57 protein-coding genes and 6 pseudogenes (2 of these 63 only partly in view) are annotated in these 55,415 nt (G+C 71.1%); 37 read left to right on the top strand and 26 right to left on the bottom strand.

Annotated elements, in window-relative coordinates; genetic code table 11:
- A protein-coding gene (locus tag ABEB06_RS05935; RefSeq protein ID WP_345695721.1) for a Gfo/Idh/MocA family protein crosses the window boundary here: on the bottom strand, positions 1-554 show its beginning. It extends 709 nt beyond the left edge of the window; the window shows 554 of its 1,263 coding nt (coding positions 1-554); it begins with the start codon at positions 552-554; its stop codon lies beyond the left edge, outside the window.
- 395 nt (positions 555-949) lie between these two features.
- Between ABEB06_RS05935 and ABEB06_RS05930 the strand changes: the two genes are divergently transcribed.
- From ABEB06_RS05930 to ABEB06_RS05920, 3 genes are read left to right on the top strand one after another with little or no spacing between them, the layout of a single operon-like run.
- Positions 950-2,350, top strand: coding sequence for a preATP grasp domain-containing protein (locus ABEB06_RS05930; protein WP_345695720.1), 1,401 nt, complete (start codon positions 950-952; stop codon positions 2,348-2,350).
- Positions 2,347-3,753, top strand: coding sequence for a type III PLP-dependent enzyme (locus ABEB06_RS05925; protein ID WP_345695719.1), 1,407 nt, complete (start codon positions 2,347-2,349; stop codon positions 3,751-3,753). The genes ABEB06_RS05930 and ABEB06_RS05925 overlap by 4 nt, the downstream gene beginning before the upstream one ends.
- Positions 3,725-3,940, top strand: coding sequence for a phosphopantetheine-binding protein (locus ABEB06_RS05920; protein ID WP_345695718.1), 216 nt, complete (start codon positions 3,725-3,727; stop codon positions 3,938-3,940). The genes ABEB06_RS05925 and ABEB06_RS05920 overlap by 29 nt, the downstream gene beginning before the upstream one ends.
- A 560-nt stretch (positions 3,941-4,500) precedes the next feature.
- Here ABEB06_RS05920 and ABEB06_RS05915 read toward each other — a convergent pair.
- The 3 genes from ABEB06_RS05915 to ABEB06_RS05905 form a co-directional block, all read right to left on the bottom strand.
- Positions 4,501-5,031, bottom strand: a complete 531-nt coding sequence (locus tag ABEB06_RS05915; protein ID WP_345695717.1) for a hypothetical protein — start codon at positions 5,029-5,031, stop codon at positions 4,501-4,503.
- A 44-nt stretch (positions 5,032-5,075) separates the two neighbouring features.
- Positions 5,076-5,558, bottom strand: coding sequence for a hypothetical protein (locus tag ABEB06_RS05910; protein ID WP_345695716.1), 483 nt, complete (start codon positions 5,556-5,558; stop codon positions 5,076-5,078).
- A 150-nt stretch (positions 5,559-5,708) separates the two neighbouring features.
- Entirely contained in the window at positions 5,709-6,920 is a 1,212-nt protein-coding gene (locus ABEB06_RS05905) for an ROK family transcriptional regulator (RefSeq protein WP_345695715.1), read from the bottom strand.
- A 210-nt stretch (positions 6,921-7,130) separates the two neighbouring features.
- Between ABEB06_RS05905 and ABEB06_RS05900 the strand changes: the two genes are divergently transcribed.
- From ABEB06_RS05900 to ABEB06_RS05865, 8 genes are all read left to right on the top strand, one after another.
- On the top strand, positions 7,131-8,468 hold the full coding sequence (locus ABEB06_RS05900; RefSeq protein WP_345695714.1) for an ABC transporter substrate-binding protein: 1,338 nt from the start codon (positions 7,131-7,133) through the stop codon (positions 8,466-8,468).
- Positions 8,465-9,460 carry a carbohydrate ABC transporter permease gene (locus ABEB06_RS05895; protein WP_345695713.1) on the top strand — a complete coding sequence of 332 codons (996 nt, stop codon included), beginning with the start codon at positions 8,465-8,467 and terminating at the stop codon, positions 9,458-9,460. Before ABEB06_RS05900 ends, ABEB06_RS05895 begins: the two co-directional genes overlap by 4 nt.
- Entirely contained in the window at positions 9,460-10,281 is an 822-nt protein-coding gene (locus tag ABEB06_RS05890; RefSeq protein ID WP_345695712.1) for a carbohydrate ABC transporter permease, read from the top strand. Before ABEB06_RS05895 ends, ABEB06_RS05890 begins: the two co-directional genes overlap by 1 nt.
- Positions 10,282-10,329: 48 nt before the next feature.
- A complete protein-coding gene (locus ABEB06_RS05885; RefSeq protein ID WP_345695711.1) occupies positions 10,330-11,613 on the top strand; it encodes a Gfo/Idh/MocA family protein in 1,284 nt (427 codons plus the stop codon).
- 318 nt (positions 11,614-11,931) lie between these two features.
- A complete protein-coding gene (locus ABEB06_RS05880) occupies positions 11,932-13,239 on the top strand; it encodes a family 16 glycosylhydrolase (protein WP_345695710.1) in 1,308 nt (435 codons plus the stop codon).
- 88 nt (positions 13,240-13,327) lie between these two features.
- Positions 13,328-13,960: a hypothetical protein gene (locus ABEB06_RS05875; protein ID WP_345695709.1), complete on the top strand. Its 633-nt coding sequence runs from the start codon at positions 13,328-13,330 to the stop codon at positions 13,958-13,960.
- Positions 13,957-14,889, top strand: a complete 933-nt coding sequence (locus ABEB06_RS05870; protein ID WP_345695708.1) for an ROK family protein — start codon at positions 13,957-13,959, stop codon at positions 14,887-14,889. Before ABEB06_RS05875 ends, ABEB06_RS05870 begins: the two co-directional genes overlap by 4 nt.
- Positions 14,890-14,940: 51 nt before the next feature.
- Entirely contained in the window at positions 14,941-16,239 is a 1,299-nt protein-coding gene (locus ABEB06_RS05865; RefSeq protein ID WP_345695707.1) for an ABC transporter substrate-binding protein, read from the top strand.
- A gap of 276 nt (positions 16,240-16,515) precedes the next feature.
- On the opposite strand, the gene ABEB06_RS05860 is transcribed toward ABEB06_RS05865, so the two are convergent.
- Complete coding sequence (locus ABEB06_RS05860; protein WP_345695706.1) at positions 16,516-17,730, bottom strand: ROK family transcriptional regulator; 1,215 nt, start codon at positions 17,728-17,730, stop codon at positions 16,516-16,518.
- A gap of 1,289 nt (positions 17,731-19,019) precedes the next feature.
- Between ABEB06_RS05860 and ABEB06_RS05855 the strand changes: the two genes are divergently transcribed.
- Positions 19,020-19,352, top strand: a complete 333-nt coding sequence (locus ABEB06_RS05855) for a hypothetical protein (protein WP_345695705.1) — start codon at positions 19,020-19,022, stop codon at positions 19,350-19,352.
- A gap of 27 nt (positions 19,353-19,379) precedes the next feature.
- Positions 19,380-19,633 (top strand): annotated as a pseudogene (locus ABEB06_RS39300) (hypothetical protein); the annotation flags it as partial.
- Positions 19,634-19,660: 27 nt separating this feature from the next.
- Here ABEB06_RS39300 and ABEB06_RS05845 read toward each other — a convergent pair.
- Together ABEB06_RS05845 and ABEB06_RS05840 are read right to left on the bottom strand one after the other, a co-directional pair.
- Complete coding sequence (locus ABEB06_RS05845) at positions 19,661-19,987, bottom strand: AI-2E family transporter (RefSeq protein ID WP_345695704.1); 327 nt, start codon at positions 19,985-19,987, stop codon at positions 19,661-19,663.
- Positions 19,988-20,471: 484 nt separating this feature from the next.
- Positions 20,472-23,060, bottom strand: a complete 2,589-nt coding sequence (locus ABEB06_RS05840; protein WP_345695703.1) for an alpha-N-acetylglucosaminidase TIM-barrel domain-containing protein — start codon at positions 23,058-23,060, stop codon at positions 20,472-20,474.
- 572 nt (positions 23,061-23,632) lie between these two features.
- On the opposite strand from ABEB06_RS05840, the gene ABEB06_RS05835 reads away from it, so the two are divergent.
- The 4 genes and pseudogenes from ABEB06_RS05835 to ABEB06_RS39295 all read left to right on the top strand — a co-directional run bounded on the left by ABEB06_RS05835 (position 23,633) and on the right by ABEB06_RS39295 (position 26,584).
- A complete protein-coding gene (locus tag ABEB06_RS05835; RefSeq protein ID WP_425559762.1) occupies positions 23,633-24,634 on the top strand; it encodes a LacI family DNA-binding transcriptional regulator in 1,002 nt (333 codons plus the stop codon).
- A gap of 131 nt (positions 24,635-24,765) precedes the next feature.
- Positions 24,766-25,982 (top strand): annotated as a pseudogene (locus tag ABEB06_RS05830) (IS3 family transposase).
- Positions 25,983-26,019: 37 nt separating this feature from the next.
- The gene (locus tag ABEB06_RS05825; protein ID WP_345701749.1) at positions 26,020-26,259 is read left to right on the top strand and encodes a transposase; all 240 of its coding nucleotides are present in this window, start codon (positions 26,020-26,022) and stop codon (positions 26,257-26,259) included.
- A complete protein-coding gene (locus tag ABEB06_RS39295; RefSeq protein WP_425559577.1) occupies positions 26,243-26,584 on the top strand; it encodes a transposase in 342 nt (113 codons plus the stop codon). Before ABEB06_RS05825 ends, ABEB06_RS39295 begins: the two co-directional genes overlap by 17 nt.
- Positions 26,585-26,749: 165 nt before the next feature.
- Here the strand turns inward: ABEB06_RS39295 and ABEB06_RS05810 are convergent, their stop codons facing one another.
- Together ABEB06_RS05810 and ABEB06_RS05805 are read right to left on the bottom strand one after the other, a co-directional pair.
- Complete coding sequence (locus ABEB06_RS05810; protein ID WP_345695701.1) at positions 26,750-28,363, bottom strand: peptide chain release factor 3; 1,614 nt, start codon at positions 28,361-28,363, stop codon at positions 26,750-26,752.
- Positions 28,360-28,608, bottom strand: coding sequence for a hypothetical protein (locus tag ABEB06_RS05805; RefSeq protein WP_345695700.1), 249 nt, complete (start codon positions 28,606-28,608; stop codon positions 28,360-28,362). The genes ABEB06_RS05810 and ABEB06_RS05805 overlap by 4 nt, the downstream gene beginning before the upstream one ends.
- Positions 28,609-28,637: 29 nt before the next feature.
- Between ABEB06_RS05805 and ABEB06_RS39290 the strand changes: the two are divergent.
- Together ABEB06_RS39290 and ABEB06_RS05800 are read left to right on the top strand one after the other, a co-directional pair.
- Positions 28,638-28,717, top strand: a pseudogene (locus ABEB06_RS39290) (helix-turn-helix domain-containing protein); the annotation flags it as partial.
- A 280-nt stretch (positions 28,718-28,997) separates the two neighbouring features.
- Positions 28,998-30,248 carry a PP2C family protein-serine/threonine phosphatase gene (locus ABEB06_RS05800; protein ID WP_345701747.1) on the top strand — a complete coding sequence of 417 codons (1,251 nt, stop codon included), beginning with the start codon at positions 28,998-29,000 and terminating at the stop codon, positions 30,246-30,248.
- A 555-nt stretch (positions 30,249-30,803) separates the two neighbouring features.
- On the opposite strand, the gene ABEB06_RS05795 is transcribed toward ABEB06_RS05800, so the two are convergent.
- The 4 genes from ABEB06_RS05795 to mscL form a co-directional block, all read right to left on the bottom strand.
- Positions 30,804-30,938 carry a hypothetical protein gene (locus ABEB06_RS05795; protein WP_345695699.1) on the bottom strand — a complete coding sequence of 45 codons (135 nt, stop codon included), beginning with the start codon at positions 30,936-30,938 and terminating at the stop codon, positions 30,804-30,806.
- A gap of 28 nt (positions 30,939-30,966) precedes the next feature.
- Positions 30,967-31,284, bottom strand: coding sequence for a hypothetical protein (locus tag ABEB06_RS05790; protein WP_345695698.1), 318 nt, complete (start codon positions 31,282-31,284; stop codon positions 30,967-30,969).
- 87 nt (positions 31,285-31,371) lie between these two features.
- Complete coding sequence (locus ABEB06_RS05785; RefSeq protein ID WP_345695697.1) at positions 31,372-32,649, bottom strand: FUSC family protein; 1,278 nt, start codon at positions 32,647-32,649, stop codon at positions 31,372-31,374.
- A complete protein-coding gene (mscL, locus tag ABEB06_RS05780) occupies positions 32,646-33,065 on the bottom strand; it encodes a large conductance mechanosensitive channel protein MscL (RefSeq protein WP_345695696.1) in 420 nt (139 codons plus the stop codon). Before mscL ends, ABEB06_RS05785 begins: the two co-directional genes overlap by 4 nt.
- Positions 33,066-33,694: 629 nt before the next feature.
- Here mscL and ABEB06_RS05775 point away from each other — a divergent pair.
- Both ABEB06_RS05775 and ABEB06_RS05770 read left to right on the top strand, forming a co-directional pair.
- Entirely contained in the window at positions 33,695-33,943 is a 249-nt protein-coding gene (locus tag ABEB06_RS05775) for a hypothetical protein (protein ID WP_345695695.1), read from the top strand.
- Positions 33,944-34,041: 98 nt separating this feature from the next.
- The gene (locus ABEB06_RS05770) at positions 34,042-34,344 is read left to right on the top strand and encodes a hypothetical protein (protein ID WP_345695694.1); all 303 of its coding nucleotides are present in this window, start codon (positions 34,042-34,044) and stop codon (positions 34,342-34,344) included.
- A gap of 370 nt (positions 34,345-34,714) precedes the next feature.
- On the opposite strand, the gene ABEB06_RS05765 is transcribed toward ABEB06_RS05770, so the two are convergent.
- Together ABEB06_RS05765 and ABEB06_RS05760 are read right to left on the bottom strand one after the other, a co-directional pair.
- Positions 34,715-35,077: a hypothetical protein gene (locus ABEB06_RS05765; protein ID WP_345695693.1), complete on the bottom strand. Its 363-nt coding sequence runs from the start codon at positions 35,075-35,077 to the stop codon at positions 34,715-34,717.
- Positions 35,078-35,570: 493 nt separating this feature from the next.
- Positions 35,571-35,774: a hypothetical protein gene (locus ABEB06_RS05760; protein ID WP_345695692.1), complete on the bottom strand. Its 204-nt coding sequence runs from the start codon at positions 35,772-35,774 to the stop codon at positions 35,571-35,573.
- A 484-nt stretch (positions 35,775-36,258) separates the two neighbouring features.
- Here ABEB06_RS05760 and ABEB06_RS05755 point away from each other — a divergent pair, with 484 nt between their 5' ends.
- From ABEB06_RS05755 to ABEB06_RS05740, 4 genes are all read left to right on the top strand, one after another.
- On the top strand, positions 36,259-36,594 hold the full coding sequence (locus tag ABEB06_RS05755) for an STAS domain-containing protein (RefSeq protein ID WP_345695691.1): 336 nt from the start codon (positions 36,259-36,261) through the stop codon (positions 36,592-36,594).
- 84 nt (positions 36,595-36,678) lie between these two features.
- Complete coding sequence (locus ABEB06_RS05750; protein ID WP_345695690.1) at positions 36,679-37,134, top strand: ATP-binding protein; 456 nt, start codon at positions 36,679-36,681, stop codon at positions 37,132-37,134.
- 380 nt (positions 37,135-37,514) lie between these two features.
- Positions 37,515-37,925, top strand: coding sequence for a hypothetical protein (locus ABEB06_RS05745; RefSeq protein WP_345701746.1), 411 nt, complete (start codon positions 37,515-37,517; stop codon positions 37,923-37,925).
- A 268-nt stretch (positions 37,926-38,193) separates the two neighbouring features.
- Entirely contained in the window at positions 38,194-38,493 is a 300-nt protein-coding gene (locus ABEB06_RS05740) for a hypothetical protein (protein WP_345695689.1), read from the top strand.
- Between the two features lie 256 nt (positions 38,494-38,749).
- On the opposite strand, the gene ABEB06_RS05735 is transcribed toward ABEB06_RS05740, so the two are convergent.
- Together ABEB06_RS05735 and ABEB06_RS05730 are read right to left on the bottom strand one after the other, a co-directional pair.
- A complete protein-coding gene (locus ABEB06_RS05735) occupies positions 38,750-39,274 on the bottom strand; it encodes a ribosome recycling factor (protein WP_345695688.1) in 525 nt (174 codons plus the stop codon).
- Between the two features lie 388 nt (positions 39,275-39,662).
- A complete protein-coding gene (locus ABEB06_RS05730) occupies positions 39,663-40,007 on the bottom strand; it encodes a hypothetical protein (protein WP_345695687.1) in 345 nt (114 codons plus the stop codon).
- A 384-nt stretch (positions 40,008-40,391) separates the two neighbouring features.
- Between ABEB06_RS05730 and ABEB06_RS05725 the strand changes: the two genes are divergently transcribed.
- The 4 genes from ABEB06_RS05725 (at position 40,392) to ABEB06_RS05710 (ending at position 42,425) form a co-directional block, all read left to right on the top strand.
- Entirely contained in the window at positions 40,392-40,841 is a 450-nt protein-coding gene (locus ABEB06_RS05725) for an SRPBCC family protein (RefSeq protein ID WP_345695686.1), read from the top strand.
- A 217-nt stretch (positions 40,842-41,058) separates the two neighbouring features.
- Positions 41,059-41,451 (top strand): STAS domain-containing protein, encoded by a 393-nt coding sequence (locus ABEB06_RS05720; protein ID WP_345695685.1) that lies wholly within the window; start codon positions 41,059-41,061, stop codon positions 41,449-41,451.
- Positions 41,452-41,534: 83 nt separating this feature from the next.
- A complete protein-coding gene (locus ABEB06_RS05715) occupies positions 41,535-41,954 on the top strand; it encodes an ATP-binding protein (protein WP_345695684.1) in 420 nt (139 codons plus the stop codon).
- 288 nt (positions 41,955-42,242) lie between these two features.
- Positions 42,243-42,425, top strand: a complete 183-nt coding sequence (locus tag ABEB06_RS05710; protein WP_345695683.1) for a hypothetical protein — start codon at positions 42,243-42,245, stop codon at positions 42,423-42,425.
- A gap of 146 nt (positions 42,426-42,571) precedes the next feature.
- On the opposite strand, the gene ABEB06_RS05705 is transcribed toward ABEB06_RS05710, so the two are convergent.
- Positions 42,572-43,021, bottom strand: coding sequence for a DUF5994 family protein (locus ABEB06_RS05705; protein ID WP_345695682.1), 450 nt, complete (start codon positions 43,019-43,021; stop codon positions 42,572-42,574).
- A gap of 305 nt (positions 43,022-43,326) precedes the next feature.
- Between ABEB06_RS05705 and ABEB06_RS05700 the strand changes: the two genes are divergently transcribed.
- From ABEB06_RS05700 to ABEB06_RS05685, 4 genes are all read left to right on the top strand, one after another.
- A complete protein-coding gene (locus tag ABEB06_RS05700; protein WP_345695681.1) occupies positions 43,327-43,752 on the top strand; it encodes a CBS domain-containing protein in 426 nt (141 codons plus the stop codon).
- 565 nt (positions 43,753-44,317) lie between these two features.
- Positions 44,318-44,914 carry a TetR/AcrR family transcriptional regulator gene (locus ABEB06_RS05695; RefSeq protein WP_345695680.1) on the top strand — a complete coding sequence of 199 codons (597 nt, stop codon included), beginning with the start codon at positions 44,318-44,320 and terminating at the stop codon, positions 44,912-44,914.
- A gap of 121 nt (positions 44,915-45,035) precedes the next feature.
- Positions 45,036-45,959, top strand: coding sequence for a TauD/TfdA dioxygenase family protein (locus ABEB06_RS05690; protein ID WP_345695679.1), 924 nt, complete (start codon positions 45,036-45,038; stop codon positions 45,957-45,959).
- A 161-nt stretch (positions 45,960-46,120) separates the two neighbouring features.
- Positions 46,121-47,440, top strand: a complete 1,320-nt coding sequence (locus tag ABEB06_RS05685) for an MFS transporter (protein WP_345695678.1) — start codon at positions 46,121-46,123, stop codon at positions 47,438-47,440.
- Between the two features lie 190 nt (positions 47,441-47,630).
- Here ABEB06_RS05685 and ABEB06_RS05680 read toward each other — a convergent pair whose 3' ends face one another.
- The 3 genes from ABEB06_RS05680 to ABEB06_RS05670 are packed head-to-tail and all read right to left on the bottom strand — an operon-like array spanning position 47,631 to position 50,267.
- Positions 47,631-48,833: a hypothetical protein gene (locus ABEB06_RS05680; protein ID WP_345695677.1), complete on the bottom strand. Its 1,203-nt coding sequence runs from the start codon at positions 48,831-48,833 to the stop codon at positions 47,631-47,633.
- The gene (locus ABEB06_RS05675; RefSeq protein WP_345695676.1) at positions 48,830-49,708 is read right to left on the bottom strand and encodes a hypothetical protein; all 879 of its coding nucleotides are present in this window, start codon (positions 49,706-49,708) and stop codon (positions 48,830-48,832) included. Before ABEB06_RS05675 ends, ABEB06_RS05680 begins: the two co-directional genes overlap by 4 nt.
- A 55-nt stretch (positions 49,709-49,763) precedes the next feature.
- Positions 49,764-50,267, bottom strand: a complete 504-nt coding sequence (locus ABEB06_RS05670; RefSeq protein ID WP_345695675.1) for a SigE family RNA polymerase sigma factor — start codon at positions 50,265-50,267, stop codon at positions 49,764-49,766.
- A gap of 617 nt (positions 50,268-50,884) precedes the next feature.
- Between ABEB06_RS05670 and ABEB06_RS05665 the strand changes: the two are divergent.
- Positions 50,885-51,109, top strand: a pseudogene (locus ABEB06_RS05665) (anti-sigma factor domain-containing protein); the annotation flags it as partial.
- 147 nt (positions 51,110-51,256) lie between these two features.
- Here ABEB06_RS05665 and ABEB06_RS05660 read toward each other — a convergent pair.
- Positions 51,257-51,529 (bottom strand): annotated as a pseudogene (locus tag ABEB06_RS05660) (STAS domain-containing protein); the annotation flags it as partial.
- A 202-nt stretch (positions 51,530-51,731) separates the two neighbouring features.
- Between ABEB06_RS05660 and ABEB06_RS05655 the strand changes: the two are divergent.
- Together ABEB06_RS05655 and ABEB06_RS05650 are read left to right on the top strand one after the other, a co-directional pair.
- The gene (locus tag ABEB06_RS05655; RefSeq protein ID WP_345695674.1) at positions 51,732-52,076 is read left to right on the top strand and encodes a hypothetical protein; all 345 of its coding nucleotides are present in this window, start codon (positions 51,732-51,734) and stop codon (positions 52,074-52,076) included.
- A 49-nt stretch (positions 52,077-52,125) separates the two neighbouring features.
- A complete protein-coding gene (locus ABEB06_RS05650; protein WP_345695673.1) occupies positions 52,126-52,881 on the top strand; it encodes a ZIP family metal transporter in 756 nt (251 codons plus the stop codon).
- Between the two features lie 135 nt (positions 52,882-53,016).
- Here the strand turns inward: ABEB06_RS05650 and ABEB06_RS05645 are convergent, their stop codons facing one another.
- The gene (locus ABEB06_RS05645; RefSeq protein ID WP_345695672.1) at positions 53,017-53,169 is read right to left on the bottom strand and encodes a hypothetical protein; all 153 of its coding nucleotides are present in this window, start codon (positions 53,167-53,169) and stop codon (positions 53,017-53,019) included.
- A 186-nt stretch (positions 53,170-53,355) separates the two neighbouring features.
- On the opposite strand from ABEB06_RS05645, the pseudogene ABEB06_RS05640 reads away from it, so the two are divergent.
- Positions 53,356-53,589 (top strand): annotated as a pseudogene (locus ABEB06_RS05640) (DUF6766 family protein); the annotation flags it as partial.
- 326 nt (positions 53,590-53,915) lie between these two features.
- Here the strand turns inward: ABEB06_RS05640 and ABEB06_RS05635 are convergent.
- The 3 genes in view from ABEB06_RS05635 to ABEB06_RS05625 are tightly spaced (at most 3 nt apart) and all read right to left on the bottom strand, a layout consistent with a single transcriptional unit that may run on beyond the window.
- Positions 53,916-54,572 carry a DUF3618 domain-containing protein gene (locus tag ABEB06_RS05635; RefSeq protein ID WP_345695671.1) on the bottom strand — a complete coding sequence of 219 codons (657 nt, stop codon included), beginning with the start codon at positions 54,570-54,572 and terminating at the stop codon, positions 53,916-53,918.
- Complete coding sequence (locus ABEB06_RS05630) at positions 54,548-55,030, bottom strand: phage holin family protein (protein ID WP_345695670.1); 483 nt, start codon at positions 55,028-55,030, stop codon at positions 54,548-54,550. The genes ABEB06_RS05635 and ABEB06_RS05630 overlap by 25 nt, the downstream gene beginning before the upstream one ends.
- A gap of 3 nt (positions 55,031-55,033) precedes the next feature.
- Positions 55,034-55,415 carry the 3' portion of a hypothetical protein gene (locus ABEB06_RS05625; protein ID WP_345695669.1) on the bottom strand. 242 nt of this gene lie beyond the right edge of the window, so 382 of the gene's 624 nt are visible here — the last part of the coding sequence; its start codon lies beyond the right edge, outside the window; it ends in the stop codon at positions 55,034-55,036.

Genomic DNA, 55,415 nt, shown 5'->3' with positions numbered 1-55,415 from the left:
AGCATCGGGGAGGACCCGGCCTCGCTGTTCCAGTTGCCCCGTACGAACGAGTGCGCCTGGTGCCACCAGCCCACCGATTCCAGGTGCTCCACCGAGACGATGTCGCCTATCCGGCCCGAGTCGAGGGCTTCTTTCAGCGCACGGGTGTACGGGGTGTAACGCAGCATGTGGCAGACGGCGAGGATTACGCCTGCGCGTTCGGCGGCCTCCACGATCACCCGACTGTCCACCTCGCTCGGTGCCATCGGCTTCTCGAGCAGCAGGTGGCAGCCCATCTCGGCGAACGTGACTGCAGGACCGAGGTGGTCCTGGTCCTGGGTGGCGATCACCAAGGCGTCAGCAGGGCGGCCGGCGGCCGCCATCGATTGCCAGTCAGGGAACACGGCTGCGGCCGGCACGCCGAACTCGGCCGCTGCCGCGGCCCGTACGGCTTCCCGCGGCTCGGCGATCGCGGTGATGCGGGCGCCGTGGCTTGCGGCGAGCCTGGCGTAGCCGAGGCCCCGTGTGCCCAGCCCTGCGACTGCCAGTGCCACGGGCCTTCGGCCGGCGCTCACCGGGCTGTTCCGCAGGGAGTCGCGGGCAATTCGACGGGGTGCGCGTGCGGTTCGGCGATCAGGCAGGGAAGCACGTGTAGGGTCCTTCAGCTTAGCGAGATTATTAAAGATGGCTGCATTAATAATCGACGGCAGGTTTGCCTGTCAAGGGGATCGCACGGGTGGCTCGCCCGCTCCGTCGTCTGCTGCGGCGCGGGGGCGGCGGTCGCAGAAGATGGCACTTTGCGACGGGCGGAGTCGGGCGTCGGGCGGGGCCGGTAGCCCAGTGCCCGGCTTGCATCTGCGTGGTCGGCGCAGGGCTCTCCCTGCGGTTAATTATAAAAATAGTTTGAATATCTACCCGCTGATCGGCTAGCTTGAGCCATACCCGCAGCGACACGAGGGATGTGAGCGCCATGCCCGACCCGCCAACCCCCGCGCCATCGCCGGCAGTGCCGGGGACCTTCACCGCGCGGCTCAAGAACGCGCTGGTGGGCGACCCGGAGGCCAGGTTCGTCCACCTCAACAACTTCGAGGTCGAGCGGTTCTGGGCGGAGGGTGAGCCCGGGCTCCCCGGCGCCGGGATGTCGTTCGCCCCGGCCACCGTCAACCGGATCGAGGAAGTGGGACTGTGCCTCGCCGCGCAGGGTGATTTCGTCGTCCTCAAGGAGATGCCGGACCCCGGCTACGCGGCCTATCTGTCGAACCTCGGGCTCCTCGCGGCAACCGTGCTGACGGTCGACGGGAACAATCCATCGCGCACGGTGACGCAGGACGCGCTGGACTCCCCGCGGTTGCTCGAAACCCTGCGGGCGCTCAACGACGGCCGCACCTACCTCGCCCCGATGGGCGTTTCGGTCCTCGAAGAACGCCTCGCTGCGGCATCGGGTCTCCCGCTCGCGGGTGCCGGCTCCGCGGTGGCCAGGCAGGTGAACGGCAAGATCTACAGCCGGGACCTGGTCGACGCGCTCGGTCTGACGCCTGTACCCGGGACGGTGTGCCGAACGGTCCGGGAACTGGCACGGGCGCTGGAAGAGGCCTTCGCAGACCCGTCGGCCCGGCTCGTCGTGAAGGAATCACTGGGTGTGTCGGGTCGAGGCATGGTCGTCCTGGACGGCTCGCAGCGCGGCGAACGGCTGATCCGGATGATTTCCCGCCGCAGTTCGACCGACGATCGCCTTCCGGTGGTGGTCGAGCACTGGTTGGAGAAGCGGGCGGACCTCAACTATCAGTTCCTGGTGGGACGGGACGGCGGCACCGCGTTCGAGACCGTCAAACTGGCACTGACCCAGAACGGGGTCCACCGTGGTCACGTCTTCCCGGCCGGTCTCGGCCCGCAGGACACAGCGGTGCTGGAGAACGCGGCCGAGCGCATCGGCGAGGCGCTGCACGCATCCGGTTTCCACGGCTTGGTCGGTGTCGACGCCCTGCTCGGTGCCGACGGAGTCCTCTACCCGTGCCTGGAGATCAACGCCAGATTCAACATGGCTACCTTCCAGAACCGGATCGCCGAGGAGCTGATCCCGCCCGGGGCTCACGTCCTGGCCACCCAGCTCGAACTGCGGCCCACCCGGACGGTCGGGTTCGAGGAGGTGCGGTCGGCGCTTGACGGCCTCCTCCTGGATTCGAAAGAGCACGTCCGAGGAGGCGCCCGCGGCGTACTGATCAACAACTTTGCCACCCTCAATGCGGCCCTACTGGCCGACGACCAGCAGTACGGCCGGCTGTACGCCCTGGTCGTCGGTGACGACGAGGCCGACACCCTGCGCCGACTGGCGCGATTGGAGGACGTCATGCAAGGGCTGGTGACCCCTTGACCCCCGGCCACATCGACTGGACCGGAATCGCCGAGGAGTACGGCACGCCGACGTACGTGTACGACGGCGACTGGCTCGTCGACAACTTCCGCCGCCTGCGCAGTGCCCTGCACCCTGCGCTGGAGGTCTTCTTCTCGCTGAAGTCGAACCCTAACCGCGGGGTCTACGACGTCCTGCGCTCAGCCGGCGCCAGGGCGGAGGTCTCCTCGCTCGCGGAGCTGGAGCTCGTCCTGCGGGCCGGTACGGATCCCGAGAACATCATGTTTCTGGGCCCCGGCAAGAGTGCGCGGGAGATCGCTCGATGCATCGACGCGGGTGTGTACGCGGTCGTCTGCGAGTCGTTCACGGAGTTGGCGGCGATCGACCGCGCGGCCGAGGCCGTCGGTCGCCGGATTCGAGTGCTCCTCCGGATCAATCCGCCCTTCTCGGTGGCGGGCTCCCGGCTGACAATGGGAGGGAAACCGACCCAGTTCGGCATCGATGAGGAAGCGGTCCTCAGCTGTTCCCCGTTCCTGGAACGGTTGACGAACACCGATGTCGCAGGCATTCAGGTCTACCTGGGCACCCGGATCCTGGATCCGTCGGTCATCGTCCGGAACACCGCCTACGTGTTGGACCTGGCCAGGCGCGTCAAGGAGGCGACAGGCATCAGGCTGGATGCCGTGGACGTGGGTGGGGGCCTCGGCGTCGCCTACTTCGACGGCGAGCGTGACCTCGACCTGGCGGAGCTCACCGAGGGCCTGAACCCGCTGATCGAGGAGTTCGCCACAGCCCAGCCGGAGACCAGGCTGATCATGGAATCGGGCCGATTCCTGGTCGCCGGGTGCGGCACCTACCTCGTGCGCGTGCGCTACACGAAGAAATCGATGGGACAGAGCTACGCCGTTGTCGACGGCGGGACTCACCACCACATGGCGGCCGTGGGCATCGGCTCCTTCGTGAAGCGCAACTTCCCGATCGCCGAACTCTCCCGTGGGGGAGCGGGCGAGGCACCTGTGGAGTCCTGGAACATCGCCGGGCCGCTGTGCACCCCGAACGACACCATCGCCAAGGGCGTGGCACTGCGGAAAGACCTGGAACCGGGGGACCTCATCGGCGTCCGGCGTTCGGGTGCCTACGGCCCGACCGCCTCACCCACCCTGTTCCTCAGCCACGGCTACCCGGGCGAGGTTGTGGTCCTGCGCGGCAGGACCTACCTGGTCCGAGCGCCGGACACCACCGAGGACATCCTCTCCCGCCAGTCCACCCACGCTGATCTGGCCCGGGCGGCCGAACCGCCCCATCGACCCGCACTGACAAGGAGACACAACGATGACGAAGGACCTGACCGACAAGACGATGACCTTGGTTCACGAGGTCCTCGTGGAGACGCTGATGCGAGACCTGCCGGAGCTGACCGCTGAGACCCGCCTGTTCAACGACCTCGCCCTGGACTCGACGAACGTCATCGAGCTCCTGATGATTCTGGAAGACCGGGTCGGACTGCAGATCGACGCCGACGAGCTGACACCTGAAGTCTTCGACACCGTCGGTTCGTTCGGCATGTTCGTCGAGACACGTCTGGCGGACCACGCGGTCTCGGACCGGTAGTACCCTCGCTCGCCCACCGGCTCGGACGTCGTCCGACTGCAGACCGGGCCGACCGGTCCACTCAGTGATGCTCCGCAGACCGGGTCGCCCGCCCGGTCCCGCGGGAACCGCGAGCAGCCGCCGAAGGACAGCCACCTCGACACAGCCGGATGCCGGCGTCGCACACTTCTCCGGACCGCGACGCCGGCATCCTCTGTCATTTCTTCGCAACCCACGGCGCTCCACCTTCTTGCAGCTCACGGTTGCTGGCGAGCGCGACGCGGAGCCGGCAGCGGACGAGCTGTGCGGCCGGCGAGTGCCGATGGCCGCTGTTCGGCCGGCGGCCTGGTACCGCTGCTCGACGATGGGGCCGGCGACCCAGCGAACGTCTCAGCCCACTGGATGATCGATTCCGAGGGGTTCAGCGATCACCTGCAGCTATAAGGGCAAGTGTCTGCTGGAGGTTGTACTCGGCGATCCCCGACATCGTGTCGCGGTCGGGAAAGTCTCCGTCCGGGAGCCGTAGTGGTCCGGCGACGAGGGACAGCCGCATCGCCGGCGTGTAGAAGGCCGGACGCTGTTCATCGAGGGCGCTGTCGGCCGGCAACCGGTAGTGCTCGCCGAATCGGATCCGTAGGAATGCGTGCTCCCATATGGACGGGTCCGTACTCCGAACGCGCATGCACGGTGGCGGCCAGTTCGTGAACCACCTGCTCCAGATGCTCGCGGACCCGTCCGATCCGGGTGTCGCGCAGGGCGGCCTTGCCGAAGCACGGGCCGGTGTGCCGTTGCACGACGTCGAGGGCCACGGCCAGGAGCGCCACGGTTGGTTCCGCGTGGTGCGGGTCGCGCCGGAGTGCTCCGAGGTTTTCTCCGGGCACGTCCTCGACGACCGCGGGGTAGCGGCTCCGGCTCGGGTCGGCCAGACGAATCCGGGGTGTGCGGATCCCGAGAACATCCAGGGTCCTGGTGGCTGCCTGGAACAGATCGATGCCGGAGGCGTGCGAGAACGGATCGGCGTGATCGGCATGCGTGGAGGGCCAGTAGTTCTCGCCTTCGTCCCAGATGCAGACGATCGCGGTCGTGTCGTCGTCGCAGGCAAGGCGGCGCACGCCACCGGGTCGACGCCCCCGGCTCGCCCGCACCTACGCGGTCTTCACCACCCGCCACATGGGGAACGGCCAGGCCACCTCTCCCTGATGACCTGTGGCACGCCGTTGGTCGAGAACGCTGCGGCTACGGAGAGACCCGTCGGCCGGCGGTGCCCGCCCGGGCACCGCCGGCCGGTGTCAGTGCTTGCGGCGTCGCCCTCGTCGCCGTCGCAGGTTGCCGTGGTGGCCGGGGCGAGGGATGCGGAAGTGGAGCCGATCGCGGCGTGGTCGTCCGAGTGCTCGTCGGAGCGGCTGGGCGGCGGTGAGGCCGGTGCGGTGCTGGGGCCCGAGGGAGTGGGTGTGGTGAACAGGTCGGCGGCGGGCTTGCCGGTGGGGGCGGTGCCGCCGGCGCCGAGCTGGACGCGAACGTCGGCGCCGGTACCGGTGGCACTGATCGACAGGTGTGCTGTGGTGTCGGTCAGCGGAGCGCCGTTGGTGGCGAAGGAGCCGGTGGCGGCCTTGTCGTCGTGCTTGACGTTGCTGATCATGACGGCGCTGCCCGTACCGGCCGCCAGACACGCGGTAGACGTCGACGCTCCGGCTGACGTCGACGTCCGGGGTGGCGGAGTCGGGCTTGCGGCACTCGACGACGATGCGGTCGCCGCCGGTGCCGAGCGGCAGGTCGATGCGGGCCGCTGTCAGGTGATCGGCGGGTTGGCTGCTCGAGCGGGGCCTGTTGGTGGGGCTAAGGCTTGCTCGTTGAGGGGCAGGAGAGCGGGTTCCGGCCGAGGGCCGGCCGGTTCGGGGGTGCTGTTGGCGCCGAAGAGCCGGGCGTTGAGGTGGTCGAGGGCGAGGCGGGCGGCGCCGAGGGCAACCGCTTCGGTCCCGAGGATGGAGGCAGCGACCTGGGGCGGGTCCAGGCAGAGCTGGTCGAGGTGGGCGCGGACGGGATCGGTGACGGCGTCGCCGGCCCGGGAGAGGCCGCCGCCGATGACCACCAGGTCGGGGTTGACGGTGAGGACCATCGCGGCAAGACCTTGGCTGACGGTGCGGGCGAAGCGGTCCACGAGTTCGACGGCCTCGGGGGCGCCGGACTGGGCTTCTGCGAAGATCCGGGCCGGGTCGGAGGCGTTGCGGATGTCGTTCACGGCGTCTCCGTCCCAGCCCAGGACGGCGAGGGCACCGATCTCGCCGGCCGCGCCGCCGCGGCCGCGGTGCAGGCGCCCGCCGAGCATCATGCCGACTCCGGAACGTCGGCCGGCGATGAGCTGGATGAAGTCGTCGGCGTGCCGCGCGGCGCCGCACCAGTGTTCGGCGAGGGCAGCGAGGTTGGCGTCGTTCTCGACGTGCGCCGGGCAGTCGAACCAGGTGGCGGCTTCGCGGGCGAGGTCGAGACCGGTCCACTCGGGCAGCGGGGTGGACAGACGGATCCGGCCGGCGCCGTCGATGACGGCGGGGACGCCGAGGCAGAGGCCGCGCAGGCGGGCGGCGGGGTGTTCGGCGAGGAGGTCGGCGGCGAGTGTGCGCAGGGCGGCGGAGCGTTCGGCGGCGTCCAGGGGCTGGGGCAGGTCGGCACGCCGGGTGGCGACGACGGTGCCGTCGAGGTCGGCCAGCAGGAGGGTGGTTTTGGTGACGCCGACGTCGATGCCGAGGACGTGTCCGGCTTCGGCCCGGAAGCGGTAGCGGCGGGCGGGTCGGCCGATGGCCTTCTCGGGGGCGATCTCCTCAGTCCAGCCGTTCTCGCCGAGTTCCTCGAGGACGGCGTCGACGGTCTGCCGGGAAAGTGAAGCGGCCTTGCCTATCTGGGACTGGGTCATGGGCTGGGCGCTGCGCAGGACGCGCAGGACGGCCTCGGTGTTGAGCCGCCGCAGCAGGGTGGGGTCGCCGCCGGTGAGGGCAGTGCCGTTCACAGGACCTCGCTTCAGGATGTGGAACGCCCCCTGCGTTCCTGCCGCCATGTTATGCCGAAACGTTACGGAAAGCAATTACGTAATGCCTTGACGGCTTGGCGTCCGGGGGAGCATGCTCTGACTTACGCAAGAAGTCGCCATAACTCCTTGCGTAGTCTCGACAACGTGCAGGGTTTCGCATGTCCGACCCTGCCCCTTTGAGGAGCACCCATGTCCGCAAGACCCCTTCGCCGTTCGGCCCGCACCACCGCGATGTGCGCCATGCTGGTGGCTGCCGCAACCGGCCTGACCGCCTGTGGCGGCCTGACTCCCGGAGGCTCCTCGGCCGGACCGGCCCCCACCGGCCCCGTCTCCACCGCACTGCCCACCGGGAGTGCGACGCTGACGATCGTGAGCTCCGAGAACGCCGGTACCACTAAGGCCCTCGCGCAGGCTTTCCATGCCAAGCACCCGAACATCACGGTGGACTTCCAGTACACGGGCCCGGACGACTACGACAAGAGCCTCAACCTGAAGCTCTCCTCCGACCAGGCGCCCGACCTGGCGCTGCTGAACAAGCTCGGCACCACCGTCAAGGCCAACCTGGTGCGCAGCCTGGACGACTACGCCAAGGCCTACGGTTGGGACGCCAAGTACTCGTCCACCGAGCTGGACCAGTGGCGGGCGAGCGACGACGGCAAGCAGCTGGGCACCGGGCACCTGTGGGCCGGGCCGGCCGGGTTCTCGGTGGTCGGCGTCTTCTACAACAAGGACATCGCGGCGAAGCTCGGCATCACCCCGCCGACCACCCGGGCCGAGTTCGACGCCGCCCTCGCGAAGGCCAAGGCGGCCGGGGAGCTGCCGGTCCAGCTCGGCAACCTGCAGGGCCACTCGTCCTTCATCGTGCAGTCGATCGTGGACGCCACCGACGGCGCGGCGAAGACCAGCGACTGGGTCAACGGCAAGGCCGGCGCCACCATCAAGACCCCCGGGGGCACCGCCGCCGCGACCACCCTCGCCGACTGGGCGAAGAAGGGGTACCTGCCGGACGGCGCCAACGGCACCGACCTGCCCGGCTCGGTCGCCGAGTTCACCAAGGGCAAGGGCCTGTTCCTGTTCAACGGCTCCTGGGACGCCCAGGTGATCGACAAGGCCGCCCACGGGAAGACCGGCTTCCTCACCTTCCCCGGTGAGAGCGGCAAGGCCACCGGCATCGGCACCTCGGTCGCCTACGCCATCCCCGCCAAGGCCAAGAACCCCGACCTGGCCGCCGCCTTCCTGGACTTCATGAACACCCCCGAGGCCGCGCAGATCCAGTTCGACACCGGCTTCCTGCCGGTCGCCCACGCCGACACGGTCAAGGGCGCCGAGGGCAACGTGATGAACGAGGTCGCCAAGGGCTGGGCCGCCGTCAACAAGGACAACGGCCTGGTGAACTTCTTCGCCAACACCGACGCCACCATGGGCGACACGCTCACCTCCCAAGGCCAGCAGCTGATCGGCGGGAAGATCGGACCCGAGCAGTACCTCGACGCTCTGCAGAACGACTGGACCAAGGGCCACCAGTGACCAGCACCCCCCTGCGCGAGCCGCGCGGCACCGCACACCGGGCCACCCCGCCCCCCGGCGGTGAACCCGGCGCCCGGTCGCAGGCCCGAGCCGGCCAGCCGACGCGCACCCTGCGCGTCGGCCCCCGCCGCCCGGCCGGCCGGAAGGTCGCGTACCTCTACCTGGCGCCCGCGCTCACCCTGTACACCGCGTTCGTCGGCCTGCCGTGGCTGCACACCGTGTGGCTGTCGTTCTTCGCGTGGGACGGCGTCACCGCCGGCACCTGGGTCGGGCTCGACAACTACCGGCAGGTCCTGACCGACCCCGCGCTGCGCGCCTCGGTCCTGCACGCGCTCGGCTTCATCGGTTTCTACTCGCTGCTGCCGATCGCCCTGGGCCTGCTGCTCGCCGCGGTCATCGGCGGCCGCGGCGGACGCCGCTACCCGGTCAGCCGCACCGTGCTCTTCCTGCCGCAGGTCGTGCCCCTGGTCGCGGTCGGTGTCACCTGGAAGTGGATGTACTCCACCGACGGCATCGTCAACCAGGGCCTGCGCGCGATCGGCCTCGGTTCGATGACCCGGGCCTGGCTCGGCGACTTCACCTGGGCGTACGTCGCGGTCGGGCTGGTCGGCACCTGGGTGATGCTGGGGCTGTGCCTGGTGGTCTTCCAGGCCGGCATCCAGAAGATCGACACCAGCCTGTACGAGGCCGCCCGGCTCGACGGTGCCGGACCCGTCCGCGAGTTCTTCGCCGTCACCCTGCCCGGGCTGCGCGCCGAGATCGGCGTCGCCATGACCATCACCGTGATCGCCGCGCTCGCCAGCTTCGACGTCGTCTACGTCACCACCGGCGGCGGCCCCGGCGACTCCACCACCGTCCCCGGCGTGCTGATCTACCGGCTCGCCTTCACCAACGGCGAGGTCGGCGCCGCCTGCGCCCTGGCCGTCGTGCTGAGCGCGCTGATCGCCCTGGTCGTGCTGGGGATCAACCGGATCACGGGGGAGAAGGACTGATGAACCGTCGTTTCGAAGGTCTACTCGGCCGTGCCGTGATGGCCGCCTTCTGCCTCGCCGTGCTCGTCCCGTTCGCCGGGATCGTGCTCGCCGCGCTCAACCCGCCCGGCACCCTGGTCGGCGGCCTCCAGTGGCCCGAGCACCCCACGTTCGAGTCGTTCACCCGGGCCTGGTCCACCGCAGGGTTCGGGCAGTTGCTGAGCAACAGCACGGTGATCGCCCTCGGCGTCGTCCCGCTGGCGCTGGTCTGCGCCTCCCTGGCCGGGTACGCCTTCGCCCTGATGGAGTTCCGCGGCCGCAAGGTGATCTTCGCCTTCCTGATGCTGGGCCTGGCCCTGCCGTACGAGGCCGCGGTGGTGCCGCTCTACTACGACCTGCGCTCGCTCGGGCTGATCGACACCCCGCTCGCGCTGATCCTCGCCCTGGTCGGCCTGTTCATGCCCTTCGGCGCCTTCTGGATGCGCGAGCAGTTCCTCGCCCTGCCCAAGGAGATGGTCGAGGCCGCAGCCGTCGACGGCGCCGGAAGCTGGACCGTGCTGTGGAAGGTCCTGCTGCCCTGCGCCAAGCCGGCCCTGATCACCCTCGGCCTGCTGTACTTCCTGTGGGCCTGGAACCAGTTCCTGCTCGCGCTGATCCTCATCCAGGACCCCGCCGGACGCACCGCCCCCGCCGGCCTCGGCTTCTTCGTCGGCGCACACAACATCGACGTGCCCCTGCTCTCTGCGGCGACGCTGATCGTCATCGCCCCTGTCGTCGCCGTCTACCTGTTCTTCCAGCGGCACTTCATCGCCGGGATGCTCTCCGGCGCCGTCAAGGGCTGACCCTTCACACCTGTTCTCTCTCCACCGTCACCTGGGGGACCCACCGCCATGACGCATGCCCTCCTGCACCCGAAGACCTCCCCGACCCCCGCCCGACCGCCCCGTCTGATCCTGGTCGGCGCCGGTGGCCGCGGCTCCACCTACGCCACCTACGCGGCGTACACCGGCCGCGCCGAGGTCGTGGCGATCGCCGAACCCGACCCAGCCCGCGCCGCAGCCGCCGCGGCCCGCCACCCCGACGCCGAGGTGTTCGACGACTGGCAGCAGCTGGCCACACGGCCCCCCGAGGCCGACGCGGTGATCGTCACCACCCAGGACGCCGACCACGTCGAACCCGCCGTCCACTTCGCTCGGCTCGGCTACCACATCCTGCTGGAGAAGCCGATGGCCACCAGCGAGCAGGATGTCCGCCGGATCACCGACGCGGTGAACGAGGCCGGCGTGATGCTCGCCGTCTGCCACGTCCTGCGCTACACGCCCTACACCCAGGGCGTGAAGGCGATCATCGACTCCGGCAGGCTCGGCGAGATCGTCAGCGTCGAACACCTGGAACCGGTCGGCTGGTGGCACCAGACGCACTCCTACGTCCGGGGCAACTGGCGGCGGGAGGACCTGGCCACCCCGATGCTGCTGGCCAAGTCCTCGCACGACCTGGACTGGCTCTCCTACATCGTCGGCTCCTCGGTCACCAAGGTGTCCTCGTTCGGCTCGCTCAGCCACTTCCGGCCGGAGAACCGCCCGGCCACCGCGGCGGACAACTGCCTGGACTGCCCGCTGGAGCCGACCTGCCCCTACTCCGCGCCGCGCCTGTACCTGGGGTGTCTGGGCGACCCGGACCGGGAGCGGTGGCCGCTCGCCGCGGTGACCGGCGCGCGCACCCCCGAAGGCGTCGTGCAGGCGCTGCGCGAAGGACCGTACGGGCGCTGCGTGTACGCGTGCGACAACGACGTGGTCGACCACCAGGTGGTCAACCTCGAGTACGCGAACGGCGCCACGGCCTCGTTCACGATGACCGCGTTCACCCCGTTCACCCACCGCAAGACCCGGATCTTCGGCACCCGCGGCTCCCTCGACGGCGACGGCGTCAACGCCACCGTCACCGACTTCGTCACCGGACACGAGGAGACCCTGGTGCTCGGCGTGGACGGCCCGGACGCGGGCAGCGGCCACGGCGGCGGCGACGAGCGCCTGGTCGACGCCTTCCTCGACGCCCTCTGCACCGGTGATCCCAGGCACATCCTCTCCGACCCGGCGACCAGCCTGGAGAGCCACCGGGTGGCCTGGGCCGCCGAACGCTCCCGCCACAACGGGACGGTCGAGCACCTCGACTGAATCACTCGAGATCTCCGGGCCCGACCTTCCCCGGACCACGGGCCCGGACGTCCCCGGACGGCTGTCACCGCGCGAGCGGCCGCAGCCGTCCAGGGAAACCGGCGGTTGGTCGCGCACCCGGCGACTGAGCCGGCCCACCCCCACCCCGGGTCCGCCCCCCTGGACAGGACCCGGACCGCCCGGGGCGTCCTCGGAACACCTCCCCGCACGGAGCGCCGAACCCTGACGCCCCGGGACACCGCCCCCCGATCTCCGGTTCCGCGACGCCGGATGCCGGAAGCCATGCAGCACCCCCACCTCCCTGAAAGGGACCCCACCATGGCTGCACACCCCCCGGGCACCGCGCCCACCCCGTCCCGGCTCCGCCGGGCAGCCCTCGCCGTCGCCGGCCTGGTCACGGCCGCCGCGCTGGCGGCGCCGGTGACGGCCGCGCAGGCCGCCGACTTCCCGCCCAACCCCACCACGAAGTCGGGCTACACCCTGGACTTCGACGAGGAGTTCGACGGCACCACGCTCAACTCCGCCAAGTGGCTGGACTCCTACCTGCCGCACTGGACCTCCACCCCGGCCAACGCCAAGGCCCGCTACACCGTCGCCGACGGCGTCCTCACCGAGCGCCTGGACGCCGACACCCCGGCCTGGAACGCCCAGTACGACGGCACGGTGAAGATCTCCAGCATCCAGTCCTACGAGAAGGACTGGTGGCACCGCTTCAACTCCTCGATGCCCAACGACCACCACGAGCCGGACTTCAACGGCTACTCCACCAAGTACGGCTACTTCGAGATCCGGGCCAAGAACTCGAACGTCGGCGGCGGCGGCCACCAGGCCATGTGGCTCGTCGGCACCGACGACACCACCAGCGCCAACGCCAACTCCGAGATCGACATGATCGAGACGTTCTTCTCCAAGCCGAACAACTGGCGCATCGCCGCCTACGGCTGGAGCGACCCCAACTTCCTGTCCAGCTGGTACCTGTCCGACGCGGCCGTGCCCAGCGGCAGCCCCACCACCGAGTACCACGTCTACGGCATGGACTGGACCCCCACCCAGCTCAACTTCTACTACGACAACCAGCTCTACAAGACCATCAACGACGCGCCGAACTCGCCCATGGGCATGATCCTCGGCCTCTACACCGACGCCGGCTCCGGCGTCCACAACGACACCTGGCCCAAGACCTGGAACGTCGACTACATCCGGGTCTTCAAGAACAACGCCGGCTACCCCGAGCCGTACCAGCGGATCAAGAACCACCAGACCGGTCAGTACCTCAACATCGAGAACAAGACCGGCAACGTCCAGTACGGCAACGTGCCGGCCACCTACTGGAGCTCCCAGTGGTCCAAGGAGACCACCGGTGACGGCTACACCCGCTACCGCAACCGCTGGACCGGCGAGTACATGAACACCACCACCGCCGACGCAGTCGTCCACTACGGGAGCCTGCCCGCCACCGACGCCCGGAGCCAGTGGACCGAGGAAGCCGTCTCCGGCTACACCCGCCTGAAGAACCGCTCCACCGGCACCTACGCCCACACCGAGAACCTCACCGGCAACCTCCAGCACGGCGCCGCGCCGAGCACCTGGTGGACCGGTCAGTGGACCTTCGAACCCGCCTCCTGACCCCCAACCCCGCAAGAGCCTGACCCGGCATCACGGGCGCGGGCCGCACCCCACGGCGGCCCGCGCCGCACCCCCAGGAGCACACACCATGTCCGTCCGACCCGTCGCATTCGCCCTCGCGGCCGTCCTTGCCGCCGCGGGCTGCACCACGGCGCAGCCCGCGCCCCCCGGCCCCACCGTTCCCGACCACTCGGGGCAAAGCCTCTGGCACGTCATCGACGCCGACGGCAAGACCATCCGCCAGCTCCCTGACGACGACCCGGTGGTCACAGCCGTCCGGAAGACCGTGGTGCTGCACTCCGGAGCCGTCGACAACCGCGACGCCGCCGGCATCGCGGACAGCACCACCCAGGAATTCACCTTCTACGGAACCGACTTCACCGCTTCCCTGCGCGCCCAGCAGTACGACACCAAGCTCGCCGCCCTGTTCACCACCAACCACCTCGCCACCCGCCAGGTGAGCATTGCCTGGTACCAGTCCACCTTCCCCAAGGACATGACCACCGCCAAGGTCCAGATGGACGCCACCATCGAGTTCACCGCGGCGGACCCCGGCTACCTCGCTACCAGCCATCTCGAGCTCAACAAGCCCTACACCCAGCACCGCTCCGTCAGCCTCGCCAAGCAGGGCGACCGTTGGGCCATCGTCGCCATCGACAAGAACCCGCTGGAGGCGCAGAACCCCCCGGTCCCCACCGCTGGACCGAAGGCGAAGCCGTGAGCATCGCGGGCACACCCGTCACCGAGGCGTACGTGATCGCCCTGGACGTCGGCGGAACCGCCATGAAGGGCGCGGTCGTCGGACCGGACCTGCGACCGGTCCTCACCCTCAACCGCCCCACCCCGGTCCGGGACGGTCCGCAGGCCGTCGTCGAGGCGATCCGCGAGGTCCTCGCCGACCTTGACACCCGAGCCCTGACCCGGGGAATCGACCCCGTGCGCGCCGGCGTGGTCGTGCCCGGCATCGTCGACGAGGAACTCGGTGAAGTGCGCTTCAGCGCGAACCTCGGCTTTGAGGACCTGCCGCTGGCCAGGAGACTGAAGGGCCGCCTCCCGGTCACCGTCGGCCACGACGTCCGCGCCGGCGGCCTCGCCGAGGCTGTCCTCGGAGCCGCCGCCGGCACCCGTGACGTCGCCTTCCTCGCCGTCGGCACCGGCATCGCCGCCGCCCTGATCAGCGACGACCACCTGCTCACGGGCAGCGGCTGGGCGGGCGAGATCGGCCACCTGTCCGTTGAACAGCCCGGACCGCCTTGCGCCTGCGGTGCGACCGGCTGCCTCGAAGCCCTCGCCTCGGCATCCGCGATCGCCGCCGAACTGTCCGCCCGCACCGGCAGGCCGGTCGCCGGCGCCGCCGAGGTCGCTGACCGCCTCCTCGTCGGTGACCGCCACGCCCGCGCGGTCTGGGACCGCGCGGTGGAAGCCCTCGCCATCGCGCTGGCCGCGCTGACCACGGTGCTGGCACCCGAGACAGTGGTCATCGGCGGCGGCCTTGCCGAATCGGGTGAACTCCTGCTCGACCCTCTCCAGCGCCGCCTGGCCGCGCGCCTGACCTTCCAGCGCCCGCCCCGCCTCGTCAAGGCCGCCCTCGGTGAAAGGGCCGGCTGCATCGGCGCCGCTCTGCTCGCCCAGCGGGCGATGGGCCGCTGACTGTCGGTCGTGCAAGCCGCTGAGCCACGACCCCCGAAAGACGGAGATTCCATGCGACAACCACCGCCCGCCAGGCGCCGAACCGCCACCGGGCCGGCCGCCACCTTGGCTGCCGCGCTACTGCTCACCGCCTGCGGCAGCAATCCTCCTCAAGCTCCGACGGGGCCGACAGGAATCACGCTGACGGTCGCGACATCCGAGAGCGCGGGAACCCTGAGAGTCCTGGCCGCCGCCTTCCACGCCCGACACCTCGACGTTGACGTCGAGGTCCACTACACCCCCCAGGACGCCTACGACACGGGCCTGGACCGCCTGCTGGCCTCGCCCGACGCACCCGATCTGGCGCTGCTGAACAAGCTCGGCGGCACCGCGAAGGCCGGACTCGTCCGCAGCCTCGACGGCTGGGCCACGAAGTACGGCTGGAACACCGCCTACCCGTCCGGCGAACTCGCCCAGTGGCGGTCCACTCCCGACGGCCGACAGCTCGGCACCGGAACCCTGTGGGCCGCTCCCGCCGGGTTCTCCATGACCGGCGTGTACTACAACCGGGAGAAGCTCACCCGCCTCGGGCTCAAGCCGCCCGCCACCCGCGCCGAGTTCGACACCGCGCTGGCCAAGGCGAAGGCGGCCGGCGAACTGCCGATCCAGCTCGGCAATCGCGCGGGGCACTCGTCGTTCCTCGTTCAGTCGATCGTCGACTCGGTCGATGGTGCGGCCAAGACCACGGACTGGGTCAACGGCAGGCAAGGCGCGACGATCGACACGCCAGGAGGGAACACCGCGGCGGCGACACTGAGCGACTGGGCCCGCAAGGGCTACTTCCCCGCCGACGCGAACGACAACGACCTGCCCACGGCGGTCAACGAATTCACCGCAGGGAAGGGCCTGTTCCTGTTCGACGGCTCCTGGGACGCTCAGGTCGTCGACCGTGCCATGCACGGCCGGGTCGGCTTCCTGCCCTTCCCCGGCAACGGCGGCACGACCACCGCCATCGGCACTTCCGTGGCGTACGCCGTCCCGACCCGGGCTGCGCACCCCGACGAGGCGGCGGCCTTCCTAGACTTCATGGGAAGCCAGGAAGCTGCGCAGATCCAGTTCGACACCGGCTTCCTGCCCGTCGCGCACGCCGACACGGTGAAGGCCGCCGACGGGAACGTGATGAACGACATCGCCAAGGGCTGGGCGGCGGTCAACCGGGACAACGGCCTCGTCAACTTCTTCGCCAACAGCACCAGCACCATGAACAACACTCTCACCGTCCAGAGCCGGCAGCTTCTCGGTGGCGCCGTCACCCCGGCCGCGTACCTCCACGCGATCCAGGAGGACTGGCAGAAGGCCCGCACCGGCTGACCGGTCCACGGTCATCGGCTGCACCGTCGGTCCGAGAAGAACGTCTCCTGGCGGAGGAGGTCCCTACCGGCTGCCCGCCTCGGCGCTGCCCGGGTGGTGCCACTGTGATGACCGCGACGCCCCTCGTGGGAGTGCCTGCCATGCCCTGTCCCGAGATCTATGTTCCGAGTGCAGAGCCGAGCCGTTCATCTGCGACGCGGGCGGCGGACTCCTGGCTGGAGGGACAGCGCGGTGCGGGTGTCCTGTCCGCCACGTTCGGCATGCGCGCCAGTCCGGCTACCGGAGTTCGGCCCAGCCGGAGAGCGGGTCGGGCCTCGGGGAATCGAGGGCGGCGGGGTTCAGTGGGCGGTGGGCCCCACGCGCGCCATTCGCCGCGGCAGGCCGACCGAGGCCGTGGCTGCCGAAGAGCTCCTCGTTGACGCGGTCGAGAGCCAGGCGCACCGCGCCGAGCGCGACTGCCTCCGCGCCGAGCGCCGAGACATCCACCCGGGGCACGTCGAGGCACAGCCGTTCCAAGTGGTTCCGGATGGGACCGGCCATCGCTTCCCCGGCCTGCGAGAGGCCGCCACCGACCACGACCAGCTCGGGGTTGATGGTCAGCACCATCGCGGCGATGCCTTGGGCGAGGGTGTGGGCGAAGCGGTCGACCTGTTCGACGGCGACACTGTCGCCGGCCTGGGCGTCGGCGAAGATCTTCGCGGAGTCCGCGGCCTCCCGGACCACGTTCATCGCGTCGCTCTCCCAGCCGAGCACGGCGAGCGCGCCGATCTCTCCGGCGGCTCCGCCGCGGCCGCGGTGCAGCCGACCGCCGAGCATCATCCCGGTGCCCGTCCGGTGCCCGGCGATCACCTGGATGAAGTCGTCGACCTGCTGCGCGGCGCCGAGCCAGTGCTCGGCGAGGGTGGCGAGATTGGCATCGTTCTCCGCGTACGCCGGGCAACCGAACCAGGTGCCGGCGACACGCGCCAGCTCCGAGCCGTTCCACTCCGGCATCGGCGTGGACAGCCTGACCCGGCCCGACCCGTCGACGATCGCCGGTACCCCCAGGCACAGCGCCCGCAGCCTGATTCCGGTCTGGCGGCCGAGGAACTCCTCGACGCCGACCCTGACCGCCTCCAGTCGGGCCGCGCCCCCCTCGATCGGGTCGATCGGCGACCACTCGGCCGCGACAGGCTTGCCGTCGAGATCGGCGAGGGCGAGCCGGAGCCCGCTGGAGCCGACATCCACACCCAGGACATGGCCGGTCTCGGCCCGGAAGCGGTAGCGCCGGGCCGGACGGCCGATGGACTTCTCGGGGGCAACCTCCTCGATCCACCCGCCTTCCGTCAGCTCGGTGATCACCACATCGACCGTCTGCCGGGACAGCGAGGTGGCGGCACCGATCTGGGTGAGCGTCATCGGTTCGGCGTTGCGCAGCGTACGCAGGACGGACTCGATGTTCAGTCGGCGCAGCAGGGCGGGATCGCCGCCGCTGAGTGCTGGCTTGTTCACGCTTGCTCGCCTCCGTCTGATCATGCCCTCGGCCTTGCGCATCATCTTACGGCCAGGACTTGCGTAACCCTGCAACGTAACATGGACGGCACTGCAGGCGCTCAGGTCCCCGGTCACGTCGACACCAATGCGGCTTCTTCGTCGCGCAGGCGGTCAACGACGGAGTCCCGCAGGCCGTCGCGGATCTGGTCGGCATCCCGGGACGCTCGACTGGGCATCTGCTGCATCCCGGCCGGGCTCGTGGCACCTGCTGTTCGGCGATCTTCCAGCAGTTCTCCCTGGGCGGGTCCGACTGCCAGTGCGCACGGTCAACGCTGTGGCCCACGGCCACGGGCCGATCTTCGGTTTGTCCACACGGCTCACGATGATCAACGGTGGTCGTCGCCGTCTGCTGATCAGCCCCATGGCGAGCATGAACTGCAGCTGAGGGCCGGGCAGTTCTTCGCCCTCGCCGCTGGGCTCCTAGGAGCGCTCGGCGATCCAGGCCAAAGCTCGGCACGTGCGCCGAGCCCGTGGTCGAACACCATCGAATGTCCGGAAGCAACGAGGTCTGCCAGTTCCTGGCGCCCACTCTCCACAGCGGGGCCGAGCAGCACCATGTGGTCCTTCTCGGAGCAGTCCCTGCCGAGTCGACCGTGACGGGCAACCTGCTGCAGTCCAGGTGCTGTTCCTTCTCCGCGGGGTCCGGGGTGCCCAGAAGCCCGGGCCCCGAGGGCCGCCCGGATCGAATTCGCCACCGACATCCCGTCCGGCACGCCCTACCTCTTGCGGAGAAGCCACGAACAGCGTGCCGACACCTGGGGGCGTGTTGCCTGCGGCAACGGCTTGGCCGAGGTCCTCGCTACCGGGGTGCGGGGTGGGAGCAACCTGTGCCGAGCCGGCGCGGAGCTTCGTCAAAGACGCCAACGACTCGAAGGCGTTTCTCGACGCTCTGCGGCGCGGGCTGGAAGCCGGCCGCCGCTGACACCCCCGGACGGCGGCCGCATCGAAGAGGTGTGTCACTCCAAGTGAGGAAAGACTCTTACATCGTGTATTTTCGTAAAAGCTCGACGTATATGCTTGTGCTGCTGGTATGTCGGAACTAGCGTGGTAGCAGTTGCGAAGGAACTCGACACAACTCTCTCTCAGTGATCGTGCAGGCTCACGCAGAGCCGACTCCGAAAGGCGGCCTCCCGATGGCATCCAGCCAAGCCTGGCAAGCTGACGCAGACCCGCTGCGATCGCCCGCCCGCCCGAACCGCTCCGCCCCCGCCTGCTACGTTCGCTGCTATCCGGCGGACGCATGGGGCGTGCAACACCTCACCGACCAGTTGCGCCGCTTCGCCCTCGACCGTGGCCACTGGGAGCCGACCCTCTTCCTGGACGACGGCGCTGCTTCCCGCGGCCCCAAGCCCGCCCTGGACGAGCTTCTGGCCCAGGCCGCCGCCGGTCTCCGTGACGCAGTGTTCGTGCCCGGGCTGTGGGTCTTCTCCATTGACGACGACGCGGCACGGGCGACCGCGGCTCAGCTGGAGGCCTATGGCTGCCGTGTCTTCCCGCTTCTCCATGACGCCGATCTGCCCGAGCTGCAGCCTTACCCCGGGGCCGGTGCCTCCGCCCCGCTCCTGCGCGTGGTCGCCTGAGTCGTTCGCGGCCGCGCGAGTGAACCGCACCGCCCCAGCCAGTACCAGCGCGGTTTCTGCACTTCCCCGCTGGTCGGCATCCGGTGCGGCCCGAACTCGCGAAAGTTCTACGACCGCAAGCGGGCCGAGGGGAAGCGGCGCATCCAGGCCGTGATGGCTCTGGCCCGCCGACGCGTCAACGTCATGTGGGCCCTGATCCGTGACCGGTGGTGCTACCGGTCGCACCACCGGTGACCGAGACGGCTTGGCAACAACATGAGGAAGCGAGCCGGGCTGCATGAGCAGAACCACCAGCCACATCATCCCTGTCAGAGGTGGTCGAGGTGGGGGAAGACGAACTCGTCCAGCAGCAGGCCGAGGGCGACCGCGGCCGGGACGGCGACCAGTGCGCCGACGATGCCCAGCAGCGCGCCGCCGATCAGAACGGCCACGATGGTGACGAAGGGGTGGACGTCGACGGCGAACTTCATCGTCCGCGGCATGATCAGGTAGTCCTCCAGCAGTCGGAAGCCGATGTAGAAGCCTGCCGTGGCCAGGGCGACCGGCCAGGAGACCGCGAGGGCGACCAGGCTGACGACGATGCCGGCACCGGGGCCGAGCGCGCCCCGGCTGCACCGAGACAGCCCACGGCCCATGACTCGGTGGCACGAACAAGATCACCGCACTGCGGCTGTTCAGCCTCCGAAGCGGGGGAAGCGAGCGGCGTTGCCGTGCTCCGCAAGGCGCGGCGCAGATCGCGCCGTGCCCGAACCAGGGGGCCGAGGCACCAGTGGGAGCTGAGGTCGGGGGAGCAGCCCGGCCGCTAGTGAGCTGACGAACTCCGAACCGGACAAGCACCTCGCGGTCCGGTGGATCGACGCCGACGCGCTGCCCACCCCGATGTTCCCCACCTCGCACGCCGCCCTCACCGCCTACCTCGCCGGCGACGGCCGGGGCTTCTCCACCTACGGCTGGGACAGCGCCGAGGACCTGCGCGCCATGGTCGGCGCCTGAGAGGCCCGGCCGCCACCGCCGCCCGCCCGTCGGCGAGCACGAGGGGCGCCGCGGGGAGACAGAGGCCTCCCCGTGGCGCCCGCCCCTCTTGGTCCGCCGGAGGGGGCCAGCGGTCCGGAGCCGGGGTCAGACCCTTGACCAGGCCTGGTTGCTGTTGCCGTTGCAGGTGTTCAGTTGCACGGGGGTTCCGTTCACGGTGGCAGCCTTGGCGACCTCCAGGCACAGCCCGGCCAGGCCGGTGACGGTGCCGTTGCTGTTGAACGTCCATTGCTGGTTGGCCCCGCCGTCGCAGGTCCAGAGGTCCACCTTGGATCCCGGCGTCCGGCCGAAGGCGAAGTCGTCCAGGCACTTGCCCATCGTGGTGAGGGTCTTGGCGGTCGGGTCGTAGGTCCATTGCTGGTTGGCGCCGCCGTCACAGGTCCAGATGTCCACCTTGGCGCCGTCGGCGGTGTTGAACGCGGCGTCGTCCAGGCACTTGCCGGAGGCGGCGCTGACCACCGTGGTGGTGGTGTTGCTCCCGTTCACCTTCGTGTACGCGCTCTGCGCCTGCACAGCCAGGGCGTGGACGTCGGCGGTCGACGCGGTGGTCGCGTAGGACGTGCCGGTGGTGTTGATCCAGTCCCGCTCCTTGCTGTACCAGTCGGTCTGGGTCGGGGTGGTGTTGTTCTGCAGTGCGGTGATGAGCGTGTTGAAGTAGGTGTTCCACCGGTCGTAGTAGAGGTCGCCCACCAGGCCGTTCCAGTCGCGGTTGCAGTAGTCGTGCAGTCCCGCCTCCGACAGCGCCTGGTTGCCCCAGGTGGTGAGGACCTCCTTCGCGTCGGCGACGAACTTGGCGCTTTCGGCGGCGTCGGCCCCGTCGGCACTCGCCTGGGCGATCCAGGGGCCGAGCAGGAAACCCTGGACGGTGCCGACGAGTTGGTCGGTGAGCTTCATCTCGTTGAGCCATTCGGAGGTCAGGCTCCGGAGGCGGGTGAGGTCCTTGGCCGTGTGGGCCGATTTGATCTGTGGAAGCAGGACTCGGCTGTTGTTGTCCAGGACCTGCCGTGCCACGACTGCGAGGTCGTACTTGTAGGCGGAGCTGTTCTGCAGTGCGGGGGAGACCGCGAGCAGGCTGGTCAGGGCGGATTCGAACGTGGCGGTGTCGTATCGGACTGTCGTCGGCGACCAGGAGGCCGCCGTGTTGACGTTCAGCGACGGGCGGGCGTTGAAGAGGCTGTCGGCTTCCTCGTCCCAGCCGTCCGCCGGAGTGGCGTACGCGGTGTGGGCCAGCGCCAGCCACGCGGCGGTCGCGTTGCCGTCGGCGGCACCGTACCGGCGGAGCGCGTACTGCGTGAACCAGTCGTCGATGGTCACCGGCCCGGTGCGCCAGGCCATCTCTCCGATGAACTCCGGTACGAGGGCGTCACCGTGTCCGGCTTCCGGCGAGACCCCGATCCCGGCCAGGGCGCTCCCGGTGCGGTTCTTCCAGGCCCAGTACCGGCTGTTCCACACCCCGAGGTTGTCGCCCATCGTGGTGTGGCCACCGAAGTCGAGCACGCCGCCGAAGGAGTAGGGCATGCCGCCCCACTGGCTCTCGCGGGTTCCGGCGGCCTCGTTGGAACGGTCGGAGTTGAAGTCCACCACGAGGGTGGTGGCCTTGTTGAGCGCACTGATCAATGAGCCCGAAGGGTTGCCCGACCAGGCGTGCATTTCCCAGATCGCGCCCGGGTGGGCGGTCTGGAGTGCACGCTGGATGCCCTGCCCCGCGGCGGCCAGATCGACGCTGGTGTTGCCGCCCTCGGTGAACGGGTTCATCGCGTACATCGACGTGGCGCCGAAGGTCGCGTCCTGGAGGCTGTAGAAGGTCTTGGCGACCTGCTGGTACACGGTGGTCGACGGGTCGAGCCACGACAGCAGCGACTGGCTGAACCAGGTGCCGCGGCTGACGACCTTCGCACCGGCGTTGCGGGTGCCGAAATCGTCGGGGACGAACCCGACGAACCCGGGCATCACGGGTGTGATCCCGAGCGACCGCATGCGGGCTGCCACCTGCTTGCCCAGGGTGACGCGGGCGGTCTGGGCGGTCTCGCTGATCCCTCCGTCGGCCAGGGTCCAGCCTCCCTGCCACATGCCGGCCGCCATGTGCGACGGCGGTGATGTCCAGGCCAACATCTCGGAGCGCGAGTACCCGTACTGCTGCATGGTCCGGTGCGCGATGTCCTCGACGCCTACCGGCATGAAGATCTGGTTGTAGCCCTGGATCGCGAGGATGTCGATCTCGCGGGACCAGTCCGCGAACGTCCAGTGCGGACCGGTGTAGTCGGTCCAGATATCGTTGCCGTACAGGCGGTTCCCGACATTCGCGGACTGGGTGATCGCCCCGGCTGGGGCAGGCATCGTCGCCGGCAGGCTGAGCCGGCTGCTGTCCCAGGCGATGTCGCTGTGGGTGACGTACTTCAGGTACCACCCGAAGCCCGTGCTCAGGGCGGCCGGGGTGGTGCCGTCGATCTCGACGGCACCGGCCGTCCCCTTGATCGTGAATGTCTCGCTGCCGGTCCGAGGTTGTCCGACGAACGTGATCTGCGCCGCCGGGCCCGGTCCGATCAGTCGGGCGGCGAGCTGCTGCACACCGCTCGTGTCGAATGCCGATGACGCGGCCGCGGCGGTCGGGACTGCTGCGGCCGCCGCCGCGCCGACGGTGGCTGCGGCTGCAGACAGGACGGTGGTGACGGCCACGGCGCAGGCGATCCATCTCCGGACGACGAACCGCCGGGGGCGGGGTCCGCGCGTTCTGGTGCCGGGCTCCTCGCAGACACTGCTCACGGTGGTGCCTTCCTGGTGGGGGAGTTCCTTCGGATGTGCGGCTTGGCCAGGTGGGTGGCGGGCTTCGCCCGTTGCCCGAGATCGAGCTCGGTGCAGGGGTGGAATGTTATCGATATCATGAAGCCCGAAACCCGACCCGGACCGGTGGGGGTGGAGCTGTCGCGAGGACTCTTCCCATGCGGCTGCGTCGAAGTCCACGTCACCTGCGGTGCCACCTTTGGTGAGGCTGAGACCGCGATGATTTCCCTGTGGGGGCTTGCTGCGCCTTGCCCGGTCGGTAGTGCATTGGCTGCGGTGCGGGCCACTTTGGCACAGGATGTTATCGATATCAATACTTGTATCCGGAGCATGGCAGCTCCGGTCGGGTCGCTCGGCGGGACGGCGCACGTCGTTACGGAACGCAACCGATATCATCGTGGCGAGACGTGACGGGGAAGGGATGCGGCAGCGTGGCCGGATCGCAGGCAATACAGCAGGTCAACCGCATGCCCGCCATGGTCGATGTGGCCCGTGCCGCGGGGGTGTCGCCGCAGACGGTCTCCCGCGTCCTCGCGGGCCATCCCAACGTGCGGCCGCAGACGCGCGAAAGGGTGCTCGCCGCGGTCGACAGGCTCGACTACCGCCCCAACAACGCGGCGCGGATGCTCTCCTCGGGGCGCACCCTGACCGTCGGCGCTGTGATGATGCAGCTCGACTCCTACGCGCGGACGGCGTACGCGCAGAGCATCGAGCGCGCTGCCCTCCGGCACGGTTACAACGTCAACGTCGCCACGACACCGTCGGTCGACTCCGGAGCCGTTGAGACCGCGCTGCGCAGGCTGGTCGATCAGAGCGTGGAGGGGATCGTCCTGGCCGTCCCGCTCATCAACGTCAGCCCTGGCATCGAACAGCTCACGCGCGCCATCCCGTGCGTGGCCGTCGACGGCTCCCGGACTTCGTCCACCGAGGTGCTCGCGATCGACCAGGCGGCGATCGGGCGGGTGGCCACGGAACACCTTCTGGGCCTCGGCCACCGGACGGTCTGGCGTCTCTCCGGTCCGAGCGGCTGGCTGGAGTGCGTCCGCAGGGCCGAGGGTTGGCGCAGCGCACTGCAGGACGCGGGGTGCCACGTCCCTCCCGAGCTGGAAGGCGACTGGTCGCCCGAGTCCGGGTACCGCAACGGCCTGATCCTCGGGCGGATTCCCGAGGCCACCGCAATCATGGTCGACAGTGACGAGATGGCGTTCGGGACGATCCGCGCCCTGCACGAGCTCGGCAGGCGGGTTCCGGAGGACGTCTCCGTCGTCAGCGTGGACGACATCCCCCTCGCCCGGTACTGCACCCCGCCGCTGACCACGGTCGCCCAGCCCTTTGCCGAGATCGGCGCCCTGGCAGTCGACTGCCTGATGCGGCAGCTCACCGCCGAGTCCGGGACCGCCCCCCGGACGACGCCCATCGAGCCGCAGCTTGTGCTGCGGGCCAGCACCGGTCAATCCGCAGAGGGGTGACGGAAGCCGCAGTTCGCCACTGCGGCTGTGCCAGTGGTGGTGTGCGGCAGCGGCCGTCGGGGCCTGACCCCAGATCTTGGACACCAGAGACACTTGGATCTTGAAGATCCGAGGACTGGAGTCCTGTACTGATGGCGATGAAGCACTACCCGGCCGAGTTCAAGGCGGACGCGGTCGCGTTGTACCGGTCGCGGCCCGGGGCGACGATCAAGTCCGTCGCCGTGGACCTGGGCGTGAACACCGAGACGCTGAGGAACTGGATACGTGCAGCCGACGGCCGGCACACGGGCGGCCACACGGTTGCGCGGACGGTCGCCCCGGTGGTGGCCGACGGCCTGGAGGCCGAGGTCGTCGCCCTGCGGCGGCGGGTGCGTGAGCTGGAGGAAGAGCGCGAGATCCTGCAAAAGGCGGCGAAGTATTTCGCCGGGGCAACGCGCTGGTGAACCGCTTCCAGTGCGTTGCCGACCTGCGCGCCGACTTCGGCGTGAAGCGGTTGTGCCAGGTCCTCGGGATCTCCCGTTCGAGCTTCTACTACTGGCAGGCCACCGCGCCCGCCAGAGCCGCCCGACAGGCCATGGGCGAGAGGCTGACCGCGAAGATCGCCGCCGTCCATGCCCGCTCGGACGGCACCTACGGCGTCCCCCGCATCACCGCCGAACTGCGCGAGAACGGCGTCGGACCGGTCAACCACAAATGGATCGCCCGCCTGATGAAGACCGCCGGCATCGCCGGGTTCCGGATCCGGCGCCGCCGGCGCACCACCATCGCCGACCCCGCCGCCACAAAGGCCCCGGACCTGCTCGGCCGCGACTTCACCGCGACCGAGGTGAACACGAAGTACGTCGGGGAGGGACATCACCTACCTCCCGGTCGGCGGCGGGAAGTTCTGCTACCTCGCGACCGTGATCGACCTCGCGTCGCGCCGGCTGGCCGGGTGGGCGATCGCCGACCACATGCGCTCCGAGCTGGTCATAGACGCCCTGGCCGCGGCCGAGCGGACCCGCGGGCAGCCTGGCCGGAGCGATCATGCACACCGACCGCGGCTGCCCAGTACTGCAGCCGGTCCTTCGCCGCTGCCTGCCGCCGGGCCGGCGTGATCCAGTCGATGGGCGCCGTCGGCTCGAGCGCGGACAACGCCGCTGCCGAGAGCTGGAACGCGACCATGAAACGCGAGACCCTCCAGGGCCGAAAGAGCTGGTCAAGCGAGCGCGAAGCCCGCCTTGAACTCTTCCGCTGGCTGCACCGCTACAACACCGTCCGACGCCACACCCGCCTCGGACACCGGAGCCCGAACGCCTACGAGCAAGTACTCAACCGAACATCAACTACGCTGGCAACAGCCGCATAACCCGTGTCCAGGAACGTGGGTCAGGCCCCGATGGCGCATCACCCGCGGCACCGTCCCCGACCGGATCGTCTCCACCGCCGATCCCGATGCCCGACATGTCCACAAGACCCGCAGCCATTACCAGGACGGCTACAAGGCCCACCTGGCCGTCGCGCCCGAAACCGGCCTGTTCACCGCCGTCGCCCTCACCCCCCGGCAGCGGGAGCGGGTACCACGAGGCGAGCATTGCGCTCGACCTGCTCGCCGACGAGGACGAGCCCGTGGACGCCTTCGGTGACACCGCCTACTCCACCGGTCCCGCCCACCAAGCACTGGCGGAGTTAGGGCACCGGCTGTTCCTCAAACCCGCCCCGCTCAGGACCGCGGTGGCGGGCGGCTTCAGCCTCGACGACTTCGCCGTAGACACCACGGCCGGCACGGCGACCTGCCCGGCCGGCCATACCGTCCCACTGTTCGAGCCGTCCGGGCGACACATGCAGCGCAAGGCCCTGTTCACCGACCAGTGCACCGGCTGCCCGCTCCGCGAGCGGTGCAGCACCGCCAAGGCCGGGCGGATCGTCACCATTCGCCCAGAAGTGTCAGGTCTTCGGGGCCGGAGGTGAGGACGGTGACCGGCCGGGGTGCGGTGCGGGCGAGGACGGCGTCGATCGCGTGGGTGGCCGGGGCCGCGACCTCGGCGGCGGCCTGGACGAGGGCCCCGCCCGCCGCACCTGCACCGTCCGTCGTCCGCCGTGCCGAGCGGCGCCGCCGGGCCGAGAGGTCGGCGATCAGTCCGCCGTGGCGATCAGCGGCTGGAGCAGGATGTCGGGTTGGGCGCGCTGGAAGGCGTTCAGCTGCCACTTGTCGGCGAACAGGGCCAGCAGCACGTCGTCCGAGCGGCGGGTGAGCACCTCGCCGTTGATCAGGCGGGCTTTGGCCAGGGCAGCGGCGCCGTCGGCGTCAGTGATCCGGGCCACGCGGTAGGAGAGCTGGTCGAGGGCGATAGGGGAAGAAAACTCGTGCTCCATCCGGTGCAGGACCACATCGAACTGCATCGGGCCGACCGCAGCCATGACCGGCGCCTGGTCGCCACGCCGGTCGGAGACCAGCACCTGGATCACGCCTTCCTCATCGAGTTGGGCGACACCCTTGCGGAACTGCTTGGACCGGCTGATGTCCGTGGGCCGCGCCACCGCGAAGTACTCGGGGGCGAAGGCGGGCAGCGGGGGAAACTCGGTCTTCTTGCCGGTGAAGAGGGTGTCGCCGACCCGCAGCGCGCTCGCGTTGATCAGGCCGACCACGTCGCCGGGGTACGCAGTGTCGACCACGGTGCGCTCGGCTCCGAAGACGGTGTGCGCGTACTTGGTTGCGAACGAGCGGCCGCTGGCCGCCCGGGTGACGTGCATGCCGCGCTCGAACACGCCGGAGCAGACTCGGACGAAGGCGATCCTGTCGCGATGGGCCGGGTCCATGTTCGCCTGGATCTTGAACACCAGGCCGGAAAACTCCTCGCCGACCTCGCGGCTGCCGCCCTTGGCCAGCGGGCGGGGCCCGGGAGCCGGAGCGAGGTCGACCACGGCGTCCAGCAGGAGCTTCACACCGATGTTGGTCAGCGCGGAGCCGAAGAAGACCGGGCTGATCTTGCCGGCTTCGAAGGCCTCCTGGTCGTAGCCGGGGCCGGACGAGAGCATCAGCTCCAGCTCCTCCAGTGCGGTCGTCCAGGTTTCGCCCTCCTGCTCGGCGGCCTGCTCGGAGCTGAGCTGCTCCTCGAGGGCGGCGTGCGTGCCGGCTGGCACCTTGGTGTAGCGCAGCATCTGCTCGGTGTTCCCCGCTTCGACCAGGCCGCGCAGGTTGCCAGCGTTGCCCACCGGCCAGACGACCGGGACGGGGGTGATCCCGAGGTGCGTCTCGATGTCCTCGAGCAGGGTGAGTGCATCCCGGCCGCGCCGGTCCCACTTGTTGATGAAGGTGATCACGGGGACGCCGCGATGGCGGCAGACCGCGAAAAGCTTGCGGGTCTGCTCCTCCAGGCCCTTGGCCGCGTCGACCAGCATGATCGCGCAGTCGACGGCGGCCAGCACCCGGTAGGTGTCCTCGGAGAAGTCGGCGTGGCCGGGGGTGTCGACCAGGTTCATCACGTGGCCGCGATAGCCGAACTGCAATGCGGCCGAGGTCACCGAGATACCGCGCTCGCGTTCCAACTCCATCCAGTCGCTGGTCACGCCGCGTCGGTCACCCTTGGCGTGCACCGCACCGGCAGAAGTGATCGCCCGCGCGTGCAGCGCCAGCGCCTCGGTGAGCGTGGACTTGCCCGCGTCCGGATGGCTGATCACAGCGAAGGTCCGTCGGCGGCCGGCCTCATGAAGGACCTGCGGGACGGGGATTGACTGTACGGTGCTCACGTGTTTCCTCCGGTACGCATCGGCAGCAGGCCGGGTGACGCCTCTCCGTACCTGGTGAGCCGGGGATCAGGTCCACAGGCCCAGGAAGCGATAATAGGCTGTCGGGCGGCGTGGCCCCGAAATTCCCGTTCTCTGGGGGAGAAGCTGATCCAGGCACGGCTGGCGTCGGTCTCGGGCCGGCCGAAGATCAGGCCGTCGTTGTTGACGGTGGCCGGCGTCCAGCGGACGAAGAGCTTGCGGTCCATGAGCAGGACGTCCGACCAGCGCAGGTGAGGACCGGGCCCGCGACGCGATCCACAACTTCAACACGGACGGCTTCGATTCGCTCTACCGAAATACAAGGGCGGACGGCCCTGAACCGCACCGGTTCAGTGTCAGCGGACGCTGGGTGAGTTGGTGCGCTCGACCGGGGCCTGCTGACGCACGTGGGAGTGCCCGTGAGGATTCGCGTGGAGCGGGTAGGAGCTGATCCAGAAAAGGCCCACGCGTCGCGGGTCTGCCCGGTCGTCCGCCTGTCGGAGGCCGGGCTCCCTGCGTTGTCGAGCAGTGAGGAGTCATCGTGACCACACGAGTGTTGAGGGACGGTGGTGGGCAGTCCACCCCCGCCCTGACGGGCGCCGTCGACGATGGCCACTTGACGCTGGCCAAGACCTTGCAGGCAGCGGAGGCGGCCCCGCCGGTGGAGTCCCTCGACGTGGTCGCGCGCATGCTCAGGCAGCAGGTGGGGGCGGCGTCGGTGTCGTTTCTGATCACTGACTTCACCGGCAGTTCGGTGGTGCGGCTGGGTGCGGCGGGGAGCATCGAGACCGGCAGGCCCGCCAGTCGCATCCCGTTGGCGGGGACCGTGTACGACGATGTGATCCGCAGCCAGCGTCCCAGCATTCAGGAGCCCGGCAGTCACGAACTGGTGCGGGTGGTGGCTCCGGTGACCAACCGTGGGGACGCGATAGGGCTCCTGGAGCTGTTCCTGCCCCAGCCCCCGGATGCGGCGGTGATGCAGGAGATCAGCCAGACGGCACATGCGCTGGCGTACATCGTCATCGCGAACCGCTCCTTCACCGACCTGTACCAGTGGGGGCGCCGCACCGTCCCGCTGAGCCTGGCCGCTGAGATCCAGCACCGGTTGCTGCCGCCGTCGCTGGCGTGCGAGGCCGCGCAGTTCGCCGTCGCGGGGTCGCTGGAGCCTGCGGCCCATGTCGGCGGCGACACGTTCGACTACGTCATCGACCGCGACACCGTGCAGTTGTCGGTCACCGACGCCATGGGCCACGACGTCGGCGCGGCCCTGCTGGCCACGCTGCTGGTCGGTGCCCTGCGCCGGGCCCGGCGCGCCGGTGCCGACCTGCGGGAGCAGGCGCACCAGGCCGATCAGGCCATGCGCGAGCACGGTCAGGCGGGCTACGTCACCGGCCAGCTCCTGCGGATCAGTCTGGTCGACGGCACGACCGAGTTCGTCAATGCCGGACACCCCTGGCCGTTGCGCATGCGCGGCGCAGTGGTGGAGGAGCTGGCCCCGAAGGTCGACCTCCCGTTCGGCTTCCACGTCCCGCACACCTACCGGGTGCAGTCCCTGGACCTGAGACCTGGCGACCGACTGGTGATGCTGACGGACGGCATGCTGGAGCGCAACGCGCAGAGCCTGCACCTGCCGGACCTCATCCGCGCCACCCGTGGCCTGCACCCCCGCGAAGCCGCCCGCACCATGATCGGAGCGGTCGTGGCCCTTGCCGCCAACGACGGCCGCCTGCAGGACGATGCCACCGTCATGGTCCTGGACTGGCACGGCACCAACGTCTCCCAGCGTGACGCGGCCACCGGCGCCGACCTGGCCACCGCCTCACCGCCAGCACTGAAGAGGGTCATCGCGCCCGCGCCCGCGCCGTGATCCACGGCACCGGTCCTGCCCTGCCGTCCATGACTCGAGGAGCTCGAGTTGCCCCAGGTGGACCGCTCACGGTTTCAGCAGCCGGATCTGCATCGTGCTGGGGCGCACCGGGGCGGCGGGCCCAGGTGGTTCAGCGGACGCCGGCCCGCCGGACACGTCAGGATGGGTCGATGACTTTCCCCCAGTCCGACTGCGGCTCTGACCGGTTCCGCACCGACGCCCGGCTGGCGGCCCTCGCCCTGCTGCGCACTCGGGCGGCCAGCCGGGATGCGGCGGCCGCGAGCGGCCATCAGCGCTCGCCGGGTCCGGCCGGGCGCCAGGGTCGCCGAGCATCGTGTTGTGCAGGCGGAGGGTGACCGGTCCGGGGTTGTGGGGCACGTCGGTGGCGGCCGGCGCTGCGGAGGTGCTGGATACGCTGCTGGAACGAGGCCGAGCGGCCGTGGACGCAGAGCAGCAGCGGGAGGCGGCGCGGGTTGAGGGCGATCCCGCCGACTGGCTGGGCTGGCCCTCCTCCGGCGCCGCCGGCGGGCTTCGAGGCGATGGGGGCGGAAGCCGTCAGGGGTGGTCGCCGGTGTGGCCGAGGAGCCAGGCCAGGGCCCGTACGGTGCCAAGGGCGTAGTCCCGCTCCGCGGGTCCGGTGCCGGTGCGGTCGTGGACCCTCAGGAGGGCGGCGCGCTCCCCGATAATCAAGTGACTGCCGTGGGGGCAATGCCTCACGTCACCAAACGAGGTGCATTCCGGAGAACAGGCTGCCCACAGCCACGGTCATGAGGGCCAGCACTGCCACGGCGAACGCTTGCGCCACGACCGCACCCACTGCCGCGAGCCGCCACCGTCGAAGGACAGAGCCTCGTCTCCCGGCTGCAGCGGCCCCGACCCCGGCTCCCACGAGCCCGACAAGCAGGAGTAGAAAGTCCCCCACGACGTCCGGGCGCGTCCTGACGACGAACAGAGCGTCCATCCCGGCTACCAGCCCGCTGAAGAGCACGAGCCCGAAGATGTCGGCCTTCCGCGCGCTATTCGGTACCTGATCCATCCCATCCTCCGGTATCTCGCACCACGGACCGCGGCGCCCCCGGTCCAGCGGACCACGCCGGTGACAGCATCGCCAGGGGTCTCGCCGTCAAGGGCAACCTGGCGCCACCGCCGTGCCATCGTCAGCGTTTCCTCCGCGCGGCGCGATGACGTGTGGTGGTTGCGGGTGCAGGGCGGCCGGGTGCGGTCCGCCGCGGGGGTCCAGCTCGTGGAGAATCTGGTGTGTCTCGTCGGTGATCGATCCGTGCAGGGACCAGAGGGCGGGACCGTGGTCGGCGCAGCACAGTGCGTTGGCAGCTGTCGCGTGGCGCTCCTGCCCCCGATCCAGGGCGGTCATGAGCTCGTCGGTGTAGCCGGGGTCGCGGACGTGGTCGCGTTGGATGCGGGCGAAGGCATCCAGTGCGTCGGCGATGGCGGCGAGGACCTCGCCGAGCGGCTCCATCCGCCCGCACGCCTCGGTACGGGCGTCAGCTTCCCGGGGCAGCCGGCGCTCACCGCGGGCGAGGTCGTCCAGTCCGCGCAGGACCGAGCCGAGTTGGTCGCAGACGTGGCCCAGGCAGGTGAGCCCTTCGTGCAGCGGGCCGAGGGCGGCCGCCGGATCGGCGCCGCGCCGCAGGCGCCTGGGGTTGAGCCGGATGCCTTCCTGCGCCTGCGCGGTCGTCCTGCGGGCGTGTTCGAGTTCGTGAGCCGCCGCTTCCACCTGGCGCAGCCAACCGTCGGAGGTCTTCTCGTCCCAGCCCTCGCGCAGCCCGTGGGCCGCGTGCCGGGCGATGTGAGCCAACTGGTCTGCGGCTTTGGCACAGTGGTGGGCCGCGTGGCCGACGTAGGTGGGGGGTGCGGCGAGGAGGTTGACGAGAATGCCGGAGATGACGCCGAGGAGAGTGTCCCAGATGCGGACGGGGGCGTAGGGGGCGCCGGTACTCAGGACGAGCAGGACCGTGACGGGTACCTCGGTCGCCTGGGAGCCGAGTCGCAGGAGCCGTCCCAGGGCCAGGCAGGTCGCGACCGCGAGACCGATGGTGGCGAAGTTTGCGCCGGCCAGGCGCAGCAGGCCGAGGGCGGCCAGAGCGCCGAGGATGACGCCGCCGATCTGCCGCAGGCCCTGGGCCACTGTGCGGAACACGGTGAGCTGGACGGTGAGGAGGGCGGCAAGGGGTGCGAGTACGGGTTGTTCGTCCTCGCCGAGGATCAGGACTGCGGCCTCCCAGGCGAGTGCGCAGGCTACTGCCACCTTCACGGTCTGTGCGATGGTCTCCCGGTGCGGGCGCAGGCTCCGGACGGGATGACGCAGGGCTTGCCCGGTGGCCTTGGACCGGGTCTCGATGGTGGCGCGCCATCGTGCCGGCCGCGGGTCGGTTGCGGTCACGACCGCTCCGGGGTGCGTACGAGTTCGGCGGTGCAGAACGCGCAGCGGGTTGCCTGGGCGGGGATGGAGGACAGGCACTGGGGGCAGTCCCGTTTCGGTGCCTGTACGTCGTGGTGCGGGGCGAACCGTTTGTGGAGCTTGTTGACCGGCAGTACGACGAGGAAGTACAGCACGATGGCGGTGAGCGAGAAGTTGATCACGGCGTCGACGAACGCCCCGTAGGGGAACTGGACGTGGTGAACGACGAGGACGCGTCGGCTGAAGTCGCCGGTGGCGCCGGTGGCGACGCCGACCAGCGGTGTGAGGAAGGCACGGACAAGCGCGTTCACCACGCCGGTGAACGCCGCGCCGATCACCACGCCCACGGCCAGGCCGACGACGTTGCCGCGCAACACGAATCCTCGGAAACCCTTCACGGATGGCCTTCTCCTTCGTCGCCAGTATTTGGTCCGGTCGTGTCCCGGTGCCTGGTACGCGCTCAGCGCGTCACGGCTCTGCCGCAGATCACGATGCGAGGGCCGCGCCGGAGCCCCGGGACGGCGTTCGTCTGCCCCCATCTGTTGGCTCTCACGCCATCCCTGCGCTCAGCGCAGGCAGCCGGCCAACTCCCCACCCCCGGACCCGGCGAGGCGGCCCGCGCTCCGGATACCCGGCGGCCCGCGGGCCCCCACCAGCCCGGACATCAGTTCCCTCTGGCGACCGCGCCCCTCCCCGCGCCCGCCCACGTCCTGCCCTGGCCAGCCTGCCGGTAAGGCAATGTTTTCGTCGGGGCGTTGGGGGCGGAGGGCGAGCACTCTGAACCCCTACGGTCCGACAACCTGATGGCCGACGCCGCCGCGCCCTCAATCAAGGCCCCCTACACCGACCCCCCTCGACGTGCCCGTGCTCGCCGTGACAGGGACATCCACCCCCACCGCTCGGCGGCGACGGTGAACAACCGCGCGACACCCGCGAAGGCGGCGGGGCCGCCGTCGAGGGAGCCTTCCCGCACATCGACCCGCGCACCTCTCGCCGGTGGGAGCAGGGTCACCGGGCGCTGGTCACGGTGGGGCCCGCGTCCGCGGTGAAGTCCCTGGAGTGGCTCGCGGAGCAGTGCTGGACGGTGGAGTTCTCGGCGAACCCGTCCTACCTGTCCGAGATGGCCGAGGTCTTCGAGAAGAACGGACTGCGGACCCATCCGGACGGCGCCAAGCTCGTCGTGCGCGGCACCCACGACGCCATGACGACGACGTACCAGGAGCTCAACGAGCGCTCCGGCGGATGGTTCGAGGTCTCCCCGCAGATCGACAGCTAGACCGGCCCGGCGCCCGCCCGACTGCATCCGGGCTGTTCAAGGAGTGCGCCCGGGCGGTTCAGCGGACGCAGGCACGCCGGACACGTCAGGATGGGCCGATGACCTCCCCCCAGTCCGACTACGGCTCTGACCGGTTCCGCACCGATGCCAGGCTGGCGGCCCTCGCCCTGCTGCGCACTCGGGCGGCCAGCCGGGATGCGGCGGCCGCGAGCGGCGCCCAGCTCGAGTTCGTCGACTCCTGGAGCGCCCGTTACGGCGAGGGCGGCCTGCGAGTCCTGCTTGCGGCCGTCGTCGACCAGGCCGGGCTGCTGGCGGGGACCCCGGCCGGGGCGGATGCGCGGTTGGCCGCGGCGGAGATGATGGTGCTCGTCGGAGGGTCCTCGGTCGGCACGGCCTCGTAGCGGCCTTCGGACGGGCGTCGGTGGGTACCGGCCGCGATGTCCGCCGGGTGATGGCCGGGATGTGCGTTCCGGTGTCGGCGGACATCGGGATCAGGCGACCTGCGGGGCGCCGTTGCGTCGGGAGCCAGGGTCGGCGCCGCGCGGGTGTCTCCGTGTGCGCCGGATGTCACCGACATCGCCGCAGCGGCTTCCTGCGTGGGTTCGGTGGGCCGTCAGGGGCCCGGCCGTGCTCGGGGGTTCACGGCCGGACCGCCTTCCACCAGCGTGCGACCGCACTGCCCGAAACGGAAAGCCCGGCTGCGCCGCTCGGAGGACGCCGGCAGGCCCCGACGGGGAGCGCCGAGTGCGGGGAGCTCCGTCTGCGGTCGGGTCACGCCTCGGCCATGAGGGCCGGCACGGCGGCGAGGGTGAGGGCTTCGTCGATGGCGTCGCACAGCGGGGGCGTCGAGGGCGGTGAGCGGGCGGTGAGTGCGGTGAAGCCGATCGCAAGGAGCGAGACGCGCTCGGCGGTGCGCAGTGCGGGCCGGCGGCCGGGGTCGGTGCCGTGGAAGGCGTAGGCGTCCAGGGCGTGGCGCGGTTTCTGGGCGAGGTCGCCGTCGCTGTGGGGGGATGATCTCGCGGCGCAGGACTTGCTCGACGGCGTCGGTGTACCGTTCCAGGACCTGATGACTGCCTGGGGCGTGCTGGTGGAGGGCGAGGGTGCGGATCCAGGCGGCGCGTTGGCCGGTGGCAAAGGACCGGGCGAGGGCGTCGCGTTCGGCGCTGGTCGGGCCGTCGCCCGGCAGGGGGCGGTCGGTTGCAGCGGTTTCGGGGGAGGCGGTGCGCGCCGGCGGGTGGGTCGTCATGATGGGTCGACCGCGACCGCGACCGAGGCGGGCCGGACACGGGCGCCTCGCCCGTGGATGCGGCACCGGCGGACCGGCAGTGCGAAGCAGATCCGCCCGGCCAGCGCGGCGGCCATCAGCGCTCGCCGGGTCCGGCCGGGCGCCAGGGTCGCCGAGCATCGTGTTGCGCAGGCAGAGGGTGACCTGTCCGGGGTTGTGGGGCACGTCGGTGGCGGTCGGCGCTGCGGAGGTGCTGGATACGCTGCTGGAACGAGGCCGAGCGGCCGTGGACGCAGAGCAGCAGCGGGAGGCGGCGCGGGTTGAGGGCGATCCCGCCGACTGGCTGGGCTGGCCCTCCTCCGGCGCCGCCGGCGGGCTCCGAGGCGATGGGGGCGGAAGCCGTCAGGGGTGGTCGCCGGTGTGGCCGAGGAGCCAGGGCAGGGCTCGGACGACGCCGAGGGCGTAGTCCCGCTCCGCGGGTCCGGTGCCGGCGCGGTCGTGGACCTTCAGGAGGGAGGCGCGCTCCTCCTGTTCCAGGCGCAGCGCGGTGGGCCGTCCCTCGGCGCGGGCCCGGTGGTCGATCGGTGCCGTCTTCCAGTGGCCCATTCGTAGGCGGGGAGGGCGCCGTCCAGCGCGGGCGGGAGCGGCCGCGCCTGGTGTGCCAGGTGGGCGATCGCATCCTCGACCTCGGCGGTGTCGCGCACGCCGATTGGCCCGTCGGTCGTCGGCTCCTCACTGGGGGGGGGCATGCACCGACCGTAATCGGCGTCACCGTGCCAGGGGTGGTGCGGCCCGCCGACGGCCCGCGGCGTGACCTGTTCGGCTGCTGGCGTGCCGGGGTGGCTCGAAGTGCTCGGTCGGGCAGTACGGGGGCGGGGCGGCGGGGTAGGGTGGGTGTACCGGCCTGGCGTCACCTTGGCGTTCGCCGGAAGCCCGTCGGCCGTCGACACACTGTCTCCCCGATCCCGAGTGGATGCGATGCCCCGGCCCACGCGAGCAGCGTGGAGCCGTTAGTGGGCCCGGAAGGGACGCGTGTGCCGTGACCTCCTACGACCGACCCCTGCGAAGTAGTCCTGACGCGACACGCCAGATGCCCGATGCCGCGATCACCGTCACGGTTCGTGACGGCGCTGTGGTGTGCGCGATCACCGGAGCCCTGCACCACGACAACGAGGCGCAGTTTCGCGCGGTGCTGACCCGTGCCCTGGCCCGGCAGCCGGGCGTGCTGGCCGTCGACCTGTCCGGCGTCGACCTGCTCGCCTCCAGCGGCCTCAACGCGCTCCTGACGGTTCGGCGGGAGGCGATCGAGCGCGGTGTGCGGCTGGTGCTGGTCGCCCCCTCCGTACCCGCGCGCCACACCCTGCGCATCACCGAGGTCGACACCGTCCTGCTCACCGTGCCCACCCTGGAACACGCCCTGCGTTGACAACGGTGCGGAACCGACCGCCGCACCAGGAGTGGCCAGCCCCGACGGGGGCAGACGCAGGACTTGGACTCCAAACCCTCGGGGATGCTTGCTGTGCGCCCGCTGCCGGTCCACCCGGCCTTCCACCGCCGCCTGACCTTCCCGGCCTGGCCGGCGCCCGACGTCAGCGCGGGCATCGCCTTCACCCGCAGCACCCTCGACGCCTGGTACCCCGGCGCGGATCCCGCCACCGCCGCCGACGTCATGCTGGTGGCCGGTGAACTCCTCACCAATGCCGCCGAGCACGCCGGCGGCCCCCTCGCCCTGGTCCTGCGCCGCACCCCGCACGACCGGATCCGGATCGAGGTCACCGACGCGGCCCCGGCCACACCGCAGCTGCAGCCCTTCGCCCCGCACACGCCCCGCGGCCACGGACTGCGGATCATCGACCACCTCGCCACCAGCTGGGGCTGCCGTCCCGCCGGCGACGGCAAGAGCGTCTGGGCCGAATGCGACCTGACCCCCGCGCCCCCTCCCGGTCGGCCGCACCGGACCGGCTGAACACGGCGGGCCTCACCCGGCGGGCGCGCCCTCGCCGAACAGCGGGATGCGAGGTGATCGAACTGCGGGGCGTCGCACCCGAGCCCGATACGCGGCCCACCGGCCGTAGTACCGGAGTGGCCGGAAAGGGCGGCGCGCATCGTGGGGCGGGCTCTTGCTTGGGTGCCCCGTCCCGCGGGGGTGGCGTGGCGGGACGGGGGCTTCCAAGGAGCACCACCGCGCGTGGCCGACGGCGTGCGTGTTCGACGGTACGGCTGGTCGAGGCGCTCGGGCGGGCGGCGCGCCATCGCGGTCCGCCCGATGCGCACGCCTGGGCCAGCCTGCGCACTGAAGCCTCGTCACAGCACGCGTCGTTGCAGCACTAGGGTGTGTCCGTGGACATGCAGAAGACCGTCACGCGCCTGACCGAGGAGGCCGAGCTCCAACTCCACGGCGAGCAGTGGCAACCCACCCCCGTTGATCGCACGCTCGCCGCGCAGGCCGCGGCCGAGCTCGAGGAGGCCGTCGGGCCGCCGGAGGTCCAGCGGGCCCTGCCGGCGATCGAGTGCCTCGAGCGCCTGCGCACCGCGCTCGCGGTCCTCGCGGTCACCCTCGCCCGGGTCCACGGGCACCTCGCCTGGTTCCTCGCCGCAGCGAGCACCGCGCTCGCGCCCGTCCTGCACTGGCGGGCCCTGCCGGCCGACGACGGCTACTCCTTCGGGGCCGTCCTGCCCACGCCCGAGCAGTACGCGGATGCCGAGGACGCCGTCCGCCTGCTCCAGCAGACCCTCGCCCGCATCGCCGCCCAATGACCCGGAGTGCGAGGTCCAGTCCTGCTGTCACGGATCAGGTGCAGGGCGCTCGTCTTCGGGCAGCCGCGATCGGTGCGCCCTCACCTGACGCTGTTCATGAGGGGCCGCAGTCGTTCAGTACTTCCGACCGCACCCCGGCGGCTGCAGTTCGAACAAGCCGCCCGTCGGACTCGTGGGGGCTTGTGTGTCGGAGGACTGCGGGGTCCAGACGCGGCCGCCGGTAGGTGGCCGCCGTGACCAATGGCGGACGGTAGTCGTCAACCCGGTCATGACTGCCCTTGCGAAGCGTGCCGCTGCGACGGCCGCCCTCCTCGGTGCTGCCCCCGCCACCACTGCGGCGATCGCCCCCACCGCCACTGCTGCCGGTCTTCTGCCTCCAGGCATCGGCGGTCTCGGCCCCACCGTCGGGAAGCTCGAAGGCGCCACCGGCGGCGCTGTCGGCGGTCTCATGGGCACCATCGCGTCCGCAGCGCCGAAGGTCGACCATTTCCCCGGCGCCGGCGCCGGCGTCGTTGGCGCGGTCACAGGCATGGGTCCGAAGGTGAACGTGGATCCCAGCGCGGGCTGAGGCGTCGTCGCCGGCTTGGCCGATGCTGGGCCGCCCCGGCCGCAAGGGCCGCCCAACCGGATCCAAGCCGCCCGCAGGTCAGGTCGTGTGGATAGGTGCTGCACGACCTGACCTGCGGGCGGCGGAGGTTTCGAAGTGCTGTCGCCGTGCTGCTCCCGGCTCAGCGCGCGTCGCTGGCGCGGGGGTACCGCCCACGGCCGGTCGCCCGCCGCACCGGGCGAACCTGGTGCGGCGGGCGGCCGGGAGGAACCGGTCCTCAGACGGAGAGAAGTTCCCCTTCCCTGTCCTGCGCCGCCACGTCGATCTGCTGCTCGTACTGCTCGGCGAGCACGCGCAGCTCCTGCGCCTGGCCCTCGCCGCCGGCCTTGACCACCGCCTGCAGCGCCTTCTGCACCGAGTCCTTCGCCTCGTCGCGCCGCTCGTGGATCAGCTTGACGGCCTCGGCGCACTGGTCGCGGGTCAGGGGCGGGACCGCGATGGTGATGACGCCATTCTTGGTGCTGGAGGTCACCCCCAGGTCGGCCTTGCGGATGGCTTCCTCGATCGCGGTGGTCGTCTCGGAGTCGTAGGGCTTGAGCAGAATGGTGGCGGAATCGGGAAATTCGATGTCCGCCGCCGAGCTCAGGGGCGTCGGGGAGCCGTAGACGTCCGCCTTGACGTCCTTCAGCAGGTTCTTGTCCGCCCAGCCCGTGGGGATCTTCTTCAGACTGCGAAGGAGATTGTCGTAGGTCTCCTTGAGCTCCTGGGTGAGGTCGCTGCGGGCCTGGTCGTTCGTGGACACGGAGGTACCGCCTTCCGGTTCGGTGGATTTACCGCCCCGCTGCCCCGAGCCGTAGCGCGGAATCCCTCGGTGGCAGCCGTCCCCCCGATCGAGGTACAGCCCGATCGACCAATGGCCGTACGGCGACGAACGGACATCCGGCGGTGTCCCACTGGACCGCAGGGCAACGCGCGCAGGCGGAGGAGCGAGCGAATCGGCACAACAGGTGCGATCAACAGCGGCGGCGCCGCGAGACGGCACTACCTGCCGGGCCTGACGAGAAGACCGCCGGGCAGCCGCCCCGGGCGGCGCCGAAGGGGCATCACCGGGGTGTCCGACGGGTGCGACGCGACAGAAAACCGGAAGGACACCTGGCAGACGCCGCAGCCGGCACGGCCGCCGGGGTCGGTCAGCTGTCTTCGGCGCGTGGCGCGCAGTCCTCGGGAGGCGGCCGGGCGTCGAGCCAGCGCTCGATGAGCCGGTAGGTGTCCAGGGCCCGGTCGATCGCCCCGCCGGCTGCCGTCCCGCCGGTGCGGGACGGCAGGTTGTTGAAGGCGGACATCGCCCGGTTCGCCGCCCACAGGCGCAGCAGTTCCTCGTCGCCTTCTTCGAGTCTGCCGGAGCGGGCGAACCGCTCCCGCCGGGCGTGCACCTCCCGGGCGTCGCCGGTGCCGAATCCTCCCGTCCGCGCGAGGGCCTCCCGGTCGGCGAAGAACCGGTCGACCACCTCGCGCGCGTCCGCCTGACCGTCCATGACCGCCTCCACGGGTCCTCGTTCCAGCCTGCCACCGCCCCGATCCCGCGCACCGGGGCCGACCGGCCCCTCCGGTGTCCCGTCCGGCCCTACGTGCACCGCGGAGGTTCCACAGGCCGGCGTCGCCGGAGCGCGACCTCCTGCCGGAGCCGGCGGAGCGTGTTCACCCGCGTGGTGCAGCCGCCCCAAACGCCCCGCCAAAAGCTCCTGGGCGCGGGGAGAGCCGACGGCCGGCCGGGCTTGGACGGGCGCGGGGCCGGTTGTTGCGGTTGCGGCCGTGACGGGTTGCGGGCGGGATGGGGAACGGACCCGTGTCAGCTCCCGTCGATGGGGCAGGAGACGCGGGGCCCGATGAATTCCGAAGCGATGAGGAGTGGGTTCGGCATGAGCAAGGTGCAGGAATCGATCGACGTTGACGTGCCCGTCAGCACCGCCTACAACCAGTGGACGCAGTTCGAGGAGTTCCCGAACTTCATGGACGGCGTGGAGGAGATCACGCAGATCGACGACCGGCACAACCACTGGAAGACGAAGATCGCCGGTGTCTCCCGGGAGTTCGACACCGAGATCGTCGACCAGGTCCCGGACGACCACGTCGCCTGGCGGACCATCAGCGGCGACGTGCAGCAGACCGGGATGGTGCGGTTCGAGCCGATCGACGCCACCCACACCCGGGTCATGATGGAGATGGACTTCCAGCCCGGGGGCATGGCCGAGAAGGCCGCCGACATGATGGGCATGCTCGACCGGCAGGTCAAGGGCGACCTCAAGCGGTTCAAGCACTTCATCGAGGAGCGCGGCGCCGCCACCGGCGGATACCGCGACCGTCTCTGACCCCGCGGCCCACGCAGCTCTGCCGGGGCGGGCCTTCGACCCCTGTGTCGGGCCCGCCCTGAGGCGTTCCAGCCGCCCTCGCGGACGGTGGGCCCGCACCGGCGGGTCGGCGCGGGGGCCGGGGGGTAACGTGGTGGCACCGGTGATGCCTGCCGGGCTTCACCGACGCCGGGTGGACGCGGACCCGCCCGCTGCGGTCCTTGGAGGTGCGGCCGAGGTGACGGTACCTGTCCTGAAGACGAGCACGCGCAGGGTCGGTCCGGTGGTGGTGTGCGCGTTCACCGGCGACATGATCATGGAGTGCGAGGAGGTCGGCGCCCGCGCCCTGACGCGGGCGCTCGCTGAGCGACCGGGGATGCTGGCCGTGGACCTCGCCGGGGTGGAGCTGTTCACCTCCTCGGCGCTGAACGTCCTCCTGCAGGCGCGGCGCGCGGCGGCCGACCAGGGCGTGCCGCTGGTCCTCGTCAACCCGAACCGGATCGTGCGCCAGGTCCTGACACTGACCGGGGCCACCGAGCTGTTCCCGACCTACCCCACCGCCGAGGTCGCCGCCCGGGCCCACGCCCGCAGCGCCGACCACGGCGAACCGGGTGGCGGTGGCGGCGGGTAGTCGGATGCTGCCGCCCGGGTGTGGACCGCACGGTGGCGGGAAGGCGCGTGAGTCGGAGCACGACCGGCCCCTGGGACCCTGAGATGACCACCTCGTCCACCACCTGCCGCCGACATCTCGACTTCCACCCCGGCGACGCCACCTCGCTGGGCATCGACGTCCTGCGCCAGGCCCTGGTGGACTGGCACCTGAACGCGCTGAGCGAGGACGCCGTCCTGGTCGCCGCGGAACTCCTCGCCAACGCCGCCCGCCACACCCCCGGCGTCCTGAGCATGGACCTCGACTTCGACGGCTCCGCCCTGCGGATCACCGTGACCGACCCCAGCCCCGCCCCGCCCCACGTCCTGCCCCACCGGCCGGACCGACCCCACGGCCACGGCATGTACCTCATCGACCAACTCGCCGCCGCCTGGGGCCACCGGCCCCACGACCGGGGCAAGGACGTCTGGGCCGACCTCACCACCACGACACCGCGCCACAGCGGTACCGAGAGGATCGGCTGACGGCCGACTTGGCACCCCGACGCAGCTCCGTCCACCGGTACGGCAACGCTTCCTGATCATGGCCGCTCCTGCTCCTCCAAGGCCTACCGCCGCCGCGAGACCCGTCGGCAGGACGCCGTCGCCCTCATTGCCTCGCGCGTCGAAACAAGCGGCGCCGGCTCGGAGCGCGGCGAGCAGTTCCCGGAACTCGTCGTCGCCGTCCAGGGCGATGCCGCCCGGTTCCCCGAGCGGCTGGAGCAGACCCGGCGCGGCAAGGGCGGCGACCCGCGCTGCATCGAGGCCCTGGCCTTGCTGGAGACGCAGCTCGACCGCGCGACCCGGCGAATACTGCGCCAGGCCCGCTTCCCGCGCTACGAGATGCTGTCCGCCCGACGTGCCGCGCTCGACGCCTCCGCCAAGGCTCCGGCCGAGGAACCCACCTGGCCGCGCGTCGAAACCGGAGCCCCCGTCCGACGCCGCCTCGGCGGCTGACCGGGGCGCCGCGTACCTTGTTCCTCACGTCGAATCACCCGCCGCAGGCGACGTCGTCTCTGATGAGGATTCCGCGAAGACGGCTCTGGCCGGAGCTCAGTCAAATCCCAGGTCAGCGGCTGAGGAGACGAACGTGCACAGCAGCACTACTGCGGTCGGTTCCGAAAGGCGGCCGACGCTTGGCTCCCAGATGATCCCCCGAGCAGGAGTTCGGCGGCCGGGGTGTGGTTACCGGTTGCTGCGGCCCCCGCCATCGCCCAGGAAGCATCCTGCCGGTCGGTGAGCGGCGGTACGACCAGGAGGAGGAAGTGGTCCTGGAAACCCCGGGTGACACTGATGGTTGCGTCACTGCCGGTGAACCAGTTGATTTTGACCATCAGGCCGTTCGCCACGAGGGATCGGGGCACCCCGTCCCAGGCCGAGGTGTCGAGGCCGACCCGGACGATGCGCCCCAGGTGGGCGCTGAGCGCGGTGATCAGGTCCGGGAGCTCGGCGAGGACTTGGTTCGAGCGGGGCCACCACGCGCCGTCGAAGATCCCCTCCCGGGACATCGTCGGCTCCAGCACCAGGCGCGGCAGCAGCGGAACACCGGGCACTGACCACGGCCCAGGGGAGGAAGGAGTGGGGAGGGGGATCGGCATCATGCGGGGCCGCCCGTCCGGTCCGTGAGGGACCAATCATGACCCAGGGCGACACCAGCGCGAATGCCGATATTCGGAATGTCCTCGGTTGTCTCCCACGGTACTCCGCAACGGGCTCCCCCGGGGGGCGGCCCGGCCGCAGGAGTACGCTCGAAATCATCCAGGGCACCCCGTATTCCGGTACTCGTTCCGGCTTCGTTCTGGGTGAAGGACGTTCCGGACAGCCTCGGGCGAGCCCGGAGACGGGAACGGTGTACACCGTGACCACTCATTCCCCGCAGTCGGCACGTCCGGGCCACGGCCTCACGGTCGCCGACGCCATGGACCCCTGCGACTACCAGATAGCCGACGACAGCACCGTCGACCAGGCCAACGACATCTTCCACAGCGCCCACGTCGAGTACCTGCTCGTGCGCGACCACAACGGCCGGTGCGAAGGACTGGTCACCCGCGCCGGCCTCCACCCGTTCCTGGCCCGCTCCTGGGACGCCGAGCGGACTGCGATCAGCGCCACCTCGCACCAGCGAGGCCCGTTCACGTGGCCGACCATGGGTCTGGCCCTGGCCGCGCTCGCGATGCGGATCAAGCACCTGGCCGTCTGGCCCGTCGTCGACGAGGACGGCCACATCCTCGGCGTGCTCACCTCGGACCGGGTCGCCGGTCTACTCGCCACCAGGCCGGTCTGAGCCGTCGCGTCCGCCGGAGCACTGGCTCGCCGGCGCTCGTGTCCTCCGCCGACGGCGGCGAAGCCGGGCGCGGCGCTGACCGCTGACTTGGGCAGGCGTTTGTTGCAGTGAGTTGGTGGCCTTCGTCGTGTTCTGCGCGAAATTTTCGGACAGTGGTTCCTTGCGTACGGAGGATCGGCGAAGGACCGTCGCACAGCCAAGTACATCCCTCCGCACTCGAGGACGGTCTCACCCTCGGGCGCCGGGCCACCATCGTCGGCTTCACCTCCTGCTCGAACAACTCGGCTGCCTGCACCCGCGCCGACTCCCCGCGCAGCCGTTTCGCGGCGGTCGGCCCGCCTCCATCCGCGCATCGCACACGCCACCGGATGCAGCCGTCACTTCAGGCTCATCAGGCACTTGGCGCGGATTCACCCTGACGGGCCGAAGGCAGTAACGACCCGCCACCTCGGAGCCGGATTCGCCCCGAACCCTGCTGGGTGACGGCGTGTCGTAGGGGCGTGGCCCGTCCGCCCGGTGTGTCGCCCGTGTCGTTCGCGCGGGGCGCGGCTCGTAAGGTCGGGGCATGGTCGACAAGCAGGGTCAGGGTGTGGTGCGGGGTCCGGGGCGGCCCCGGGAGGAGCGGGTCACCCGCGCGGCGCTGGACGCGGTCGTCGCGTTGGTCGCGGAACAGGGCATGAGCGCGGTGACGATGGACGCTGTCGCCGAGCGGGCGGGGGTGAGCAAGCCGGCCATCTACCGGCGTTGGTCCGGCAAGCAGGAGCTGATCATCGCCGCCGCCGAGGCGTGGATCGGCGAGCTGTCCGTCCCCGACCGGGGCGACTTCCGTGCGGAGCTGCACGAGTTGCTCACCGCGCGCTTGGAGTCCTACCGGCAGCCCGGTGTGGACCGGTTGCTGGCCGGTGTCATCGGCGCGTCGGCGGAGGCGGGCGCCGACCGGGGTGCGTACGGCGCGTACTCCGCGCGGGTCATGGGGGAGACCCGGCGCATCCTGGAGCGCGGGATCGCGCGCGGCGACGTCCGGGCGGACACCGACGTCCGGGCGGTGGCCACGATGGTGGCCGCGCCGATGGTGTTCCGCCTGGTGGGGGAGCTGGAGCCGCCGGACCGGCACCTGGTGGACGCGGTGGTCGAGCTGGTCGGCCGCGCGGTGGGGGCGTAGCGCCGATGCGGGGCCGGGCCGGTCCGGGCTCCTGAAACCGGTCTCTCCGGACCCTTGCCGAGGCATGCCCCGATAACGATACTTCCGGTAACGAATTGCTGGTCGTCCCCGGAGGTTCCCCATGCCGACGTCTGCCGCCGCGTCCGCGTCCGTCCTGTCCAAGCCCCTGATCCACTTCGGGCGCCGCGTTCTGGACCGCACCGCTCCCGGAACCCCGGAAGCCACGTACCGACTCCTGGACATCACGCCACTCACCCCGCACATCGGTGCGGAGATCTCTGGCATCGACCTCTCCGGCCCGATCGGCGGCGACCTCGCCGAGGAGCTGCGCCAGGCCCTGCTGGAGTGGAAGGTGGTCTTCTTCCGCGACCAGCACGCCTTCGGCCCGGAGCACCACCTCGCCCTCGCCGCGGTCTGGGGCGAGCCGGAGGCCAACCCGTTCTTTCCCAAGGGCGACACCATCGGCGTCTCCCGCCTGGCCAAGGACGCCATGGCCGTCGGCAACGAGAACATCTGGCACAGCGACCACTCCTTCATGGTCAATCCCGCTCTCGGCTCCGTCCTGCGGGCGGTCGAGGTGCCGGCCGCAGGCGGCGACACCATGTGGGCGGACATGGGTGCCGCGTACGACAACCTCTCCGAGGCCGTGAAGGCCCGGATCGAGAACCTCACCGCGGTGCACGACTGGGTCCCCACCTGGGGTTCGATGATGACGGAGGAGCAGATCGCCCACTTGCGCGAGCGGCTTCCCGCCGTAGAGCACCCGGTCGTCGTCCGTCACCCGCGCACCGGACGGAAGCTGCTGTACGTCAACGAGCCCTTCACCACCCGGATCGTCGGCCTGCCCCAGGCCGAAAGCCAGGAACTCCTCAACGAGCTCGTCCTCCAGGCCCGCATCCCCGAGTTCCAGGTGCGCTTCCGCTGGCAGCCGGACTCGGTGGCGATCTGGGACAACATCGCGGTCCAGCACTACGCGATCAACGACTACTACCCCGCGCGCCGCGTCATGGAGCGCATCGCGATCGCCGGAGTCCCGCTCTCCTGAGACCCGCGCGCCGCAGCCCCACCGGACGCTGCCGACCCTGCCGCCCCGCCCCGTCCGCCGTGCCGTAGCGGGGCGGCCCCCGGCCCACGGCCCCGGCTGCGGCGTACGGACAGCCCATCCACCGCGCCCCCGCCAGTACCTCTCCCGGAGGAACCCTCCTCGTGACCGCCGCCGACACTCCAGCGAGACCGAGCAACGAAGCCCCTCCCGCAGGGCGCCCCTCCGGCGCCCGTGCCTGGACGGTCACCGTCCTGCTCGTGGTCTTCATGATGGTCAACTTCGCCGACAAGTCCGTCCTCGGTCTCGCCGCCGACGAGATCCGCGCGGACATGGGCCTGTCCGCGACCGACTTCGGGCTCGCCAACAGCGCCTTCTTCCTGCTCTTCTCCGTCGCCGCCGTCGTGGTGGGGCTGCTCGCCGACCGCGTGCGGCCGAAGTGGCTGCTGCTGGGCATGGCCGCGCTCTGGTCGGTCGCGCAGGTGCCGGCCGCCGTCGGGGGCGGCCTGACCGTCCTGATCGGTTCGCGGGTCCTGCTGGGCGCGGCGGAGGGGCCTGCCTTCCCCGTCGCGCAGAAGGCCACGCTGGCCTGGTTCCCCAACCACAGGCGCAACCTGCCCGGCGCGCTGATCACCCTCGGCGTGACCCTGGGGGTGATCACCGCGGCCCCCGGGCTGACCTGGGTCATCCACGGGCACGGCTGGCGGGCGGCGCTCTGGGTGGTCGCTGCGATCGGCGCGGTGTGGGCGGCGGTGTGGGCCGTCCTCGGCGCCGACGGCGAACACCGCACCGACGACGACGCCGCACCCGCCGGGGCGGCTCCCTCCCACGCCGCGTCCGCCGCCGCGGACCGCGCCACGTACCGGCGGATCCTCGGCACCCGCACCTGGATCGGCACCACCGTCGCCTACTTCACCACCTACTGGTGCGTGGCGCTGTCGCTGGTGTGGCTGCCCTCCTACCTGCGCAACGGCCTCGGTCACTCCTCCGAGGCCGCGGGCCGGCTGATCGTCGTGCCCTGGCTGCTCGGCGCTGTCGCACTGCTCGGCCAGGCTTGGCTCACCGGCCGGCTGATGCGCCGCGGGGTCCCCAGCCGCAAGGCCCGAGGCTGGGTCGGCGGCAGCCTGCTGCTCGTCGCCGCCGCCGCCTGCCTGGCCCTGCCGCTGGTGGACGGAACCCCGGCGAAGACCGTCCTGGTGGCCGTCGGCTTCGGTCTGGGCGGATCCTTCGCGACCGTCGCGGTCACCACCGTCGCCGAACTCGCCCCGGCCGTACGCCGGGGCGGCGCCCTGGGCTGGATGAACGCCGCGGTCACCACCGCCGGCCTGATCGCCCCGGCCGTCGTCGGACGCCTCGTCGACAGCCAGGGCACGGCGGGCTACCAGAGCGCCGCGCTGCTCTCGGGCGTGCTGCTGACGGTGGGCGCGCTGTGCGCCTTCACCCTGATCGACCCGGCCCGCGACATCCCCCGCCTGCACGCCTGACCTGCGCCTGACCGTGTCGCCGACCCCGACAACCGACCGGTCACCCGCCCGGCGTGCCGCGTGCCCGTCGAGCACAGGACCATGAAGCCCCGCACGGGCCCAAGCGCTACGAGTCCGGCGCCGGAGCGCCAACCACCGAACCGGGTCACCGGCTCACTCGAGCGGAGTCGCCGATGGACCGTCCGGCGGGTCAGCCGCTCACGGAGAAGGGCTGGGGCGGAAGCGGTTCGCCGTCGGCCCCCTTGCCGGTGGCGTCGAGGCCGACCACGGTCAGCCGGTTCCCGTCCGTCACGACGCTGCGGGGTATCCGGCCGCCGACCGTGCTGCTCTGCGGGAGGTCCAGCGGTTGCCAGCCGCGGGAGGTCAGCTGCGCGCCGATGGGCTGGTAGACGCTGCCGGTACGGGTGTGGCCCACGACGGCGATCCCGCCCGGGGTACGGGTGGCGCCGTCGAGTCGGCCCGCGCCGAGACCGGTCTCCTGGCGGGTCCAGGCGCGGCCGTCGAAGTGGGCGGCGAGGACCCGGTCCTGCCGGGTCGGTCCGCTCTCGGTGCCCACCGCCCACACGTCGCCGGGACCCGCCGCGACCAGCCGGGTGAGTTCGCCGTAGCGGGAGTCCAGGTCGGGCGCGGCGACCTTGCTCCAGGCGTGGCCGTCGTAGTGCAGCAGCAGCGGACTGGTCCAGCCGTCCGGGGTGCCGAGCGAGCCGGCGGCCCAGACGTCGGACGGCCCGGTGGCGACCACGTCGGCGAGCGTCCAGTAGTCGGTGCCGAGGTCGAGCGTCGGCACCCGCTCCCAGGACTCGCCGTTCCAGTGCTCGATCACGCCGTAGAAGGTCAGGTAGTCGTCCGGCTGGTAGTGGCCGACCGCCCATACGTCGTCGGGACCGCCGGCGGCCGCGAGCGCTCTGATCCCACCTCCCATCGAGTGCTCGGGCAGGGGCGCGTCCTGCACCTGCCAGCGGCCGGCGCGGTAGCGGCCGACCGGAACGCTGCCGCCCTGCCCGCTGCCGGTCACCCAGGTGCCGTCGGCGCCGTCGGGGGCGATGGCCGAGGCCTCCAGACCCCGGGGAAGGGCGAGTTCGTGCCAGGACCGGTCCGCACCGTCCCGGATGAAGGCCACCGGGGTCACGGTCGTGCCCCGTCCTTGCCCGGTCTGCCGGGCGCCGACCGCCCAGGTGGCGCGGCCCCCGCCGCGGGCCGCGTCCTGGAGGCCGACGTTCGTACCCTCCGGGAAGGCGTCCGGAGCCCAGACCCGCGCGCCCGGCGCCCGGTCCGGCGCGTCGGACGTCCGGCCCTGCGTCACCGGCAGCACGGCCTGCGCGTCGGCCGGGGTGGCCGTCGCCAGCAGAACGCCGGGCAGCAGCAGGGTGGTCAGTGCGGTGCGGTGCTTCACTGGTTCGCTCCCTCGTCGTAGGACACCCCGGGACTCTCCACCGGGTGCAGGTCGGCTTCCTGGACCAGGTCCAGGACACGGGGCGCCAGGACGAACCCGGCCATCTGGTCGGCCGTGACCGGCGCCGAACCACCCGTACTGTCATCGGGACTGACGCTCACCGACACGTCGCTGCCACCGAAGTGGAAGGACGCCCTGGTGAGTGTCACCGTGCCGTCGCCCTCTGGCACCACCTGGACCGAAGCCGATGCGCCGTCGGGCAGCTCGACCAGCGTGCAGGTCCCCAGCTTGCCGGGCGCACCGGCCGGGCAGGTGCGCTCTCGCGGGCCGTTCGGGGCGGGGCGCACCGAGAACCGGATGAAGTAGCTGCCCTGCGGGGACTTCCCCAGGTAACCGGAGACCTGGTCGTCGATCAGGTTGATGCCGCCGACCCCCGGCGGCAGCAGGTCCTGCAGCACGGCGGCGGTCCGCTGCCGGAAGGCCTCCACCCGCACCCGCTCGCCGTTCGTACCGCCGGAAGCCGACGGCGACGCGGTCGGCGGCGGCGACGCCGTCGGGGAGAGCCGCACGGTGGGGAAGACCCGCGCCGGCGTCCCGTCCCCGGCCGCCAGCGGCACCGTCCCCGCCCCGCCGCTCCCGGGCCCGGTACCGGTCCCCAGGACGGCCGTCAGCCCGAAGGACGCCAGCACCGCCGTCCCCAGTACCGCCCCGCCGATTGCCAGCCGCGATCGCAACCGCCGTCGCCGCCCCTCCCGCACCGCCCGGAGCGTCATCCCGGGCGGGGGGACCAGTTCCCCCGCGACCCGGCCCATCGCCTCCCTGACGAAGAGCACCCCGGGCGCGTCCTCCTGCTCCTGCACGTCGTCCTCCTTCACGTTTCTCCATCCCTTCGACGGGCGCCGCACGGCTGCCCGGCCGTCCACCGGGCGCTCACGCGGGCAGGTACGGGCTCGACTCGCCCAGCTGCTCGCGGAGCCTGGCCAGGGCGCGCGAGCACTGGCTCTTGACGGTCCCGGTGCTGCAGCCGAGCAGGTCGGCGACCGTCTCCACGCTCAGGTCCTCCCAGTACCGCAGGACGACCATCGCCCGGGCCCGGACCGGCAGTTCCGCCAGCGCGTTCAGCAGCGTCACCCGCAGGTCGCTGTCCTCCCCCGGGGAAATTTCGGGCGGCGACGCCAGCATCCCGAGCCGCCGGGCCACTGCCAGCCGGCGCTGCTCCCCGAGGAACGTCCGGGTCAGCACCGTCCGGGCGTAGGCGTCGAGGTTCTCCATCTGTGACGCCCGCCACCAGTGCGCGAACAGCTTTGCCATCGTCGTCTGGGCGAGGTCCTCGGCCCGGTGCCGGTCCCCGCACAGCAGGTACGCCGTCCGGTAGAGCCGCCGTTCGCAGCCCGCCGCGTACGCCTCGAAGCTCAACTGGTCCTGTCCGCGCATCCGCGCTTCCGCCCCTCCCGCCGCCCGCCCCTGTCACCCCTTCTCAATGCGCGAGCCCACCGGAAGGTTGAGTCCCCGACGAAGGAAAGTTCACAACGAGGCACCGCCCGCAACGGAGGAGCGCCCGCCCGGCCGAGCTCGGCGACCCTTCACCCGCTGGTCCGTCCGGAAATGCTGCCTGCCTCCGTCGGATCCATGACCGGGCGATCCGCATCGGGTGTGAGCCTCGTCCCCGACGATGACGGTCGCTGTTTCCGATCGGCAGGCTCGTGGCGCAGGTCCCTGGGGTGATCTCGCGCCAGGGCGGGGACGAGGGAACGGCAGGCCTCGGCCGTCCAGTGCGGGAGGGGTGGACGTGACAGCCAGACGCGTCGTAGGTGTCGCGGTGGCGGCGGCCGTGGTGGGCGTCATCGCAGTTCTGTTCGTCCTCGCGGTCCACCACCACTGGGCTGTGGGCAGCCGCCCTGCTCATACTCTGCGTGATCCCCGCGCCGCTCGTCTGCCTCGCCATCGCCTTCGAATGGGGCGAGGGCGGCAACGACTCCGGCTCCGGCGGCGGCGTAGGACTCGGCGGCTTCTGACAGGAAGCCACCCCTCCTGGCCGGGCTTTCGAGCTCGCGACCGGTCGTGAAATGCCCGCGCTCAAGACCGGTACCACCTACGATCTGTGGTTCAACGACGGAGGCACGATGCGCCCCGCCGGCCTGATGCCGGCCACCAGCGGAACAACGCTGCTGGCCGGTCCCGTGCACGGCGCGATCGGCATCGGCGTGACCGTCGAACCGGACGGCGGATCCGCCCAGCCCACCGGAGCGCCGGTGGTGCTGCTCCCCTTCGCCTGAGCGACGGGCGCTCTCCCCGGGCTGCCCGTCGCACAATGGCCCGGCAGCCGACTACTGCCTACGACGTCCTGCCCGTCAGAGTCCCCGCCCGTCCCGTCAAGCCTTGCGCCCCCGTCCGGGTGCCCAATGCGGGTCCTTGTCGGGGTGTCAGCTGTGGGGGAGCGCGGCGGGGACGTCCGGCTGGACGGCGAGGGCCTGGTCGGCGCCGGTGATCTGCAGGGTCCGGGCGACGGAGTGGGAGAGGCGGGCCAGGCGCAGCGCGGTCCCGGTGCGAGCGCCTTCGCGGCGGGCGACGAGCAGGGCGTTGAGGCCGGCGGAGTCCGTGGAGTTCACGTCGTGGAGGTCCACCAGCACACTCGGCGGGGTCGGACGAGTGTCGAGAGCCCGGTCGAGGGCGGCGCGGAGGACGTGTGCCCGGTCGAAGTCGGGTGGGGCCCTTGCACTCCAGGACGAGGTCGGCCGGGCTGACGCGGGCGATGACGACGAAGTCCTGCCCGAACTCGGGACCGTGTTCTGCGGCGGTGGCGATCGGCGGCCAGAACCGGTGGCCCGGTGGAGATGCGAAGGGCGATCGAGTGCTTGTCGCCGAGCCCGAACAGCAGATCAGAGACGGGAAAGGGAGTTGATCCCCGCCGACCGGGAGCCGGCCCGCCAAGCCGCAGTCGATCTCGCCGCAGCCGTCGGCCCGGCCGAAGCCCGGTACGCCCTGGAGCCGATCGCTCGCCTGGAGGGCCCGCGCGAAGCCCTCGCGGTCCTCGCCCTCGCGCTGGCGCGCGTCCACGGCCGCCCCGCGTGGCTGCTCGCAGCCGCAAGCACCGCTCTGTCGCCCGTCCTGCACCCGCGTGCACTCCCCGCTGACAACGGCTACGCCTTCGGCACCGTCGAGCCCCGTCCGGAGCAGTACGCCGAAGCCGAGGACGCCGTGCGCCTCCTCCAGAACCTCCTGACCCGGCTCACCGGCCTCTGATGCGCCCTCTGCTCTGCGTGCCGGTGATCGCCGGGGGTAGTCGTCGTTCATGACAGGTGTGGTGGAAGCAGGGCTGTGGGGACTGGTGGCGGGCGGTGCGCTGCTGGTCGGCGCGGCGGTGGGGTACGGGGTTCGGGTGCCGCAGTGGGTGATCGCGTCGGTGATGGCCTTCGGAGCGGGCGTGCTGCTGTCGGCGGTGTCGTTCGAGTTGCTGGGCGAGGCCTACGACGAGGCCGGGTTGGCCCCTGCTGCGGTGGGGGCACTGTGCGGCGCGCTCGCGTACACCGCGGGCAACGTCGTGCTCGCTCGGCGTGGGGCGAGGCACCGCAAGCGGTCCGGGCACGGCCGCTCGCAGCCCTCGGAGAGCGAGCAGCAGGGATCGGGCACCGCGCTCGCGCTCGGCGCGCTGCTGGACGGCGTGCCGGAATCCGCGGTGATCGGCGTCAGCCTGCTCGAAGGCGGGGCGGTCAGCACGGTGACGGTGGCGGCCGTCTTCCTCAGCAACATCCCCGAAGGGCTCTCCAGCGCGGCCGGCATGCACGCCGCCGGGCGCAGCAGGCGGTACGTGTTCACGGTGTGGGGCGCGATCACGGCGATCAGCGGGCTGGCGGCGGTGGCCGGCTACCAGCTGCTCGGTGGTGCTCCGGCAGCTGTCGTGGCGGGGGTGACGGCGGTGGCGGCCGGTGCGATCCTCGCGATGATCGCCGACACGATGATCCCCGAAGCGTTCGAGGACGCCCACCTCGCGATCGGCCTGATCGTGGTCAGCGGATTCCTGCTGTCCTTCGCCCTCTCCCACGCCTGACCCGTGCCGCGGCAGTTCCGGCCTCGACGATGGAAGAACCGGCGGTCTCACCCCGCTCCGGATGCCGCGGCTGTGGGCCCGCCACACGCGGTGGCGGGCCCACAGCGCTGTCTGCAAAAGCCCGTGCTGGGCCGATCAGGTAGGCAGAAGGCCGTTGCGCTCGTCGTGACCCTCGGCGCCGCTCTCGTCAAACCAGTGGTCGCCGTGCGCGAGATACCGAAAGGCCGGCCGCTGTTCGTGAAGAAGCGCCGCGGTGACCGCGCGGCTGCCGTCCCTGCGCTCAGCCATCGGGTGGGCACCAGGCCGCCTATCGTTGAAGCCACCCAGCACACTCACCTCCCCCGCAGGGTGATCCGGAAGACGCCCCCCAATGCGACGTGAAGGGGGACTGACCGTGCGAGCCCTGTTCGGCCTGTGCATTGTCGTGGTCGTCGGCGGCCTCGCATACTTCGCCACGATCGGCCTGATGCAGCGATGAGCGTCGCCGGCCGCTTCCTGCGGGACGACTCACTCACCCTCGTCTTCGGCACGGCGTTCCTGCTGGCGCTCGTCGGCCGGGCCGCGGCCCGGCCGACCCTCAACAACCGGCGGGTCGCCGCCGGCCTGCAGCCCCTCGGCCTCGATGGGTATCTGACGAGCTCCCAGTTCGCCGTCGACGTGACCGGGAACCGGCAGTCGGAGTGCCCGCAGTTCCTCCTCCACATCTTCGGCACCGTCTGGCTGCTCAAGCGCGGTTCGCCGGAGGCGAAGGAGCTGGACAGAGCCGGCGCCGGAGGGACCCTTCCCTCTGTACTCGCGTTTGCTCGGCGTGGTGATGGTCCGCCTACAACGCGGAAATGCCGGCCGACCCTGGCCCCGGTCGCGCCGGGTGCCATCGAGCGCGTCCCGCTCCGTGCGACCGCGCTCGCCCCCAGCCCAGGCGCAACCCGGCGGTCTGTCCAGGGCGGGGCCCGACCCCTTGACGGTTCACACCCGTCCCCGGCCCCCCGGGGGGCCGGGACGTCGACCCCCGCCCCCCGGGGGGCCGTCCGATGTCAGGGGTGGGCCTGGCGGATCTCCGCCGCGGTTTCCTGGCCGGTCTCCTTTAGCTCTTCCGCGGTACGCCGACCGGCGTCCTGCGCGGCGCCCTTGGTCGTGTCGGCGGCCTCCTGGGCGGTGGACTTCACCGCCTCCAGGGCGTCCGCAGCGGGCTCCCGCAGCTCATTCCGGACCTCCCGGACGGCGTCCACGGCGGCTTCCTTCACCGGCTCCAGCACCTCCTGGTGCTCCCGGAGCATCGCCCCGGCCCGCTGCTCGGGCCTGCTGGTGGGGATCAGGGCGGCAGCGAGCAGGCCCGCGCCGAACGCCATGATGCCGGCACCCAGCGGGCTTCCCTGCGTCTGCCGGCGCAGCTTCGCGGGGGTCTGCTGGATGGCGCCGCCGATCTGGCCGGCCGTGTCCTTCGCGGTGTCGGTGAGGTGCCCGGCCGTGTCGCCGACGGCGGCGGCCGCGTGCTGGGCGGAGGCGTTCGTGTCGTGTGCGGTGCCCATGACTCGCTCCTTGATTCCGGTCATCTTCTGGCGTGCGGCGTCGGCCTGGCGGTGGGCCACTCGGCTGGGGGTGATCCGGTCAGCGAGGCGGTCGACGTTGTGTGCCAGGTGGGCGCGTCGGGCTTCGACCTCGCCCCTCAGCTCGTCGGGTGTCGCACCCATGCGGCGTCCTCCTTCAAGGTCTCGATGGTCTGTTCGGGCTTGAGGCGGACGTCCTTGAGCCGACTGCGGCCTGCGCGGTAGAGCACGGCTCCCGCCACGGCCCACAGCGCTGTGACGATCAAGGCTGCCCAGGCGAGGTTCATCGCGTTGCCGAGCGCGAAGACCAGGGTCAGGCTGGCCAGGACGAGTACGAGGTGTCCGGCGTAGCCGGCACCGGCGAGCATGCCGGACGCCTTCGCGGCTTTGTTCGCCTCCTGCTTGATCTCCGCCTTCGCCAGGTCGATCTCGTCCCGCACCAGCTGGCTGAGGTCACTGGTGATCTCGCCGATCAGGTCGCCGAGCGAATCACCCTCGCTCTGCCGCCCCGGGGGCGGCGTCGAACGGTCGGCGGCCGGGGGCGCGGGGTCCGGTGTGACCGGCGCGCCCGAAGCGGCCTGTTCCGAGTAGGAGAGGGCCATCGTTCAGACCCCCTGCGCGGGAGGCTGCCGGCGGCCGTACAGCGCGTCCTGCGCCGAGGCAGCGGGCGCGTGCGGAGGCCGCGAGGCCGCGTAGACCCCGTCGTCCAAGGCCGCCCCATGACCCGGGCCGGACGGCCCGGACGCCACCGGAGGCGGTACCGGTGCGGGAGCTGCCGCAGGGACGGGCGGCGGGTACGCGCGTTCCCCGCCCGGGGGCCGCTGCTCGGTCCTGTCCGCGTTCTCCGCCGACGCGGCACCCTTGGCCGTGCGGCCCACCGCGAATCCGGCGAGCGCGGCGCCCGCGAGGAAGAGACCGGGCCGGCGGCGAGCGAAACCCTGCACGTCCTCCAACAGGCCGTCCGGACCGCGCCGCTCCAAGTGGTCG

The organism is Kitasatospora terrestris (genome assembly GCF_039542905.1).
GTDB classification, from domain to species: domain Bacteria; phylum Actinomycetota; class Actinomycetes; order Streptomycetales; family Streptomycetaceae; genus Kitasatospora; species Kitasatospora terrestris.
This window is presented reverse-complemented; position numbering and strand designations above follow the sequence as displayed.

Excerpts from the sequence above, each read along its gene's own strand:
- ABEB06_RS05790 (WP_345695698.1), bottom strand. The coding sequence starts at position 31,284 with ATGGATCAGGTACCGAATAGCGCGCGGAAGGCCGACATCTTCGGGCTC.
- ABEB06_RS05725 (WP_345695686.1), top strand. The coding sequence starts at position 40,392 with ATGAGCAAGGTGCAGGAATCGATCGACGTTGACGTGCCCGTCAGCACC.
- ABEB06_RS05740 (WP_345695689.1), top strand. The coding sequence starts at position 38,194 with ATGACTGCCCTTGCGAAGCGTGCCGCTGCGACGGCCGCCCTCCTCGGT.
- ABEB06_RS05695 (WP_345695680.1), top strand. The coding sequence starts at position 44,318 with ATGGTCGACAAGCAGGGTCAGGGTGTGGTGCGGGGTCCGGGGCGGCCC.
- ABEB06_RS05805 (WP_345695700.1), bottom strand. The coding sequence starts at position 28,608 with ATGGACCGCAAGCTCTTCGTCCGCTGGACGCCGGCCACCGTCAACAAC.
- ABEB06_RS05770 (WP_345695694.1), top strand. The coding sequence starts at position 34,042 with ATGACCTCCCCCCAGTCCGACTACGGCTCTGACCGGTTCCGCACCGAT.
- ABEB06_RS05690 (WP_345695679.1), top strand. The coding sequence starts at position 45,036 with ATGCCGACGTCTGCCGCCGCGTCCGCGTCCGTCCTGTCCAAGCCCCTG.
- ABEB06_RS05835 (WP_425559762.1), top strand. The coding sequence starts at position 23,633 with ATGCCCGCCATGGTCGATGTGGCCCGTGCCGCGGGGGTGTCGCCGCAG.
- ABEB06_RS05755 (WP_345695691.1), top strand. The coding sequence starts at position 36,259 with ATGCCCGATGCCGCGATCACCGTCACGGTTCGTGACGGCGCTGTGGTG.
- ABEB06_RS05630 (WP_345695670.1), bottom strand. The coding sequence starts at position 55,030 with ATGGCCCTCTCCTACTCGGAACAGGCCGCTTCGGGCGCGCCGGTCACA.
- ABEB06_RS05875 (WP_345695709.1), top strand. The coding sequence starts at position 13,328 with ATGTCCGTCCGACCCGTCGCATTCGCCCTCGCGGCCGTCCTTGCCGCC.
- ABEB06_RS05880 (WP_345695710.1), top strand. The coding sequence starts at position 11,932 with ATGGCTGCACACCCCCCGGGCACCGCGCCCACCCCGTCCCGGCTCCGC.
- ABEB06_RS05910 (WP_345695716.1), bottom strand. The coding sequence starts at position 5,558 with ATGATCAGCAACGTCAAGCACGACGACAAGGCCGCCACCGGCTCCTTC.
- ABEB06_RS05715 (WP_345695684.1), top strand. The coding sequence starts at position 41,535 with ATGACCACCTCGTCCACCACCTGCCGCCGACATCTCGACTTCCACCCC.
- ABEB06_RS05900 (WP_345695714.1), top strand. The coding sequence starts at position 7,131 with ATGTCCGCAAGACCCCTTCGCCGTTCGGCCCGCACCACCGCGATGTGC.
- ABEB06_RS05750 (WP_345695690.1), top strand. The coding sequence starts at position 36,679 with ATGCTTGCTGTGCGCCCGCTGCCGGTCCACCCGGCCTTCCACCGCCGC.
- ABEB06_RS05730 (WP_345695687.1), bottom strand. The coding sequence starts at position 40,007 with ATGGACGGTCAGGCGGACGCGCGCGAGGTGGTCGACCGGTTCTTCGCC.
- ABEB06_RS05845 (WP_345695704.1), bottom strand. The coding sequence starts at position 19,987 with ATGGGCCGTGGGCTGTCTCGGTGCAGCCGGGGCGCGCTCGGCCCCGGT.
- ABEB06_RS05890 (WP_345695712.1), top strand. The coding sequence starts at position 9,460 with ATGAACCGTCGTTTCGAAGGTCTACTCGGCCGTGCCGTGATGGCCGCC.
- ABEB06_RS05920 (WP_345695718.1), top strand. The coding sequence starts at position 3,725 with ATGCGAGACCTGCCGGAGCTGACCGCTGAGACCCGCCTGTTCAACGAC.
- ABEB06_RS05760 (WP_345695692.1), bottom strand. The coding sequence starts at position 35,774 with ATGGGCCACTGGAAGACGGCACCGATCGACCACCGGGCCCGCGCCGAG.
- ABEB06_RS05865 (WP_345695707.1), top strand. The coding sequence starts at position 14,941 with ATGCGACAACCACCGCCCGCCAGGCGCCGAACCGCCACCGGGCCGGCC.
- ABEB06_RS05650 (WP_345695673.1), top strand. The coding sequence starts at position 52,126 with ATGACAGGTGTGGTGGAAGCAGGGCTGTGGGGACTGGTGGCGGGCGGT.
- ABEB06_RS05930 (WP_345695720.1), top strand. The coding sequence starts at position 950 with ATGCCCGACCCGCCAACCCCCGCGCCATCGCCGGCAGTGCCGGGGACC.
- ABEB06_RS05745 (WP_345701746.1), top strand. The coding sequence starts at position 37,515 with ATGCAGAAGACCGTCACGCGCCTGACCGAGGAGGCCGAGCTCCAACTC.
- ABEB06_RS05670 (WP_345695675.1), bottom strand. The coding sequence starts at position 50,267 with ATGCGCGGACAGGACCAGTTGAGCTTCGAGGCGTACGCGGCGGGCTGC.
- ABEB06_RS05635 (WP_345695671.1), bottom strand. The coding sequence starts at position 54,572 with ATGGGTGCGACACCCGACGAGCTGAGGGGCGAGGTCGAAGCCCGACGC.
- ABEB06_RS05645 (WP_345695672.1), bottom strand. The coding sequence starts at position 53,169 with ATGGCTGAGCGCAGGGACGGCAGCCGCGCGGTCACCGCGGCGCTTCTT.
- ABEB06_RS05885 (WP_345695711.1), top strand. The coding sequence starts at position 10,330 with ATGACGCATGCCCTCCTGCACCCGAAGACCTCCCCGACCCCCGCCCGA.